The organism is Devosia sp. Root413D1, from assembly GCF_001425235.1.
Taxonomy (GTDB): Bacteria; Pseudomonadota; Alphaproteobacteria; order Rhizobiales; family Devosiaceae; genus Devosia_A.
Genome location: NZ_LMEA01000012.1, coordinates 336,784 through 393,089, shown reverse-complemented (window position 1 = coordinate 393,089; position 56,306 = coordinate 336,784). Strand labels below are relative to the sequence as shown.

55 protein-coding genes (2 of these 55 only partly in view) are annotated in these 56,306 nt (G+C 65.9%); 35 read left to right on the top strand and 20 right to left on the bottom strand.

The window, feature by feature from the left end; translation table 11 throughout:
- The 8 genes in view from pcaD to ASC89_RS24200 are tightly spaced (at most 10 nt apart) and all read left to right on the top strand, a layout consistent with a single transcriptional unit that may run on beyond the window.
- Window positions 1-753: the 3' portion of a 3-oxoadipate enol-lactonase gene (gene pcaD / locus ASC89_RS24235; protein WP_056002793.1), read on the top strand. It extends 42 nt beyond the left edge of the window; only the last 753 of its 795 coding nucleotides appear in the window; its start codon lies beyond the left edge, outside the window; the stop codon is at window positions 751-753.
- A complete protein-coding gene (pcaC, locus tag ASC89_RS24230; RefSeq protein WP_056002790.1) occupies window positions 746-1,117 on the top strand; it encodes a 4-carboxymuconolactone decarboxylase in 372 nt (123 codons plus the stop codon). The genes pcaD and pcaC overlap by 8 nt, the downstream gene beginning before the upstream one ends.
- Window positions 1,114-1,860 (top strand): protocatechuate 3,4-dioxygenase subunit beta, encoded by a 747-nt coding sequence (gene pcaH / locus ASC89_RS24225; protein ID WP_056002788.1) that lies wholly within the window; start codon window positions 1,114-1,116, stop codon window positions 1,858-1,860. The genes pcaC and pcaH overlap by 4 nt, the downstream gene beginning before the upstream one ends.
- On the top strand, window positions 1,860-2,441 hold the full coding sequence (gene pcaG, locus ASC89_RS24220) for a protocatechuate 3,4-dioxygenase subunit alpha (protein ID WP_056002785.1): 582 nt from the start codon (window positions 1,860-1,862) through the stop codon (window positions 2,439-2,441). Before pcaH ends, pcaG begins: the two co-directional genes overlap by 1 nt.
- 10 nt (window positions 2,442-2,451) lie before the next feature.
- Window positions 2,452-3,174: a 3-oxoacid CoA-transferase subunit A gene (locus ASC89_RS24215; RefSeq protein WP_055885457.1), complete on the top strand. Its 723-nt coding sequence runs from the start codon at window positions 2,452-2,454 to the stop codon at window positions 3,172-3,174.
- Entirely contained in the window at window positions 3,171-3,839 is a 669-nt protein-coding gene (locus ASC89_RS24210) for a 3-oxoacid CoA-transferase subunit B (protein ID WP_055885453.1), read from the top strand. The genes ASC89_RS24215 and ASC89_RS24210 overlap by 4 nt, the downstream gene beginning before the upstream one ends.
- A 1-nt stretch (window position 3,840) precedes the next feature.
- Window positions 3,841-5,046 (top strand): 3-oxoadipyl-CoA thiolase, encoded by a 1,206-nt coding sequence (gene pcaF, locus ASC89_RS24205; protein WP_056002782.1) that lies wholly within the window; start codon window positions 3,841-3,843, stop codon window positions 5,044-5,046.
- The gene (locus ASC89_RS24200; protein WP_055885448.1) at window positions 5,046-6,092 is read left to right on the top strand and encodes a 3-carboxy-cis,cis-muconate cycloisomerase; all 1,047 of its coding nucleotides are present in this window, start codon (window positions 5,046-5,048) and stop codon (window positions 6,090-6,092) included. The genes pcaF and ASC89_RS24200 overlap by 1 nt, the downstream gene beginning before the upstream one ends.
- Before the next feature lie 105 nt (window positions 6,093-6,197).
- Here the strand turns inward: ASC89_RS24200 and ASC89_RS24195 are convergent, their stop codons facing one another.
- The 8 genes from ASC89_RS24195 to ASC89_RS24165 form a co-directional block, all read right to left on the bottom strand.
- The gene (locus ASC89_RS24195) at window positions 6,198-7,286 is read right to left on the bottom strand and encodes a VWA domain-containing protein (RefSeq protein ID WP_055885443.1); all 1,089 of its coding nucleotides are present in this window, start codon (window positions 7,284-7,286) and stop codon (window positions 6,198-6,200) included.
- 48 nt (window positions 7,287-7,334) lie between these two features.
- Entirely contained in the window at window positions 7,335-8,267 is a 933-nt protein-coding gene (locus ASC89_RS24190) for a DUF58 domain-containing protein (RefSeq protein WP_055885440.1), read from the bottom strand.
- Entirely contained in the window at window positions 8,242-9,261 is a 1,020-nt protein-coding gene (locus ASC89_RS24185; protein WP_056002778.1) for a MoxR family ATPase, read from the bottom strand. The genes ASC89_RS24190 and ASC89_RS24185 overlap by 26 nt, the downstream gene beginning before the upstream one ends.
- Window positions 9,262-9,345: 84 nt before the next feature.
- Window positions 9,346-10,230 (bottom strand): S1C family serine protease, encoded by an 885-nt coding sequence (locus ASC89_RS24180; protein ID WP_200940480.1) that lies wholly within the window; start codon window positions 10,228-10,230, stop codon window positions 9,346-9,348.
- Window positions 10,231-10,487: 257 nt separating this feature from the next.
- Entirely contained in the window at window positions 10,488-11,711 is a 1,224-nt protein-coding gene (locus ASC89_RS24175; protein WP_197421394.1) for an OpgC family protein, read from the bottom strand.
- Entirely contained in the window at window positions 11,704-13,446 is a 1,743-nt protein-coding gene (mdoH, locus tag ASC89_RS24170) for a glucans biosynthesis glucosyltransferase MdoH (RefSeq protein ID WP_055885434.1), read from the bottom strand. Before mdoH ends, ASC89_RS24175 begins: the two co-directional genes overlap by 8 nt.
- Before the next feature lie 99 nt (window positions 13,447-13,545).
- Entirely contained in the window at window positions 13,546-13,689 is a 144-nt protein-coding gene (locus ASC89_RS28620) for a hypothetical protein (RefSeq protein WP_156384757.1), read from the bottom strand.
- Window positions 13,686-15,281, bottom strand: a complete 1,596-nt coding sequence (locus ASC89_RS24165) for a glucan biosynthesis protein (RefSeq protein ID WP_055885431.1) — start codon at window positions 15,279-15,281, stop codon at window positions 13,686-13,688. Before ASC89_RS24165 ends, ASC89_RS28620 begins: the two co-directional genes overlap by 4 nt.
- Before the next feature lie 158 nt (window positions 15,282-15,439).
- Between ASC89_RS24165 and ASC89_RS24160 the strand changes: the two genes are divergently transcribed.
- From ASC89_RS24160 to recQ, 10 genes are all read left to right on the top strand, one after another.
- Entirely contained in the window at window positions 15,440-16,600 is a 1,161-nt protein-coding gene (locus ASC89_RS24160) for a hypothetical protein (protein ID WP_055885427.1), read from the top strand.
- On the top strand, window positions 16,593-17,183 hold the full coding sequence (locus tag ASC89_RS24155) for a hypothetical protein (RefSeq protein WP_055885422.1): 591 nt from the start codon (window positions 16,593-16,595) through the stop codon (window positions 17,181-17,183). Before ASC89_RS24160 ends, ASC89_RS24155 begins: the two co-directional genes overlap by 8 nt.
- An 80-nt stretch (window positions 17,184-17,263) precedes the next feature.
- Window positions 17,264-17,812 carry an SRPBCC domain-containing protein gene (locus ASC89_RS24150; RefSeq protein ID WP_056002771.1) on the top strand — a complete coding sequence of 183 codons (549 nt, stop codon included), beginning with the start codon at window positions 17,264-17,266 and terminating at the stop codon, window positions 17,810-17,812.
- Between the two features lie 5 nt (window positions 17,813-17,817).
- Complete coding sequence (locus ASC89_RS24145; RefSeq protein WP_056002767.1) at window positions 17,818-18,627, top strand: alpha/beta fold hydrolase; 810 nt, start codon at window positions 17,818-17,820, stop codon at window positions 18,625-18,627.
- Between the two features lie 15 nt (window positions 18,628-18,642).
- A complete protein-coding gene (locus tag ASC89_RS24140; RefSeq protein WP_055885411.1) occupies window positions 18,643-18,987 on the top strand; it encodes a helix-turn-helix transcriptional regulator in 345 nt (114 codons plus the stop codon).
- A 28-nt stretch (window positions 18,988-19,015) separates the two neighbouring features.
- Window positions 19,016-19,684 carry an SRPBCC domain-containing protein gene (locus tag ASC89_RS24135; RefSeq protein WP_055885407.1) on the top strand — a complete coding sequence of 223 codons (669 nt, stop codon included), beginning with the start codon at window positions 19,016-19,018 and terminating at the stop codon, window positions 19,682-19,684.
- A 3-nt stretch (window positions 19,685-19,687) separates the two neighbouring features.
- Window positions 19,688-20,185, top strand: a complete 498-nt coding sequence (locus ASC89_RS24130) for an SRPBCC domain-containing protein (protein WP_056002764.1) — start codon at window positions 19,688-19,690, stop codon at window positions 20,183-20,185.
- Entirely contained in the window at window positions 20,182-20,616 is a 435-nt protein-coding gene (locus tag ASC89_RS24125; protein ID WP_056002761.1) for a YdeI/OmpD-associated family protein, read from the top strand. Before ASC89_RS24130 ends, ASC89_RS24125 begins: the two co-directional genes overlap by 4 nt.
- A gap of 181 nt (window positions 20,617-20,797) precedes the next feature.
- Complete coding sequence (locus tag ASC89_RS24120; RefSeq protein WP_082533564.1) at window positions 20,798-21,694, top strand: alpha/beta fold hydrolase; 897 nt, start codon at window positions 20,798-20,800, stop codon at window positions 21,692-21,694.
- A 248-nt stretch (window positions 21,695-21,942) separates the two neighbouring features.
- Complete coding sequence (gene recQ, locus ASC89_RS24115) at window positions 21,943-23,769, top strand: DNA helicase RecQ (protein ID WP_056003216.1); 1,827 nt, start codon at window positions 21,943-21,945, stop codon at window positions 23,767-23,769.
- A gap of 146 nt (window positions 23,770-23,915) precedes the next feature.
- On the opposite strand, the gene hrpB is transcribed toward recQ, so the two are convergent.
- The 5 genes from hrpB to sthA form a co-directional block, all read right to left on the bottom strand.
- The gene (gene hrpB / locus ASC89_RS24110; protein WP_056002755.1) at window positions 23,916-26,360 is read right to left on the bottom strand and encodes an ATP-dependent helicase HrpB; all 2,445 of its coding nucleotides are present in this window, start codon (window positions 26,358-26,360) and stop codon (window positions 23,916-23,918) included.
- Between the two features lie 76 nt (window positions 26,361-26,436).
- Window positions 26,437-27,321 (bottom strand): PAS domain-containing protein, encoded by an 885-nt coding sequence (locus ASC89_RS24105; protein WP_056002752.1) that lies wholly within the window; start codon window positions 27,319-27,321, stop codon window positions 26,437-26,439.
- A gap of 72 nt (window positions 27,322-27,393) precedes the next feature.
- Window positions 27,394-29,889, bottom strand: a complete 2,496-nt coding sequence (locus ASC89_RS24100; protein WP_056002749.1) for a bifunctional diguanylate cyclase/phosphodiesterase — start codon at window positions 29,887-29,889, stop codon at window positions 27,394-27,396.
- A gap of 148 nt (window positions 29,890-30,037) precedes the next feature.
- Entirely contained in the window at window positions 30,038-31,282 is a 1,245-nt protein-coding gene (locus ASC89_RS24095; protein WP_055887956.1) for an aminopeptidase, read from the bottom strand.
- Window positions 31,283-31,704: 422 nt separating this feature from the next.
- Window positions 31,705-33,105, bottom strand: coding sequence for a Si-specific NAD(P)(+) transhydrogenase (gene sthA / locus ASC89_RS24090; RefSeq protein ID WP_056002746.1), 1,401 nt, complete (start codon window positions 33,103-33,105; stop codon window positions 31,705-31,707).
- Between the two features lie 228 nt (window positions 33,106-33,333).
- On the opposite strand from sthA, the gene ASC89_RS24085 reads away from it, so the two are divergent.
- Window positions 33,334-33,555 carry a hypothetical protein gene (locus ASC89_RS24085; RefSeq protein WP_056002743.1) on the top strand — a complete coding sequence of 74 codons (222 nt, stop codon included), beginning with the start codon at window positions 33,334-33,336 and terminating at the stop codon, window positions 33,553-33,555.
- Window positions 33,556-33,672: 117 nt separating this feature from the next.
- Here ASC89_RS24085 and ppk2 read toward each other — a convergent pair whose 3' ends face one another.
- The 5 genes from ppk2 to ASC89_RS24060 all read right to left on the bottom strand — a co-directional run bounded on the left by ppk2 (window position 33,673) and on the right by ASC89_RS24060 (window position 39,165).
- Window positions 33,673-34,596, bottom strand: coding sequence for a polyphosphate kinase 2 (ppk2, locus tag ASC89_RS24080; RefSeq protein ID WP_056003213.1), 924 nt, complete (start codon window positions 34,594-34,596; stop codon window positions 33,673-33,675).
- Window positions 34,597-34,685: 89 nt separating this feature from the next.
- The gene (locus ASC89_RS24075) at window positions 34,686-36,449 is read right to left on the bottom strand and encodes an adenylate/guanylate cyclase domain-containing protein (RefSeq protein ID WP_055887951.1); all 1,764 of its coding nucleotides are present in this window, start codon (window positions 36,447-36,449) and stop codon (window positions 34,686-34,688) included.
- 79 nt (window positions 36,450-36,528) lie between these two features.
- Entirely contained in the window at window positions 36,529-36,939 is a 411-nt protein-coding gene (locus ASC89_RS24070; RefSeq protein WP_056002740.1) for a cupin domain-containing protein, read from the bottom strand.
- A gap of 182 nt (window positions 36,940-37,121) precedes the next feature.
- Window positions 37,122-37,958, bottom strand: coding sequence for a phosphoenolpyruvate hydrolase family protein (locus ASC89_RS24065; protein ID WP_056002737.1), 837 nt, complete (start codon window positions 37,956-37,958; stop codon window positions 37,122-37,124).
- A 19-nt stretch (window positions 37,959-37,977) separates the two neighbouring features.
- Window positions 37,978-39,165, bottom strand: coding sequence for a Tm-1-like ATP-binding domain-containing protein (locus ASC89_RS24060; protein WP_056002734.1), 1,188 nt, complete (start codon window positions 39,163-39,165; stop codon window positions 37,978-37,980).
- Between the two features lie 112 nt (window positions 39,166-39,277).
- On the opposite strand from ASC89_RS24060, the gene ASC89_RS24055 reads away from it, so the two are divergent.
- The 12 genes from ASC89_RS24055 (at window position 39,278) to ASC89_RS24000 (ending at window position 50,755) form a co-directional block, all read left to right on the top strand.
- On the top strand, window positions 39,278-39,910 hold the full coding sequence (locus ASC89_RS24055) for a TetR/AcrR family transcriptional regulator (protein ID WP_055887937.1): 633 nt from the start codon (window positions 39,278-39,280) through the stop codon (window positions 39,908-39,910).
- A 368-nt stretch (window positions 39,911-40,278) separates the two neighbouring features.
- On the top strand, window positions 40,279-41,592 hold the full coding sequence (locus tag ASC89_RS24050; RefSeq protein WP_055887935.1) for an ABC transporter substrate-binding protein: 1,314 nt from the start codon (window positions 40,279-40,281) through the stop codon (window positions 41,590-41,592).
- An 81-nt stretch (window positions 41,593-41,673) separates the two neighbouring features.
- Window positions 41,674-42,564: a carbohydrate ABC transporter permease gene (locus tag ASC89_RS24045; RefSeq protein ID WP_055888021.1), complete on the top strand. Its 891-nt coding sequence runs from the start codon at window positions 41,674-41,676 to the stop codon at window positions 42,562-42,564.
- A gap of 1 nt (window position 42,565) precedes the next feature.
- Window positions 42,566-43,525: a carbohydrate ABC transporter permease gene (locus ASC89_RS24040; protein WP_055887932.1), complete on the top strand. Its 960-nt coding sequence runs from the start codon at window positions 42,566-42,568 to the stop codon at window positions 43,523-43,525.
- A complete protein-coding gene (locus ASC89_RS24035) occupies window positions 43,522-43,812 on the top strand; it encodes a hypothetical protein (protein WP_156384756.1) in 291 nt (96 codons plus the stop codon). Before ASC89_RS24040 ends, ASC89_RS24035 begins: the two co-directional genes overlap by 4 nt.
- Window positions 43,805-44,968 carry an ABC transporter ATP-binding protein gene (locus ASC89_RS24030; protein ID WP_082533563.1) on the top strand — a complete coding sequence of 388 codons (1,164 nt, stop codon included), beginning with the start codon at window positions 43,805-43,807 and terminating at the stop codon, window positions 44,966-44,968. The genes ASC89_RS24035 and ASC89_RS24030 overlap by 8 nt, the downstream gene beginning before the upstream one ends.
- Before the next feature lie 9 nt (window positions 44,969-44,977).
- On the top strand, window positions 44,978-46,048 hold the full coding sequence (locus ASC89_RS24025) for an ABC transporter ATP-binding protein (protein ID WP_056002731.1): 1,071 nt from the start codon (window positions 44,978-44,980) through the stop codon (window positions 46,046-46,048).
- A 37-nt stretch (window positions 46,049-46,085) separates the two neighbouring features.
- Window positions 46,086-47,135, top strand: coding sequence for a TIM barrel protein (locus ASC89_RS24020; RefSeq protein WP_056002728.1), 1,050 nt, complete (start codon window positions 46,086-46,088; stop codon window positions 47,133-47,135).
- A 156-nt stretch (window positions 47,136-47,291) separates the two neighbouring features.
- Entirely contained in the window at window positions 47,292-48,425 is a 1,134-nt protein-coding gene (locus tag ASC89_RS24015) for a Gfo/Idh/MocA family protein (protein WP_056002725.1), read from the top strand.
- Between the two features lie 23 nt (window positions 48,426-48,448).
- Window positions 48,449-49,300 carry a sugar phosphate isomerase/epimerase gene (locus tag ASC89_RS24010; protein ID WP_056002722.1) on the top strand — a complete coding sequence of 284 codons (852 nt, stop codon included), beginning with the start codon at window positions 48,449-48,451 and terminating at the stop codon, window positions 49,298-49,300.
- A 96-nt stretch (window positions 49,301-49,396) separates the two neighbouring features.
- Window positions 49,397-49,660 (top strand): hypothetical protein, encoded by a 264-nt coding sequence (locus ASC89_RS24005; protein WP_056002719.1) that lies wholly within the window; start codon window positions 49,397-49,399, stop codon window positions 49,658-49,660.
- A gap of 81 nt (window positions 49,661-49,741) precedes the next feature.
- Window positions 49,742-50,755: a lactonase family protein gene (locus ASC89_RS24000; protein ID WP_055887916.1), complete on the top strand. Its 1,014-nt coding sequence runs from the start codon at window positions 49,742-49,744 to the stop codon at window positions 50,753-50,755.
- 95 nt (window positions 50,756-50,850) lie between these two features.
- Here ASC89_RS24000 and ASC89_RS23995 read toward each other — a convergent pair whose 3' ends face one another.
- Together ASC89_RS23995 and ASC89_RS23990 are read right to left on the bottom strand one after the other, a co-directional pair.
- Window positions 50,851-52,056 carry an MFS transporter gene (locus ASC89_RS23995; RefSeq protein ID WP_056002717.1) on the bottom strand — a complete coding sequence of 402 codons (1,206 nt, stop codon included), beginning with the start codon at window positions 52,054-52,056 and terminating at the stop codon, window positions 50,851-50,853.
- A gap of 264 nt (window positions 52,057-52,320) precedes the next feature.
- Window positions 52,321-53,319, bottom strand: a complete 999-nt coding sequence (locus ASC89_RS23990; RefSeq protein ID WP_056002713.1) for an NAD-dependent epimerase/dehydratase family protein — start codon at window positions 53,317-53,319, stop codon at window positions 52,321-52,323.
- Between the two features lie 192 nt (window positions 53,320-53,511).
- Between ASC89_RS23990 and ASC89_RS23985 the strand changes: the two genes are divergently transcribed.
- The 4 genes from ASC89_RS23985 to ASC89_RS23970 form a co-directional block, all read left to right on the top strand.
- Window positions 53,512-53,871: a GntR family transcriptional regulator gene (locus ASC89_RS23985; protein WP_055887910.1), complete on the top strand. Its 360-nt coding sequence runs from the start codon at window positions 53,512-53,514 to the stop codon at window positions 53,869-53,871.
- The gene (locus ASC89_RS23980) at window positions 53,864-54,748 is read left to right on the top strand and encodes an ABC transporter ATP-binding protein (RefSeq protein ID WP_055887907.1); all 885 of its coding nucleotides are present in this window, start codon (window positions 53,864-53,866) and stop codon (window positions 54,746-54,748) included. The genes ASC89_RS23985 and ASC89_RS23980 overlap by 8 nt, the downstream gene beginning before the upstream one ends.
- Window positions 54,745-55,629, top strand: coding sequence for a hypothetical protein (locus ASC89_RS29025; protein WP_056002710.1), 885 nt, complete (start codon window positions 54,745-54,747; stop codon window positions 55,627-55,629). The genes ASC89_RS23980 and ASC89_RS29025 overlap by 4 nt, the downstream gene beginning before the upstream one ends.
- A 288-nt stretch (window positions 55,630-55,917) precedes the next feature.
- Window positions 55,918-56,306, top strand: the 5' portion of a protein-coding gene (locus ASC89_RS23970) for a VOC family protein (protein ID WP_056002707.1). Its footprint extends 529 nt past the window's final position; 389 of the gene's 918 nt are visible here — the first part of the coding sequence; the start codon lies at window positions 55,918-55,920; its stop codon lies off the right edge, out of view.

The window sequence follows — 56,306 nt, the reverse complement described above, 5'->3', positions numbered from 1 at the left end:
CTCAGCGGCCAGCCGCGCGGCCTGCCGATCGTCTTCTGCAACTCGCTCGGTACCGACATCCGCATCTGGGATGCGGTGGTCGACGAGCTGGCGCCGGACTACCGGCTGGTCAACTACGACAAGCGGGGACACGGCCTGTCGAGCGTACCGCCCGGTCCCTACAGTATCGCCGAACTCGCCGCCGATCTGCGCGAACTGGTCGACACATTGGAGATCGACCGCTTCGCGCTGGTCGGTATTTCCGTCGGCGGGTTGATCGCCCAGCGTTTCGCCCTCGATCATCCCCGGCGGATCACCGGCCTTGTCCTTTGCGACACGGCGACGAAGATCGGCGACGCGGCCTTGTGGTCGGGCCGCATTGGGGCGATCGAGGCCGACGGACTCGACGCCATCGCCGATAGCGTGATGCAGCGCTGGTTCCCCGACGCGCTGCGCGCCGGCCGCGCGGCCGAGATAGAAGGCTGGCGCAACCTGCTGCTCCGCACGCCCAAAGCGGGCTATCTCGGCACCTGCGCCGCGCTGCGCGATGCCGACCTCACCGCCGAGATCGGCGATATCAAGCAGCCGACACTGGTACTCGCCGGCGCTGCCGACCAGTCGACCCCGGTCGAACTTGTGCGCGCCATGGCGGAGCGTCTGCGCGCCGTGCACTTTGCCGCCATCGAAGATGCCGGCCACCTGTCGTGTATCGACCAGCCGCAGCGCGTGGCCGGGCTCATTCGCGACTATCTCCTGGAGGTTGGCCATGCCTGACCCGTTCGACATCGGCATGCAGACCCGCCGCGCCGTGCTGGGCGACGCCCATGTGGACCGTGCCGAAGCGGCGAAGACGCCGTTCGACGCCGATTTCCAGGCCTTCATCACCGAGGGCGCCTGGGGCTCTGTGTGGGCGCGCCCGGGGCTGACGAAACGCGAGCGCTCGCTGGTCACCATCGCGCTGCTCGCCGCGCTCGGCCACGACGAGGAGGTGGCGATGCACGTGCGCGCCACCGTCAACACCGGCGCGACGCCCGACGACATCAAGGAGGCGCTCCTGCACGTGGCCGTTTATGCCGGAGTGCCGGCTGCCAACCGGGCATTTCGCATCGCCAAGCGAGAACTGGAGACGCGGCCATGAGCATCGTCCCGCCTTATGGTGACGAAGGCCAACTCTACCAGCGCGACCGCGCCTGGCATCCACCAGCGGACACCCCGGGCTACAAGAGCACGACACTGCGGGCGCCCAGACAGGCGCTGCTGGCGCTGGGGCAAACGAAATCCGAACTCACCGGCCCGACCTTCGGGCACGGCATCATCCAGCCGCTCGACAATGATCTGATCCGCAATTTCAGCCAGGACGGGGGTGAGGCGATCGGGCAGCGCCTGATCGTCTACGGCCAGGTGCTTGACGAGAACGCCCGGCCGGTGCGCGGCACGCTGGTGGAATTCTGGCAGGCCAATGCCGGCGGCCGCTACCGGCATAAGCGCGAGGGCTATGTCGCGGCGCTCGACCCCAATTTCGGCGGCTGCGGCCGCGCCATCACCGACGATGACGGCTACTATCACTTCCGCACCATCAAGCCGGGCGCCTACCCATGGCCGAATGGCGGCAATGACTGGCGGCCGGCACATATCCATTTCTCGGTGTTCGGCCACGCCTACGCGCAGCGGCTGATCACCCAGATGTATTTCGAGGGCGACCCGATGATCTGGCAGGATCCGATTGCGCTGGCGATCCCGGATCGCGTTGCGGTGGAGCAGTTGATCGCCCGGTTGGACCGGCACAACACCACGCCGATGGACGCCCTGGCCTACCGCTTCGACATCGTGCTGCGAGGGCGCCGCTCCACGCTGTTCGAGAACCGGATGGAGGGCAACTAATGCTCAACCGGCTGCCGCCGCTCAAGGAGAGCCCGTCGCAGACGGCCGGCCCCTATGTGCACATCGGGATGACGCCCAGCCTCGAGGGGATAGGTGGCCCGAACCGGCCCGACCTCGGCTCGGGACCGATCGCCGCCGGTGATGGTCCGCGCGTCACCATTGCCGCGTCGATCCATGACGGGTCCGGTGCGCCGCTCGGTGATGCGGTCGTCGAACTCTGGCAGGCCGACAGCGACGGCGTGCATCGGCAGGGCTGGGGGCGCGCCGCTTGCGACGGGGCAGGGGCGTTCGCGTTTGATACGGTGAAGCCCGGTCGGGTCATCGGTCCCGACGGCCAGCCGATGGCGCCACATGTCTCGTTGTGGATCGTAGCGCGCGGCATCAATATGGGGCTGCAGACGCGGCTCTATTTCGACGATGAGACAGCCGCCAATGCGGTTGACCCGGTGCTCAGCCGCATCATGGACCCGCGCCGGCGCCAAACGCTGATCGCCAGGCGATCGGAGGTCGACGGCCGAGCCCGCTATGATCTTGCCATTCGTCTGCAGGGCGAGGGTGAGACGGTGTTCTTCGACTTCTAGGACTTTTGCCATGGACAAGACGGTTCCCGATCTCGCCGCGGCCATCGCCGGCATTGACGATGGCATGACGCTGATGATCGGCGGCTTCGGCGGGGCCGGGGCGCCGATCGAGCTGATCCACGCCCTGATCGACCGCTTCAAGGCGACCGGCAGGCCCGGCAACCTCACGCTCATCAACAACAATGCCGGCAATGGCCGCATCGGCATCGCCGCAATGATCGATGCCGGGATGGTCAGCAAGATGGTCTGCTCGTTTCCGCGTTCGTCCGACCCGCGCGCCTTCACCGAGAAGTATCTGGCCGGCGAGATCGCCCTGGAGCTGGTGCCGCAGGGCACGCTGGCCGAGCGCATCCGGGCCGGTGGCGCCGGCATTCCGGCGTTCTATACCCCGACCAGTTTCGGCACCGACCTCGCAGCAGGCAAGCCGACTGCCGAGTTCGAGGGTCGGATGTATGTCGAGGAGCGCTGGCTGAAGGCCGACGCGGCGCTGCTCAAGGCCGAGCGTGCCGACACCATGGGCAACCTCACCTACCGCAAGGCGGCGCGGAACTTCTCGCCCCTGATGGCGGCAGCGGCGAGGCTCACCATCGTCCAGGCAAGCGAGGTGGTGGCGCCCGGCGAAATCGACCCCGAGCAGGTGATCACCCCCGGCATCTTCGTCACGCGGGTGGTCGTCGTTCCCGCCCCGCAACAGGAAGAGGCGCTGATCCGCGTCGGAGCAGCCTACCAATGAGCAAGCTTTCCAACGCCCAGATCGCCTGGCGGGCAGCGCAGGACATCGAGGACGGCGCCTATGTCAATCTCGGCATCGGCTTTCCCGAAATGGTGGCGAAGTTCCAGCCGCCGGGCCGGCAGGCGATTTTCCACACCGAGAACGGCATCCTCAACTTCGGCGAGAGCCCGGCCGAGGGCGAGGAAGACTGGGACCTGATCAATGCCGGCAAGAAGGCTGTGACGCTGCGGCCGGGCGCCGCCTTCTTCCACCACGCCGATAGCTTTGCCATGGTGCGCGGCGGCCATCTCGACGTGGCCATCCTCGGTACCTACGAGGTGGCCGAGAACGGCGATCTCGCCAACTGGTCGACCGGCCCGAAGGGAGTGCCGGCGGTCGGTGGCGCGATGGACTTGGTGCATGGAGCCAAGCGCGTGGCGGTGATCACTGACCATGTCACCAAGGATGGCCGGCCCAAGCTGGTCAAGCGCTGCAGTCTGCCGCTGACCGGCGTCGGCTGCGTGACGCGGGTCTATAGCAGCCTTGCCGTCATCGACATCGAAGCTGGGCGTTTCGTATTGCGCGAGAAGCTGGCCGGGATGAGCATCGACGAGTTACAGGCGGTGACCGGCGCCGAACTGCTTGTTACCGCCAATGTCGGCGACCTCGTCACCCCGGAGCTGTGAGATGGCCGAAGCCTTCATTTGCGCCTTCCGCCGCACCCCGATCGGCCGCTTTGGCGGCGCCCTCGCCTCCGTCCGGCCCGACGACCTGGGTGCCGTGGCGCTCAAGGCACTGCTCGCGGAACATACCGGCGTGGACTGGGACGCTGTGGACGACGTGATCTTCGGCTGCGCCAACCAGGCCGGCGAGGACAATCGCAATGTCGCTCGCATGGCATTGCTGCTGGCCGGCCTGCCGGTCGGGATTTCCGGCACCACCATCAACCGGCTTTGCGGTTCTGGCATGGACGCGGTCATCACCGCCGCCCGCGCCATCAAGGCCGGCGAGGCTGAACTCATCGTCGCCGGTGGCGTCGAGTCGATGAGCCGCGCGCCGTTCGTTTTGCCCAAGGCCGAGAGCGCGTTTTCGCGCCATGCCGAGATTTACGACACCACGCTGGGCTGGCGCTTCATCAACCCGGTGCTCGAGGCGCAGTACGGCGTCGATTCGATGCCCGAAACCGCCGAGAACGTCGCCGAAGCTTTCGGCGTCAGCCGCGCCGACCAGGACGCCTTCGCGCTGCGCAGCCAGCAGCGGGCGGTCGCGGCCCAGGGCAACGGACGGTTGGCGAGGGAAATCGTGCCGGTCAGCATCATCAGGCGTAAGGGCGACCCGCTGCTCGTAGACAGCGACGAGCACCCGCGCGCCGATACCACGCTCGAGGCTTTGGCTCGACTGCCGACGCCGTTCCGCGAGGGCGGCACCATCACCGCCGGCAACGCCTCCGGTGTCAACGATGGCGCCGCTGCGCTGATCATCGCGTCCGAGGCAGCTGCGACGAGGTACGGCCTCACTCCGATTGCCCGGGTGCTCGGCGGCTGCGCCGCCGGCGTGCCACCGCGCATTATGGGCGTCGGTCCCGCCCCGGCGACCCGGCGGCTTTGCGCTCGGCTCGGCCTCACGCCGCAGGATTTCGACATCATCGAACTCAACGAGGCGTTTGCCAGCCAGGGCATCGCTGTGCTGCGTGAACTGGGGATTGCCGAGGACGCCCCGCACGTCAATCCGAACGGCGGCGCCATCGCCCTGGGACACCCGCTCGGGATGTCCGGCGCCCGTCTCACTGGCACTGCCGCGCTCGAGCTGTCGCTGAGCGGCGGCAAGCTGGCCCTTGCGACCATGTGCATCGGTGTCGGACAGGGCATCGCCATGGCCCTTGGGTCAGTCTGATGTCTCGGCTGCTCGGGGCATTGGCGGGCGATCCGGAGCTCGAGGCGCTGCTGTCGGACGAGGTGCAGCTCACGGCAATCCTGCGCTTCGAGGTTGCCTTGGCGCAGTCTGAGGCGGAGGCCGGCCTGATCGATGAGGTTGCGGCCCAGGAGATCGCGCTGGCTGTGGAGCAGTTCGTCCCCGACTGGCCCGGGCTGCTGGCGGGAATGGCGCGGGATGGCGTGGTGGTGCCGGCGCTGCTGTCACAGCTTCGCGCCGCCCTCCCGGCGTCAAGCCGGCCAGCGTTGCATTGGGGCGCGACCAGCCAGGACGCGATCGACACTGCCCTCGTGCTGCAGCTCCGGGATATTCTGCCGGTGCTGCAAAGCCGTATCGACACAGTTAGGATGCAACTCGCAAGCCTCGTCGAGCAACACGGTGCCACCGCCGTGATGGCACACACGCGGATGCAGGCCGCGTTGCCGTTCACCGTAGCCGACAAGCTCCGCAGTTGGGACGAGGCGTTGGCGCGGCACCGGGCGACACTTGCCGCACTGTCCCCGGATCTGCTCGTTGTCCAGCTCGGCGGTCCGATCGGCAATCGATCCAGCTTTGAGGGGCAGGGCGACCGCGTTGCCGAAGCGCTGGCAAGCCGCCTCGACCTCGGCGCCGCACCGTGCTGGCACACGGTGCGAGATCGGCTGATCGGCCTCGGCGCGCGGGTAGCAATGCTCGCTGGAACGCTGGGAAAGATCGGCACTGACCTCGCGCTGATGGCGCAGAGCGAGGTCGGCGCGGTAACCCTCGCTGCGGGCGGTACGTCGTCAGCGATGTCGCACAAGAACAATCCAGTGAAGGCCGAATTGCTGGTGGCGCTGGCGCACCACACCGCCGGTCTCTCCGGCACGCTCACCCACGCGATGCTGCACGAGAACGAACGGTCTGGCGCCGCCTGGACTCTGGAATGGCTGACCCTGCCGGCCCTGCTCGTCAGCACTGGCGCCAGCCTGAGGCTGGCGTCTGCGCTGTTACAGGAGGTTGTCGGCTTTGGAGAGGCGGCCCCATAGTCCGGCACGGCCGGGGCGGTGACGTCTACCGATTAGAGCGCCGGCCCAGTTGCCTTCGCTGCGATGACACCCAGTCTGGTGGGCCGCTGGCAGCGCTGCCGTGCCTCAGGCGATCCGCCCGAACCACAGCATCGACAGCGCCGCGGCGGCCATGGCCAGCAGCGCGCCAACCCCGGCGAAGACGAAGGCGATCTCGGTCAGTTTCTTCTCGCTGATCAGCCGGGTGGAGAGCGAGTCGTAGACCCCGGCGAGGTCGGAGGCGCTGGTCGCCTCGTAATACTCGCCCTCCGTGGCGTCGGCGATTGCTTGCAGCGTCGTCGCATCGAGCTGCGCTCGCATCGAGCGGCCGCCGAAATCCACCACGTCGCCCGAGGCCGAGCCGAACCCCACGGTGAACACCTTGACCCCATAGTCGCCGGCCAGCCGGCCGGCGGCGACCGGGTCAGGGCCCGTGGTGGTTGCGCCGTCAGTGAGGAGGATCACCACCGCGCTTTCGTACGAGCCGGGTTCGACCGGCATATGCTTGGCCGGCGGCTCCGTCGCTGTCCCGCTCAGCAGCCCGTCGGCGCCGCTGGTCGCGCCGAAGCGTTCGCCGCCGAAGCTCGGCAGCCCCAACTGGTCGCGCTGGTTGCCGCTGCCGTCGAGGTCAAAGTTCTGGTCGGGGAAGATGGTGGCCAGCGCCACCAGCACCCCGGAGCCCACCGCGGTGCCCCGCCTCAGATCAAAACTGTTGATCGCCTGGTACAGCGCCTCGCGGTCGATGGTCGGCGCCTGCACCAGCACCGCCGCCGAGGCAAAGGCAACGATGCCGACCTGCACGTCGGCGGGCTGCTTGCGGATGAACTCCTTGGCCGCCTCCTGCGCCGCGACGATGCGCGATGGCTCGACGTCGCGGGCCCGCATCGAGCCCGACACATCCATCGAGAGGATCACTGTCGCCCGCGACGAAGCCAGCTCCACCACCGCGGCCGGCCGGGCCACGGCAACGATCAGCACCGTGAGCGCTGCCAGCAGCAGCAGAGGGGGCACATGTCGGCGCCAGCCGACGCCCTTGCCCATCGCCTGCTTGACGATGGCGAGGTTGGCGTAGCGCAACGCCGCCCTCTTCCGGCGCCGCAGCATCCAGACATAGGCGCCGATCAGCAGCGGCACCAGGAGCAGCAGCCAGAGCATGTCCATCCAGATGAAGGTCATCGCGTCACCACCGTCAAAACCGTCCCACCCCCGCCATGGGGTCGGGGCCTAGGCGCCCGCCATCGCGGGCAGATTGCCACCACCACCCAGCCGCGACTGCACCTTGCGCATATGTGAAAAGCGCAGCACCGCATCGACCAGGTCGTCCGAAGTCGAAAGTTCCAGCACGTCGAGCCCCGCCGCCGCGAAGGCTTCCATCTGGGCCTCCTCATTGGCGGCCGCCGCGGCGACGAAGCGCCGGCGGAACCCCTTGTCCACCGTGTCAACGAACAGTTGCTCGCCGGTTTCCGCATCCTGGAACAGCAGCATGCCGACATCGGGCAGCGCCATGTCGAGCGGATCGAGCAGCCGCACCGCCACCGCCTCATGCCGCTGGCTCAACCGGAACAGCCCGCGCTCCCAGCCCGGCTGCGAGATAAAATCGGAGACCACGAAGACAATCGAGCGCCGCCGCATCACCGACATCGCCCGGCCGATAAAGGCGTTGAGATCGGTTTCGGGCGAGCGCAGCAGCCGCGGGTTGGCCAGCACCTTGTCGATCAGGTGCAGCACATGCCGCCGACCTGTGTGCGGCGGGATCACATAGTCCGATTGCCCGTTGAACAGGATCGCCCCAACCTTGTTGCCCTGCCGGGTCAACAGCCGCGTCAGCACCGCCGCGAACTCGGTGAGCATCTGTCGCTTGGTCACCTGGTCGGAGCCGAAATCCACCGATGGGCTGAGGTCGAGCAGGAACCAGGCGGTGACGTCGCGGTCCTCGTTGTAGATCCTGACATGCGGCACCTGGGTGCGCGCCGTGACGTTCCAGTCGATATGCCGGACGTCGTCATAGGTCTGGTATTCGCGCAGGTCGGCGAAATCGAGCCCGAAGCCGCGGAACAGCGTGCGATAATCCCCCTGCAGCAACCCGTCGAGTTTGCGGATCACTGTCCACTCGAGGCGACCGAGGAGCTTTTCAGCCTGCTGCGGCGATGCGGACATGCGCCTCCAGGGGTTTTTCGGGAGCGGGAATGGCCTTGAGGACCTGGCCGATGATCTGGTCGGGCGTGATCGATTCCGAGATCGCCTCGTAGGAGAGGACGATCCTGTGCCGCAGCACGTCCGGGGTGACATCGAGCACGTCCTCAGGCAGCACGTATTCGCGGCCACGCAGGAACGCCAGCGCCCGCCCCGCTTCGATCATGTTGATCGAGGCGCGCGGGCTCGCGCCATAGGTCAGGAAGCGTTGCATGTCGCCGAGCCCGGCCGCCGCCGGGTTGCGGGTGGCGCTCACCACCTTGACCGCGAACTGGATCAGCGAGGGGTCGACGAACAGGCTGTGGCACTTGGCCTGCAGGGCCACCAGTTGCTCGGTGGTCGCCACTCGCGTCACCGCCTGCATGAGGCCGGTGACGCGCGAGACGATGACGAATTCCTCCTCTTCGCTCGGATAGCCGACGAGGACCTTCATCATGAACCGGTCGACCTGCGCCTCGGGCAGCGGATAGGTGCCCTCGGTCTCGATCGGGTTTTGTGTCGCCATGACGACGAACGGGTTGGGCACCTTGTGTGTCTCGCCGGCGATAGTGACCTGGCGCTCCTGCATCACCTCTAGCAGGGCGCTCTGCACCTTGGCGGGGGCGCGGTTGATTTCGTCGGCCAGCAACAGGTTGCAGAATACCGGGCCCAGCGTGGTCGAGAAGTCGCCAGTCTTCTGGTTGTAGATGCGGGTGCCGACCAGATCCGACGGCACCAGGTCGGGGGTGAACTGCACCCGCTTGAACTTGCCCTGGATCACGTCGGCCAGCGTGTTGACGGTCAGCGTCTTGGCCAGCCCCGGCACGCCTTCGACCAGCAGGTGCCCCTTGGCGAGCAGCGCCACCAGCACCCGTTCGAGGAAATGGTCCTGCCCGACCACGACTTTCTTCACCTCGTACAGCACCTGCTCCATCAGTGAAGCGGCGGCGGTGCCGGAGTCTTTCGATGTGTCGACCATTTTCTCCGTCGGGGTTCGGGTGGAGCGTGGTCAGCAAAAGTTGCAGACTTTTGCGGTTCGACCGCGCGACAAAAAACAACTGAACTAGAGCGGGTTTTCTCCTGCCGCCGCGGCGGCGTTTTCGATCGGCACGGCAAAGCCGATGCCGGCAAAAGTGCGAAGTCCGGATGGGTTGAGAATGGCGGTGACGATCCCCACCACCTCGCCGTCGCCATTGACCAGCGGTCCGCCCGAGTTACCCGGGTTGGCCGCCGCATCGAACTGAATGAGGTTCTGCAGCTTGGGCTCGCCGTTCTCAGCCAGCGCCCGCCCGAGCCCCGACACGACGCCGGCCGAAGCCGACGGGCCGATGCCGAACGGGAAGCCGACTGCCACCACCTCGTCGCCCGGGTTGAGGCCGGCGCTGGTCGCCAGCGTCGCGGGCTCGAGTTCGTTGGGCAGGTTCAGCGGCCGGATGATCGCCAGGTCGCTCTCCGGCCGTGCCCCGATGATCATCGCCTCGGATTCGCTGCCATCCCAGAACTGTACCCGCAGCTTCTTGGCAGCCCCCGCCACATGGAGGTTGGTGAGGATGGTGCCCTGGTCGTCGATGACGACGCCGGTGCCGACCGCCGTGAACCGTTCGTGGAAATCCTCTTCCACCTTGCCTTCGGCAGGGATCTCGGCCTGGCCCTCGGGCTTGGCGACCGACGGGTCGTCGGTGCTGTCTTCGTAGCCGTCGACCCGCACCACCGACTTGATCACCGTCGCATAGGCTACCGACTCGATCGAGGGTCCGCGCGGCCGCTCGTCCACCACCTTGTTGACCGCGGTCATGAACTGCCAGTCGCTGATCCGCTGCGGGTCGGGGGCGACGAGATCATAGGCGCCGATCAGCGCAAGCGTCACCAGCGCTCCGGCGCCCACCAGCACCGGGCCCTGGTGCCGCTGGTAGAGCGCACTCCACCACTGACTGACACGAAACCGCAATGTCGGTTGGGTAGTCTCTTGGGGATCATCGAGATAGACCGGACTGACACCGTCGCGCGCCACCCAAGCGGAACCGGCCGTGTTCCGCGGCCTCTGTGACCGGCTATAGAGTGGTCGCCGTCGGGTCACCAAAACGCTCCCGCGCTCGAGTACAGGCCATCCCCTCCCTCGATCAGCAGGCTAGTCCCAGCCGTAGCCATGCAGCAAGGCGCAAGGTTGCATCAGCTGTGGCCGCTCTCTGAAATGTGAGAGTTGTGTCAACCCGCCGGGCGGGTCGCGGCGCGCGTCATTTCCTGTGTGCGCGTCAGCACATAGGCGAGCCCGACCAGGAGCAGCAGGCCGCTGCCGAGCAGCAGCGTATCGAGCAGCAGGCCGCCCCCGACGCCGGTCTTTACCGCCTGCAGCAACAGGCTCAGCACCGTCCCTGTCGCAAATACCGCCAGCCCCTGCCGCCCCATCAGCCGCAGCGGCGTCATGAGCGGCGACTCGGCGATCCGGTACATCACGCCAAGCGAGGCGACGACATAGAACAGCGCCAGCGCATGCAGCAGTCGGGGCAGGGCGAGGAAGGTCTTGTCGAACCAGGTGACGTAGAACGGCAGCCCGAGCTTGCTGAGCAAACTAAGCCCCTGCCGGCCGAGATCGCCGAGCGGCGGAACCTTCACCCACAGCAGCACGAATAACAGGAACGCTGCGGCCAACCCGAACAGCACCGGGCTTTTCGGCACAAACCGCCGCCCCTGCTTCATCGCCATGCCCGACAGCAGGCCGATGACGAACAGGATCTGCCAGGAGAACGGATTGAAGAACCAGCCGCCCTGCGTCGGGAAGTTCGGCAGGTTGAGCCGGAACTGGCCGGCAACCGCCCAGACGAGGATCGAGCCGAGCATCGTCTGCACCGGCCAGCGCAAGCCCAGTGCAATCACCAGCGGCGTCGCCAGCAGCAGCGTCATGTAAAGCGGCAGGATGTTGAGATAGCCCAGCTGGTGCGTCAGCAGCGGCAGCCCGATCATCGTCTGCAGCGGGAAGCCGAAGATCGGCGCGATGTTGTTCTTTTCCAGCACCTCGTCGAGCCCGAACCACCACGCCGCGCCGGCGAAAATGGCAAGCGCGATCATGGTGATGCTCAGGTGCACGAAATAGAGCTGCCGCGCCCGCGCCCACACCTTGGCGATCGCCGGCCACAGCGGGCCGCTGACGAAACGTCCGGAATAGGCGAGGCCGGCGGCGAGCCCCGACATGAACACGAACGCCTCGGCGGCATCCGAGAAACCGAAATTCCGGCTGGTCAGGGTCTCGTAAAAGGTCCCCGGCACGTGGTTGATGAAGATCATCACCAGCGCCAGCCCGCGGAACATGTCGAGCCGCGCATCGCGCCCAGCGCGCGGTGTCGCCCGCTCGTCGGTCACGGCGAAGCCGGCAAAGGCCTTGAGGCGCTCCATGAGCGGAGCGCGCTTCAGCGTGGCGAGGGTCTCAGGCATGGACGGTGGCCGTTCCGGCAATGGGCTCGGCGAGGGCAGGGCCCGGCTGCGTCCAACTGAGGAAGATCCGCTGCTGCTCGACAATGATCGGCGCGGGGGCGCTCTCGCTGGTGGTGGTGAAGAGGATCGGCTTCCGCCCGCTGGCGATGCCGTGCGAGGTGGCCGCGATCAACAGCGGCGCGCCGATCGCCGGCAGCGCCACCGGCAGCAGCCAGGGCACCAGGTCGCTGGCGAAGGCGGTCGAGATTGCCAGCACCGCGGCGCCCGCCACCATCACCCACCAGCTCGCCGCGAACGCCGTCGAAAGGCTCACCCGGCCTTCGTCGCGATTGGTCGCCGGCCAGCCGCCGTCGAGCCCGAACAGGATCTCGATCACCGCCTTGCTCTGGAAGCACAGCATGATCGGCGCCAGGAGCGTCGAGATGACGATCTCGGCGACCACCGACAGCGCCGCCCGGATCGTTCCGCCGAAGCCACGGTTGCGACCGCCCAGCGTCGAGCGCACGAGGATCAGGAATTTCGGCAACAGCAGCGCCACGCCAACCGCGACGGCCAGCACCCAGATGCCGGTCTCATTGTCGCGCCACCAGTATTTGCTCGGCAGCGCCGCCGCGAGAATGCTGGCCGCCATGAGCGCGAGCCACAGTGGCGAGGCGGCATAGGCCATGATGCCCTGGATGAAGGTGAAGCGGCTCCAGACTTTCAGGTCCGGCGCGCCCAGCACCCGCCGGTGCTGCAGGTTGCCCTGGCACCAACGCCGGTCGCGCTTGGCATACTCGATCAGGTTTTCCGGGCCCTCCTCATAGGAACCGCCCAGATACGGGTCGACCTCGACCTTCCAGCCGGCGCGCGACAACAGCGCCGCCTCGACATAGTCGTGGCTGAGGATGTGCCCGCCATGCGGCGGCTTGCCCGACAGCACCGGCAACCCGCAGCTCGCGGCGAAGGCCGGCACCCGCACGATGGCGTTGTGGCCCCAGTATGGCCCTTCCTCGCCCTGCATCAGCGCCGTGCCGCGGGCGAAATAGGGGGAGAGATAGGCCGCCGAGAACTGCATCACCCGGCCGAACAGGCTATGGGCGTGGATCACCTCGGGCACCGTCTGCAGCAATCCGAGCCGCGGATCGTCATCCATGCGCCTGGCCATCGCGGCGATCGTCGCGCCATCCATCAGGCTGTCGGCATCGAGGATCAGCGCATAGTCGTAGGCACCGCCCGAGCGCGAGATGAAATCTTCGATATTGCCGGCCTTCTTGCCGATATTCCGCTCGCGCCGGCGATAGAACACCCGGCCTTCGGCCATCGGTTCACTCAGCAGCTGCTCGAACCAGACGATCTCCTCTGCGGCCACTTCCTCTCGGTTGCTGTCCGACAGGATGGCGAAATGGAAGCGGTCGGCGAGCCCCAGGTTGACGATGCTGCGGTTCATCGCTGCGACGCGCGAAAAGCTTGCCGCCGCATCCTCGTTGTAGACCGGCATCAGGATCGCCGTCATGCCGAGCGGTCGTCCGGCGCTGCCCGTAACCCGCCTGGGTGGCGCGAGGATCCCCAGCACCCCGGCAACACCACCCCACACCAGCCAGAATCCGACCAGCGTGAACAGCGTCGTGCGCAGCACGTCGAGCGGGCTGGTGCCGTCATTGCCGATGAAGCGCATGTACAGCCAGCCGCCGCCAAGGCTCAAGAGCGCTGCTGCGCCCAGAGCCAGGGCTCGGGTCAGGTGGGCTTTCGCCATCTATCGGGGCCCTGTGGTCGGCATGGGTGAGGCTCCTGGAGCGCGTTCAGGAAAAGTTGTGAGACTTTTCCGGCTCGAACGCGCGACAAGTCAAAACCGTCAGAACCGCGGCAACGCGGCGGCGAAGGCGGCCCGCAACGTCAGCAACAGTGAGCTGCGCCGCCGCTCCAGCACCTGTTTGGGCATGGCCAGCGGAGCATCGGGAAGCGCGCCCGAGAAAACGTCGGAACGGTCGTGCTTCATGCCAGTGCCCTCCACTGATAGAGCCAGGTTTCGCTGATCGTCCGGCCGGTGCTGACGATATTGGCCTTGAGCTCGACCGGCTCGCTGCCCTCGATCATCACATCGAGCGCCAGCCGCCACACGCCGTTGGCGTCGACCTTCGACAGCGCCGTCGAAGTGATCTCGCCCGAACTTGCCGTCGCGACGACATCGAGCTTGGCCTCGGTCGGCATGGCCGTCAGTTCGCCGCCGGCGAAGTCGATGACGAACTTTCTGAGCTTCGCGTCATTGGCAACGCCCGACACGCCGCCCTGGCCGGCCCTAGTTTCCACCACATGCGCCAGCGGCGCATCGTCCTTGGGCAACAGGTCGCCCCAGATCAGCCGGTAGCGGAACTCGCGTGCGTCGCCGGCCTTGATCGGCTCGGACGGCACCCAGAACGCCACGATATTGTCCTCGGCCTCGAGCCGCGACGGCGCCTCGATCAGCCGCACATTGCCCTGGCCCCAGTCGCCGACCGGCTCGACCCGAGCCGACGGCCGCCGCTCGTAATGGGCGCCGGCATCCTGGTAGGTCTCGAAACTGCGATCGCGCTGGTACAGCCCGAAGGCCCGCGGGTTGTTCTCCCACAGGTACGAGTTGCCCAGTTGCGGCGTATTGTTGAGCGGCCGCCAGAACACCTCGCCGCCATCGCGTTCGACGATCAGCCCGTTGCTGTCATGCACCTGCGGCCGGTAGTCGTCGAAGCTCGAGCGGTTGGTCTCGGCGAACAGGAACATCGAGGTGAGCGGCGCGATGCCGATCTCGCCGATATCGGCGCGGAAGAACAGCCGCGCCGTGATGTCGATCGCCGTCTCCTGCGCGCTGTCGCTCGCCGGAGTGATTTCAAAGCGATAGGCGCCGGTGACGCTCGGGCCCTCGAGGCTCGCATAGGCGACCAGCGGCTTGCCCTCGCTCGGGCGCTCCAGCCAGAACGCCGAAAAGCGTGGGAACTCTTCCGGTCCCGCTTGCCACGAGTTGATCGCGAGGCCGCGGGCGCTGAGGCCGTAGATGTTGTTCCGCCCCAGCGCCCGGAAGTAGCTCGAGCCGAGGAACGAGACCAGCTCGTCCATCTTGTCGGCAACGTTGACGGGGTAATTGATGCGCACGCCGGCGATCCCGGGGAACGCCTCGGCCGCCGCTTCCTGGCCCATCGCCTGGTCGTAGAACATGAAATCGGCGTTGGAGAAGCCGAACGGCGATGCCTGGCCGTCGACCACCTCGAACACCCCCACCGGCTCCTTGAACAGCCAGCCCATCGGGAAGGCGTGCACTTGGAAGCCCGAATTGTTGTCGAGCCAGCGCGCGTGCTGCGCGTCGAACTGGATCTTGCGGTAGCCGTCATAGTCGAGGCCGGCGAACAGCTTGGGCAATTCCGGCACGGCCGGGTTGAACGGCTCCGCCGCCATTAAGCGCATCCGCTCGGTCAGCACGTCATAGTCAAACGCTTCCGTCTCGCTCTCCTGAGCGAAGGCGACACGGGTGAGGGAGGTGGTGGAGAGGAGCGCCGCCATTGCGGCAGCAGCCCGGAGAAAGGCTCGCCGATCGAGCCGATGGTGAGAAACAGAAAACATGCACTATCGCTATGGAGGGATCGGGATACCAAACACGAATTCCGCAACGCCGTTGAGCGCCGAAAGTTGTCGCATAGGAGCTATGCACCGGCGGAATGGATATGATTTCGCCGCAATGCGTTACGAGTTCTGGCCGTTTCCGCACCCGGAATGCATCAATGAGCGACGCTGTCGCACTGCGTCCCCCACGAACCCTGCCGCTTGGCGTCGTCCTGATCCTGATCCCGCTGGCTCTGGCCATTGCCGGGCTCGCCATCCGCTACCTGGCCTTTGCCGCCACTGTCCCGGATGCCTCGATCGCCAATTTCGCGCAGGGCATGTGCCGGTGGGATTGCTCCTGGTACGTGAAGCTGTCGCAGACCGGCTACGATCCGTTCCCGGTGCCGACAATGATCAACGCCGGCAACTGGGCCTTCTTCCCGCTCTACCCAATCCTCGTCGCCATCGTCCGCACGCTGACGGGCCTGCAGACCATCGTCGCTGCCACCGGCCTCTCGATCCTTCTGTGTGTCGCCTCGGCCCGCGTCGCCTGGCCGCTGCTCGGCAAGGACCTGCGCGCCTACACGCTGTTCTCGGCCTTCCTCCTGGCCGGCCCGTTCTCGATCTGGCTCACCACCTTCTATACCGAGGTGCTGTTCCTGTTCCTCAGCCTCTGCGTCTTCGCGGCGCTGCAGAACAAGCAGTTCCTGCTGGCCGGCCTGTTCGCCGCACTGCTCTCGGCCACCCGTATCGTCGGGGTGTTCATCGTCTTCGCCATCCTGATCGCGATCTGGCAGGCCCACCGCGCCAATGGCGGCAGCTGGCGCGATTTCATCCCGGCCGTGCTGAAGCGTCCCGAGCAGCTGCTGGCGCTGTTCATCGCGCCGCTCGGCCTCTTCGCCTACATGGCCTACCTCCACTTCCACATCGGCGACGCCCTGGCCTTCAGCCATGTGCAACGCGCCTGGTCCCGTCCGACGGGCAACCCGTTGGTGTTCGTCTGGAACGCCCTCACCAGCTTCCCGCGAGAAGGGTGGATGCCGACGCCGCCGCAGCAGCTCGCCGTAGCGGTGCTGGTCGGCTATGCGCTGTCGATCGTGCTGCTGGTGCGAAAGCGCTACGGCATGGCGGTCTATTCGCTGATCTGCCTGACCCTGCCGCTGTTCGCCGGCATGGCTTCGGTGCTCCGCTTCACCGCGGCGCTGGCGCCGATGCCGCTGATGCTCACCGAACTCCTGGCCAGCCGCCGCTGGCTCTTCGCCGTGGCGCTGCTCGGCCTGCTCGCCGGCGGCTATTTCACCACCATCGGCTGGCTGACGGGGTATCTGAGCCTTGTCTAATCCGCTTCGCCTCGCCGCCTACATCCTCGTCGGTCTCGTCGCGCTGTTCGAACTCGGCGTGGTCTGGCTCATGCTGCACCCCAACGTGCCGCCCGACTACCGCGCCTACTACCTCGACAAGACGACCACCTGCCTCAACCAGCCGGTCAGTGGCAGCTACACCCTTGGCACGACCGTCCGCTTCACCCCTGAGGACAAGGACGCCGCCAAGCTGATCCGGGTCTGCGGTCTTGAGGGTCCGACCGGCGACGGCAACCATGCCGTCGGCACCAGCGCCCGCTTGCGCTTCGCCTATGCCGAGCCCGCCACGGCGCTGACCCTGCAGCTATCGATGGTCGCGATCCAGAAAGGGGGCGCGACTGTCCCGCAGCGCGTCGAGATCGTTGCCGACGGCACGCTGCTCGATACCGTCTCGCTCAATGCGCCCACCCCGCAGCAGTTCTCACTGCCGCTCCCAGCGCCTGCCGATGGCAAGCTCGAGCTCGAGCTGCGCTTCCCCGATGCAGTGCAGATGGGCCCGACCGATCCGGACAACCGCCTGCGCTCGATCAAGCTGCTGTCCGCGGCGCTTCTCCCCGCCTGAAACTTTCCTTAACCGATCGGTTGACAACCATCATTGCGAGGTGTATTCAACCAGTAAGTTATCAACTTGAGGGTTGAGCAATGGACTGCGTCGAACTCACCGGCACTGCGCCGACCAAGACCTCCGCCGTCACCACGCCGGCGAACGATCCTGTCATCCTCATCGCCCGCAGCTTCGAGGCACCGCGCAGCCTGGTCTGGCGCTGCTACACCGAGCCGCGCCACCTGGTGCATTTCTGGGGCCCGAAAGGCGCCACCAATCCGGTGAGCGAGGTCGACCTGCGCGTCGGCGGCGCCTGGCGCCAGGTGATGCGCTTCGGCGCCGGCCACGAGTACGGCTATACCAGCGCCTACCTTGAGATTTCACCGGTCGAGCGGCTGGTCTGGCGCGATGCCCCCGAGGGCTACCGCTTCGGCGACGAGCTGCCGCCCGCCGAGATGGTCACCGAGCTGACCCTCACCCAGACGGGCCGCCTCACCAGCGTCCATGTCACCGTCCGCTTCACCTCGCTGCTCGCCCGCGACCAGGCCGTCAAGCAGGGCTTCGCCACCACCGTCAGCGAGGGCAGCGACAAGCTCGACCTCTACCTCTTCACCCTCCGCGCCACCGCGGCGTTCCAGCAGGAGTAACCGCCATGAACACCTTCACCTCTCGCGACGGCACGAAAATCGCCTACGACGTGCGCGGCTCCGGCCCGGCCGTCATCCTGATCGACGGCGCCTGGTGCGGCCGCAATATGGGCCCGATGCCCAAGCTGGCGCCGCTGCTCGCCCCGCACTTCACCGTCTACAACTATGATCGGCGCAGCCGCGGCGACAGCGATGTCTCGACCGATTATTCGCCCGACCGCGAGTACGAGGACCTCGCCGCGCTGATCGACATCGCCGGCGGCTCGGCCAGTCTCTACGGCACCTCGTCCGGTGGTGCGATCGCACTGTTCGCCGCCGCCCGCGGCCTGCCGGTCGATCGGCTCGCCATCTTCGAGCCGCCCTTCACCGATGTCCCCGGCGGCAGGCCGATGCCGCGTGGCTACCAGGTCGAAGTCGAGCGTCTCGCCGCCCAGGACCGCCGGCCCGACCTTGCCAAGTACTTCATGGTCAAGATGATCGGCATGCCCTCGATCATGATGCCGATGATGCGGCTCAACCCGCACTGGAAGGCGATGCTGCACAATGCCCTCAGCCTGCCGCACGATACCGCGGTGATGGAAGGCTACGGTTTCCCCACCGAGGCGGCCCGCTCGATCCGCGTCCCGACCATCATCATGAGCGGCGACAAGACCTTCAGGCAGCTCAAGGAACCGGTCCGCCTCGCCCGCGAAACTATCCCCGGCGCCCGCTTCGCTTCGCTGCCGGGCCAGAGCCACGACGCGGCGGCCGAGCTCGTCGCTCCCGTGCTGATCGACTTCTTCTCCGGCGCCGATACCGCGCGCGCCGCTGCCTGACCCCAAGAGACCGAAATGACCGACCACCTGTCCACCACGCTTTCTGCCCTCGCCGACCCCACCCGTCGCGGCATCCTGGCCCGGCTGGCGCTCGGCGAGGCCACGGTCAGCGAACTGGCCGAGCCCTACGACATGTCGATGGCCGCCGTCTCCAAGCACCTCAAGGTGCTCGAGAAGGCCGGGCTGATCTCCCGCGGCAAGGAAGCCCAATGGCGTCCGTGCCGGCTCGAGGCCGCCCCGATGGCCGAGGTCGCGGACTGGGTCGAGAACTACCGCCGCTTCTGGGACGAGAGCCTCGATCGCCTCGGCGATTACCTGGCCGAACTGCAGAAGGGAGACCCCGGCGGCTCCCGGAACTGATCCGGTAGCCCGCTTGGGCTGAAACCCAATGCAGCGACCCAAGGTCATAGCGCTCTCGGACTACCGCCGACAGCGCGACGGCGAAGCCTTGCGCCAACGGCAAGGGCAAAGCGCCGGAACGGAACACTGGTTCGTACTTTACTGGCGGTATTGGGCCGAAAGCCTCGATCGCCTCGACGCCTACCTCAAGCAACTCAAGGAGCTGAAAATGCCGCTCGACGACCTGAAGATCGAAGCCCCGGCGAACGAACCCATCGTCATCGCCACCCGCACTTTCGCCGCCCCACGCGCCCTGGTGTGGAAGGTCATGACCCAGCCTGAACACGTGGCCCGCTGGTGGGGCAATGAAGGCCAGAAGGCCATCATCACCGCGCTCGATGTCCGCCCCGGCGGCAAGTGGCGCATTGAGTCCCACGATGGCGACAAGGTCTACATCTTCATCGGCGAGTACCGCGAGGTGAACGAGCCCGAGAAGTTCGTCTGGACCTTTGGCATGGAGAACATGTTCATCGGCAAGACCCTGGTCGAGACTCACACCTTCGAGGAAGACGGCGCCGTCACGCACTACCGGTCAGTCTCGAACTACGACAGCGTTGCCGATCGCGACGGCATGGTCGCCTCCGGGATGGAGAAGGGCATGCGCCACGGCTTCGCCATCATGGACCAACTGCTCGCCGACCTCACTCAAGAAGCCTGAACCATGCTCTCCGACCCCACCAGCATCCCCAGCGACCGTCGCCTCGAGATCGAACGCGAATTCGATGCCCCGCGCGACCTGGTCTGGATGATGTTCGCCGATCCGTACCACCTGAGCCAGTGGTGGGGTCCGAAGGGCTTCACCAACCCGGTGGTGGAGCTCGACCTTCGCCCCGGCGGCCGCTGGTATCACGTGATGCGCGGCCCCGATGGCAAGGACTACCCGGCCGACAGCGAGTTCATCGAGGTGAGCCCGCCCGAACGCATCGTCTACCGCAACCGCCAGCTCGAGGCGGAAGCCTTCGGTCACAACCCGCCGCCGAGTTTTCTGCGGGTCATCACCCTCATCGACCTCGGCAACGGCCGCACCCGGCTGACGCTCGACGCCTATTTCGATACCGCCGCCAACAAGGACGCCGTCGTCCGCCGCGGCTTCCGCGAAGGTGTGCTGGAGAGCTTCGACAAGCTCGCCGCCCACCTCACGACTGGAGCAACGAGATGAAATTCGTGACCACCATCCTCTTGTCCGGCAACAATACCGGCATCATCGTGCCGCCTCAGGTGCGCGATGCGCTCAATGGCGGCAAGAACCCGCTGGTCGTCGTTAGCCTCGCCGGCCACACCTGGCGCAGCAAAGTGGCCACCATGGGTGAATACCTGCTGGTCGGCGTCAGCGCCGAGATCCGCGGCATCACCGGGGTCAAAGGCAACGAGACGCACGAGGTCGAACTGACCCTCGACGATCAGCCTCGCATCGTCGAGGCCCCGGGCGACCTGCAGGCCGCCCTCGATGCCGATCCCGTCGCGCTGGCGGCCTGGACCAAGCTCGCCCCCAGCCACAAGAAGGCCCACGTCACCGCCATCGAAGGCGCCAAAGCCCCCGAAACCCGCCTCCGCCGCGTGCAGAAGGCCATCGAAATGCTGACCACCTAGCCGCAAGCACCGGCCTCTCCAATCCTCCCCCGCGTGGCGGGGTCTGGATGAGGGCAAACGCCCTCACCGCGGGGGGACCAGCGAAGCTGGTGGAGGGGGCGGCCAAACCCTCAATCATCACCTCCACCAACCCGCTACCCCGCGGGACCGGCGGAGCCATATCCAACCACGGAGACTTCCCATGCTACGTCGTACCGTCCTTGCCCTCGCCATTCTCACCGGCTTTGCTTCCGCCCTGCCGGTCCTCACTGCAACCGCTCAAGAAGGAACTGCTCCCATGCTCACCGCAACCACGTCCGGCTATGTCCCCGTCACCGGCGGCAAGGTCTACTACGCCACCTATGGCGAGGGCGCGCCGCTCGTCCTGCTGCATGGCGGCCTGATGACCATCGACAACTTCGGTCCGGTGCTCTCCGGCCTCGCCGCCTCCCGTCAGGTGATCGCCGTCGAAGCCCAGGGCCACGGCCACACCGGCCCGCTCGACCGGCCGATGAGCTTCGACAACATGGCTGGCGACGTCGCCGAAGTGATCAAATCGCTGGGGCTCGAGAAGGTCGACGTCGTCGGCTATTCGATGGGCGGCACCATCGGCCTGCGCCTGGCGCTGGCGCATCCCGAGCTGATCAACAAGCTGGTGATCGCCTCGGCCCCCTTCGCTTTCTCCGGCTGGCACGATTACAACCAGCAGGGGATGCGCGGGCTCAATGCCAGCCAGTTCGAGATGCTGAAGCCGTCGCCGCTCTATCAGGGCTTTGCCGCGGTGAACCCCGACCCCGAGGTGAACTTTCCCAAGCTGCTCGACCAGATGCAGTATATGGGCAAGGACTACGACTTCTCGGCCGACGTCCCCAACCTCAAGGTTCCGACCCAGCTGGTTTATGGTGATTGGGATGCCGTCCGCACCAGCCATGTCGCGAAGTTCTTCGAGCTGCTCGGCGGCGGCCTGCAGGATGCGCTGTGGGATGGCTCCGGCATGAACCAGAACCGCCTCGCCATCCTCCCCGGCGTCACCCACTACACCATGATGAACTCGCCCAAGCTGGTCGAGACGGCGCTGGCGTTCATCGACGCGAAGTAACGGTACAGGGTGGGCCAGATCGACGGGTCGGCCCCACCCCCTCCCAGCCTCCCCCATCAAGGGGGAGGTGCCCGCCGGTGAGTGAGGCACCATCCCCGCCCACTCGCCGGCCCCCACCTCCCCCTTGATGGGGGAGGCAAGCGAAGCTTGTGAGCGATAGCGAACTAGCGCAGCTCGGAGGGGGTGCGCCGCAAGCGCGGCATTCAACACCCTTGACCCCGCACCCCGGCGCTTGGCTCTATGCCGCCATGCTTGAGTCGCTCTTCGACACGCCAGCTCGCGACCCCGCCGAAATCCTGCGCACCGTCTTCGGGCACCAGAGTTTTCGCGGCCAGCAGGAGGATGTTGTCCGCCACGTCACTGGCGGCGGCGACGCGGTGGTGTTGTTCCCGACCGGCGCCGGCAAGTCGATGTGCTTTCAGGTTCCGGCGCTGGCCCGGAAGGGCGTCGGCATCGTCGTCTCGCCGCTCATCGCCCTGATGCGCGATCAGGTCGAGGCGCTGAAGCAGGCCGGCGTCAACGCTGCAACGCTCAACTCCTCGGTTTCGTCCGAAGACTCCTCACGCACCTTCCGCGATCTCAAATCCGGCAAGCTCGACCTGCTCTACGTTGCGCCGGAGCGCCTGGTGCTCCCCGGCTTCAAGTCGATGATGCAGGGCGTCGAGATCTCGCTCATCGCCATCGATGAGGCGCATTGCGTCAGCCAGTGGGGCCACGATTTCCGCCCCGAGTATCGCGAGCTCGCCTCGATCGCCGCCGACTATCCCGGGGTGCCGCGCATCGCACTCACCGCTACTGCCGACCCCACCACCCGCGACGATATCGTCGAGCGGCTCGGCCTCAGCGACGCGCGCATCTTCACCACCAGCTTCGACCGGCCCAATATCAGCTACGCGATCGTCGAGCGCGACAATGCCCGGGCGCAGTTGAAAAGCTTCCTTGCCCGCCACACCGGCAATTCCGGCATCGTCTATTGCCTGAGCCGCGCCAAGGTCGACGCGACCACCGAATGGCTGAACAAGCAGGGGATCCGTGCGCTCGCCTATCATGCCGGCATGAACGCCCGCGACCGGGCCGCCAACCAGGATGCCTTCCTCAAGGAAGAGTCGCTCTGCCTCGTCGCCACCGTGGCCTTCGGCATGGGTATCGACAAGCCCGACGTGCGCTATGTCGCTCACATGGACCTGCCGTCGTCCATCGAGGCCTATTACCAGGAGACCGGCCGCGCCGGACGCGACGGCCTGCCGGCCGAGGCCTGGATGTGCTACGGCATGGCCGACGTGGCGCAGCGCCGCCGCATGATCGACGAGGGCAGCGCCCCCGATGAGGTGAAGCGCGTCGAGCGGCTGAAGCTCACGGCGCTGCTCGCCGTCTGCGAAACCCCGGAATGCCGCCGCAAGGCTATCCTCGCGCATTTCGGCGAGCCGCACCCCGGCAACTGCAACAACTGCGATACCTGCCTCGTGCCGGTTGAAACCTGGGATGGCTCCGACGCTGCCATCAAGGCGCTGGCCTGCGTCTACCGCACCGGCCAGCGCTTCGGCGCCGGGCACATCGTCGACGTGCTCCTGGGCAAGGTGACCGACAAGGTCACCCAGTTCAGCCACCAGGACCAGCCGGTGTTCGGGCAGGGCAAGGATCTCGACCAGCGCTCCTGGCAATCGGTCATCCGTCAGCTCACCGCCATGGGTCTGATCACTGTCGACCATTCCTTCGGCGCCCTGCACCTCGGCGAGGGCTCGCGCGAAGTGTTCAAGGGCGAGCGCAAGATCACCCTGCGCCGCGACCGTCCGCGCAAGGCCACCGAGACCCGCCGCGCGCTGCAGAACGCCGTCCAGTTGCCGCCGGCCGCGCAATCGCTGTTCGAAGCTTTGCGCTCCGAACGCGCCGCCCTCGCCAAGTCGCAGGGCGTCCCGCCCTACGTGGTCTTCCACGATACCACCCTTCGCGCCATGGCGCTGGAACGGCCACAGACCATGGCCGAGCTCGGCACCATCAATGGCATCGGGGAGAGCAAACTCAAGCGCTATGGGGCGGAGTTTCTCGCGGTGCTGCGGGCAGCGGGGCCGGCATAGGGTCCGGTGCGGGCTGACCCCCACCCCTGTCCCCTCCCCGCAAGGGGGAGGGAGACGCTCCCACTGACGCCGGTGTTTTGGTCTCCCTCCCCCTTGCGGGGAGGGGACAGGGGTGGGGGTCCACAACCACCGGCTTCTGGAAGGGCTCACGTCCCCCGCGGCTTGGCCCGTGCCGTAGCCGCCGCCTCCAGTGGGTTCTCCGGCCAATAGTGCCGCGGGTAGCGGCCCTTCAGGTCCTTGGCCACGTCCTTCCAGCTGCCGCGCCAGAAGCCGGGCAGGTCGCGTGTCGTCTGGATCGGCCGGTGCGCCGGCGAGAGCAGCACCAGCAGCAGCGGCACCTTGCCACCGGCGACGCTCGGGTGCCGGTCGAGACCGAACAGTTCCTGCACCCGCACCTCCAGCGCCGGCCCGTTCTCTGCGCCATAATCGATCGGCAGGTGCGAGCCCGAGGGCGCGTCGAAATGCGAGGGCAGCAGCCGCTCGATCTCCTGCCGCCGCGCCCAGGGCAACAGCCCCTCGAGCGCTCCGCCCAGGTCGTCCGCTCCGATCTCGCTCAGCGCCGTCTTGCCGGTGATGGCCGGCACCAGCCAGGCCATGTCGGCCGCGAGGCCCGTATCGGAGAGATCCGGCCACGCCTCGCCCAGCGTCGCGCGGAGGTAGCTCGCCCGCGCCCGCAGCGCCTGCTGCTCTTTGCTCCATGGCAGCACGCCAACCCCGAGCCCGGCGATGCCCTCTGCCAGCGCCGCCGCTGCCTGCTGTAGATCGGTTATCGCCACCGGCGCCTCGTCGAGCCGCAATGCGCCGAGCCGCCGCAACCGCCGCGCCCGCACACTGCGCGAGCCGCGGTCGAACGCCATCGCCACCTCGTCGACAATCTCGCCGGCGAACAATTCCTCGATCGTCGCCCGCTCGACTGCCGCTGCCGCCCGGATCCGCCCGGTCGCCGCCGCCCCGGTGATGTCGGTCACCACCAGGTAGGGCGCATTCGCCAGTGCGTCCGTTTCCTCGAGGCTCGCCTGCCGTCCATTGGCCAGCCGGAATCGTCCGCGGGCGCCGGCCTGCTGCGCCACCCGGTCCGGATAGGCTCGGGCCAGGTGGCGTCCAACCTCGCCGCCCGAACCCGTGTTGCCGACCATTCCGGCCCAGCGCCGCGCCAGCCCATGCGCCTCATCGGCCCGCTTGCCGCGCTCGCGCCCGAAGCGTTCGAGCCGGTGCGTCAAGTCAGGGCCGTCACCGCCAAGCCCACGCTCGCCGAGCAGCACTGCCAGTTGCGCTGCCGTCAGCGCATCATCCTCTTCCGCCGCGCGGTGGATCATGTGCCCCAGCCGTGGGTGCAGTGGCAGCCGCGCCAGCGCCTTGCCCTCGACGGTGATGCGCCCGCTGTCGTCCAGCGCCTCGAGCCCCTTGAGCAGGCTTGTCGCCTCGCTCCATGCCGGTCCTGGCGGTGGATCGAGGAATTTGAGCTGGGTCGGATCGCTCACACCCCAGCCGGCGAGATCGAGCGCCAGTCCCGAAAGGTCCGCCTCCAGCATTTCCGGTGCGTCGAACGCCAGCAGCGCCGCGTTCTGGCCTTCGCCCCACAGCCGGTAGCACACCCCCGGCTCGATGCGCCCGGCGCGTCCGCGCCGCTGGTCGGCCGAGGCCCGCGATACTTTTCGCGTTTCGAGCACCGACAGGCCGGTCGCCGGCTCGTAGGCAGGAGCGCGCCTGAGGCCACTGTCGACGACGATCCGCACCCCCTCGATGGTCAGCGAAGTCTCGGCGATCGAGGTCGCCAGCACCACCTTGCGCCGCCCGGGCCGGGCCGGCTGCACGGCGCGATCCTGCTCCTCCGGCGTCAGTTGCCCATAAAGCGGCGCAATATCGACATCAGCGGGGACGCGCCCCGCCAGCCGCTCCGCCACCCGTCCGATCTCCGCCTGCCCGGGCAGGAACACCAGCGCCGAGCCCGGCTGGTCGCGCAGCGCCTCGAGCACCACGCTGGTCACCTGGTCCTCGAGCTTCATCAGCGGATCGCGGTCGCGCCAGATCGTCTCCACCGGAAACGCCCGCCCTTCGGAGACCACCACCGGCGCCCCGTCGAGCAGCTCCGCCACCCGCGCCCCATCGATCGTCGCCGACATCACCAATACGCGCAGGTCATCGCGCAGCGCCGCTGCATCGAGCGCCAGCGCGAGGCCGAGATCGGCATCGAGGCTGCGCTCATGGAATTCGTCGAACAGCACCGCGGCGATGCCGGTGAGCTCCGGATCGTCGAGGATCATCCGGGTGAACACCCCCTCGGTCACTACCTCGATACGCGTCCGCCTGCTGATCTTGGCATCGAGCCTGACGCGATAGCCGACCACCCCGCCGACCTCGTCGTCGAGCGTTTGCGCCATCCGCCGCGCCGCTGCCCGTGCCGCCAGCCGCCGCGGCTCCAGCATGACGATCTTGCCATCGCCGCGCCACGCCGCCTCGAGCAGCGCCAGTGGTACGCGCGTCGTCTTGCCCGCGCCCGGCGGCGCCACCAGCACGGCATAGGGGCCGGCCGCCAGCGCGGCCAGCAGCCGGGGCACGGCCTCATCGATCGGGAGGGGCGGCGAACTCATGCCGCTTCAATCGGAGAAAAGCGACGTGGATGCAAGGCGCCCTCGGTCCAGGCGCGCGCGGCCGAGGCGCCTCGCCTCAGCTGACGTTCTTCAGCATGTCGAGCAGCGAGCCGTCGAAATCCTCGACCGGCGCTGCCGCGGGCGCCGCGCGTTTGGTGGTGGCGATTTCCGACCAGCCGACAACCACCGTTATGCCGCCCACCTTGCGGTCGGCCACATACCAGGGCGTCAGCACCGTCGCGAACTGGGTCGCCGCGCCGCTGGTCGGGCTGGCGAAACTCCGGCGCGTCTTCACCGTTTGCCCTCGCAGCGCCGCCTCGTACTCGGCGATCTGCTCGGGCGGCGTCTCGGGAAACAGCTGGCCGATGGTCTTGCCGATCACCTCGCGCCGCTCGACGAAACGGTGAGCCTTGAGCCAGTACAGCGAGCAGTCGAGCACCCGGAGCCTATCGTCCAGCACCGCAATCGGCGCCGGCATGTCGCCGACGAGGTCCTGTACCAGCTTCAGCCGACCCTGCACCTGCAGCTCGCGCTCCATCTCCGCGGTCACGTCGCGGCTGGCGCCGAACAGTTCGATCACCCGTCCGTCGCGCACCCTGAGATCGGCGATCGACTCGATCATCCGCACGCCGCCGTCGCGTCGCTCGATCCGCAACCGGCAGCGGAAGCCGCGCCGGTCCTGCAGCGCCTGCGCGATCAGCGTCAGCAGCTTGCCGCGATCCTCGGCGACATAGAGCTTCACCAGATCCTGCAGCGGCACCGGGCTATCCGGCCCAAGGCCATAGATTTCCGCTACGCGCGCCGACAGCACCACGGTGCCAGGAAAGATCACCTTCCACTGCCCATAGCCCTCATGCAGCTCGTAGAGCTGCAGGGCGCGGTCGGCATCGGTGAGCGCCGGAGTCGGCTCCACCTGGGCCAGTGATTCCGACGGCGTGGCGATCAACTGCTTGTCGAACATCGGGGTCCGTGACGGGGCAGGAAGGGAGCTGGCGGGAACGCTAGCCGCAGCCCGGTTAAGTATTGGTGTGTATCAGCCGTGGCGTTGCCGGCGTTCGCTCGCCGAGCGTGAGGCGACAAGCCCAGCCTTTGCCAGCGCCCGCGCTTCGGCCTGCGGCAGCGGCGGGCTGAACAGGTAGCCCTGCGCCTCGTTGCAGCCTTCGGCCCTGAGCATCAGCAACTGCTCCCAGCTCTCGACGCCTTCGGCCGTCACCCGCGTCTTCAGCGAGCGGCCGAGCCCGATAATGGCACGGACGATCGCCGCCGAGTCCTCTGCCCCCGGCAGATCGGCGACGAAGCTGCGGTCGATCTTGATCTTGTCGAAGGCGAAGCGCCTGAGATAGCTCAGCGACGAATAGCCGGTGCCGAAATCGTCGAGCGCTACCCTGATGCCCATCCGGTGCAGTTCCTCGAGCGAGGCCAGCGCCTCGGCGCTCTCGTCGAACAGCACCGACTCGGTGATCTCGAGTTCCAGCCGCCCCGGCGCAAAGCCGGTCTCCGCCAGCGCATCGGTGACGGTGCGCACCACGGCGCGGTTGCGGAACTGTGCCGGCGACAGGTTCACCGCCAGCGACAGCGCCTCAGGCCAATGCGTCGCCTCGGCACAGGCCTCGCGCAACACGAAGGCGCCGATCGCATCGATCAGTCCGCTTTCCTCGGCCAGCGGAATGAACACCATTGGCGACACCACGCCATGCGCCGCACACTCCCAGCGCAGCAGCGCCTCGAAGCCGACCAGCCGGTTGCTGCCGATATCGATCTGCGGCTGGTACACCACCCGCAGCTCGCCCCGGCCCAGCGCCAGCGACAGGTCGCGCTTCATTTCGCGCCGCTCACGCAGCGCCTGATCCATGGCCGGCTCGAAGAAGCGGAAATCGCGCCCCTTGTCGCTCTTCACCCGGTAGAGCGCCACGTCGGCAAATTGCAGGAGGCTCTCGGTGCTGAGCCCGTCGCGCGGCGCGACGGCAATGCCGATACTGGCGCCGATGCTCACCGTTTCACCGTCGATCTCGAATGGGATGGCCAGCGCCGCGAGGATGGCCTGGGCCGTGATCGCCGCATCCTCGGGGCGCTCCACCGGCATCAGCAGCGCGAACTCGTCGCCACCGAGCCGTGCCACCAGGTCGCGCTTGCCGGCGCAGCGGTTGAGCCGCCCGGCCACCTCGCGCAGCAGCACGTCGCCGGCCAGATGCCCCAGCGTATCATTCACCAGCTTGAAGTCGTCGAGGTCGATCGACAGCACCGCCAGCGTCCCGCCGGCCCTCAGCGTCAGCAGCGCTGCATCCATTCCCTCCTGGAACTGCATGCGGTTGGGCAGGCCCGTCAGCGTGTCGTGCCGCGCCAGATATTCGAGCCGCTTCGCCCCGGCCACCACCTCGGCCTCATTCTGCTTGGCTTCGGTCACATCGCGCGACAGCGCCAGGAGCCGCGCCACCTCGCCACCGGCGCCCAGGATCGGCGACACGCTGAGGTCCCACCAGCGCGCCTTGCCCTTGGCTGTCGGCCCGAACAGCGTGTGGCGCACCGTCTCGCCCTGCTGTGCTGCAGCGATCGCCGCGCGGATCGTCGCGCGCTGGTCCTCAGGCCAGAACTGCTCGAACGGCACCCCCCGGATCGCCTCGAAGTCATCGACCTCCATGATGCGGACGCCGGGACCGTTCATGAAGATCAGTCGGCCCGCACCATCCAGCACCTCGATCGCCATCGTGCTCGCCTCGAGGATCGAGCGAGCGAACTCCTCGCTTTCGCGCAGCGCCGCCTCCGCCACCCGGCGGTCATGGATATCCTCGAGCGTGCCGTACCAGCGGACGATCTGTCCGAGCTTGTCGCGGCGCGCCGCCGCCCGCGCCCGCATCCAGCGATAGACGCCGCTCTTCAGCCGGATGCGATAGGTGATGTCGAGCGGCTCGCCGCTTTCGAGCGATCGGGTCCAGTCGGCAATGGTCGGTTCGAGGTCGTCGGGGTGCACGACGCTCGCCCAGCCCTGGCCCAGCGTCTCTTCGGTGTTGAGGTCGACCATCTCGAGCCAGCGCGGCCCGAACTCGATGATGTTGCCCTCGGGGTCGGCGAGCCACATCACTTCCGGGTTGAGGTCGACGGCGGTGCGGTAATGGTCTTCGCTCTCGCGCAGCGCCCGCTCGGCCAGCGTCGTGCGGGTCACGTCCTGCACGATCACCTGCACTTCGTTCGGCCCGAGCGGATAGTGCGCCGCGCTGTATTCGCGGGCCGTCCCGCCGACCGGCAGGCTGCGGAAACGGAAGGCGCCGGATTTCCCGCTGCGCACTGCTGCATGCATCCGGCGGCGGACGCGCGCCCGATCCGAGGCATGCAGCTTTGCCAGTGTCGCCGCGAGCGGTACGCCCTGGTCGAGCGCTTCGCCGCGAATGGTGGTGGCCGAATGGTAGACCCGGTCGGTCAGCGCGTGCCAGGTCCACACAGAAATGCCGGTCGCGCTGCCGATCTGCCGCAGCGTCTCTGCGGCAGCCTCAGCCGGCGGTGTGCCCCTCGACACGGTGCCTGTGTTGCGCATGCGATCCTCAGCCTCACGAGGATGCTACGCAGCCGAACGCGCCAAAACATTAATCGCATGTGTGAGACGGCGGCGAATGCTCGCCGCCGTGATGACAACTGCGCCGGTGGTTAAGGTTCGCTGAACGCGGACCAGCGATCCCTCTCGATCAGGCCCACTCGCCCTTGCGCATCACCGGCACCTTCGAGCCGTCGGCCTTGAGGCCGTCGATATCGATCTTGTCCGAACCGATCATCCAGTCGATGTGGATCAGGCTCTTGTTGCCGCCGCGCTTGGCGATCTCGTCCTGGCTCATCTTGGTGCCGTTGATGAAGCAGTCGGCGTAGCACTGGCCGAGCGCGATGTGGCTCGCGGCATTTTCATCGAACAGCGTATTGTAGAACAGCACGCCGCTCTTCGAAATCGGCGACGAGTGCGGTACCAGCGCCACTTCGCCCAGCCGGCGCGAGCCCTCGTCGGTGTCGAGCACCTTCTGCAGCACGGCCTCGCCCTTCGAAGCCTTGGCTTCGACGATCCGCCCACCCTCGAACTTCACCTCGATATCGGCGATCAGCGTACCGTTATGGCTGAGCGGCTTGGTCGAGCGGACATAGCCCTCGACGCGCTGGCTGTGCGGGGTGGTGAACACTTCCTCTGTGGGGATGTTCGGGTTGCAGGTGATGCCGTTCTTGGCCTCCGACGCGCCGCCCTTCCAGCGGTGCTCATCTGCAAGGCCAATCGTGAGGTCGGTGCCCGGGCCGACATAGTGCAGCGAGGCGAACTGCTGGCCGTTGAGCCAGGTCCAGCGCTCCTTAAGCTTGGCATTATGCGCCTTCCAGGCGCCGATCGGATCCTCGACATCGACCCGGCTCGCCGCAAAGATCGCGTCGGCGAGCTTCTTCACCGCCACCTCTTCGGGATCGTTGGGGAAGACCAGCCGGGCCCAGCTGGCATTGGGGTAGGAGACGATGTTCCAGTTGATGTCGAAGCCAGTGATCTTCTCCAGCGCCGGCTTATAGGCCATCGAGGTCGCGCGGTTGGCGCGCGCTACCTTGGCCGGATCTTCGCCCGCCAGCATCATCGGGTTGTCGCCCGAAATGGCGAGCCGCGCCGCATTGCCGTCGAACGCCTTGGCCATGCCCTCGAACAGCCAGCCCGGTGCCTTGTCGAAGCTCGCGTCCGCGGCGTGCCGATAGCGGTTGAGGGTGATCTCCTCGTCCGAAAAGATCGGCTGCACGATGCCGGCGCCGGCCTTGTAGGCGTGCTCGGTGATCTTGCGCACCAGTGGCAACGCCGCCATGGGCGCCGTCAGGACCAGGTCCTGCCCGGGCTGCAGCTGGAGCCCCACCTTGATCGCGACTTCCGCGAGCTTGTCGAGTTTGACCGGATCGATAGGGGTGTTGCCCTGAGCCATTGGAAAACCTTCGCGAAAATTGAGGCACGACCCTTACCCCTCGCTTCAGCCTGCTTCAAGGCGGCCAGATGCCGTAACTCGTCATCGCCGCGCTCGATCCTGGTCCCGATGCCCAATGCCCAGGCCCGTTGGGCCGCCAGCCGCTCGACGGCCTCGTCTTCGGGCCACTGCATGCCCATACGCGTCCAGTCCATGTCCATCTCCTGTGCTTGTCACAGGGATGGTCGAGCCGGCCTTGGGGGATTCGACATTTTGGGAATCGAGCGCTTGGCTACCCCTCACCCCGCGGTGAGGCCTTCGGCCTCATCCGCCACCCTCTCCCCAAAGGGGCGAGGGGGCGATGTGGCACTGCCGGTGCAAAGTGCGTCCCCTCGCCCCCCTGGGGAGAGGGCCAGGGTGAGGGGCGCCAAGCACACTGCACGTTAGTGCGCTCGCCCCGGCATCCGGTTGAACGCATCGAGCGCCGCGATCTTGTAGGCTTCGGCGAGGGTCGGGTAGTTGAAGGTGTTCTCGACAAAATAGTCGACCGTACCGCCCAGGTTCAGCACCGCCTGGCCGATATGCACCAGCTCGGTCGCCCCTTCGCCGATGATGTGGCAGCCCATGAGCTTGCGATCGTCGAGCGAGAATAGCAGCTTCATCATCCCCGATTGCAGCCCCATGATGTGCCCGCGCGAGGTCTCGCGGAACCGCGCTACGCCGCACTCATAGGGGACGCCCTTGGCCTTGAGCTGCTGCTCGGTCAGCCCGACCGTCGAGATCTCCGGCACCGCGTAGATGCCGTAGGGGAAATATTCGGGGGCAGGGGGCATCGGCGCGCCGAACGCATGGCAGGCGGCGATCCGCCCCTGTTCCATCGAGGTGGAGGCGAGCGAGGGAAAGCCGATCACATCGCCTGCCGCATAGATGTGCGGCACCGCGGTCTGGAAGGTCCGCGGGTCCACGGTCAGCCGTCCACGCTCGTCGGCGGTCAGCCCGCAGGCCTCGAGCTCCAGCGCCGCCGTCGCGCCGACCCGGCCGGCGCAGTAGAGCAGCGCCTCGGTGCGGATCTGCCGCCCGTCGCTCAGCGAGCTCACGGCAAAGCCGGCGGCGTCGACCTCGACCTTTTCCACCTTCACACCAAGGCGCAACTGCATGCCGCGCTTCCTCAGCTCGTGCACGAACTCGTCGATGATCTCGCGGTCGATGAACTCGAGGAAATTCTCGCGCGGTTCTACCAGCGTCACCGGCACGTCGAGCGCCGAAAAGATCGTCGCATACTCGATGCCGATCACCCCGGCGCCCACCACCGTCAGGCTCCTGGGCACCTTGGGGTCCGACGCCACGTCGTCGCTGTCGAACACGTTGGCCTGGTTGAACGGGATGTGCTTGGGCCGGTACGGCGCCGTGCCGACCGCGATGACGAAACGCTCGGCTTCGTATTCGCTTTCGCCCTCGCTGCCGTTCTTGATGGCGATCCGCTGCGGGCTGACGAAGCGGGCCCGCCCGGCCACCGTCCGCACCCCGTTGCGGGCAAACTGGTGCTCCAGCACGTCGATCTCGTGGTCGAGCGTCATCCGCAGCCGCGCCCCGAGATCCTTGCCCTCGATTTCCTTCTTCACCCGGTAGGCGAGCCCGTAAAAGCCGCGCTCGCGCCAGCCCGAGAGGTTGAGCACCGTTTCACGCAGCGTCTTCGACGGGATCGTGCCGGTGTGCACCGACACCCCGCCGACCCGCAGCCGGTTCTCCACCACCAGCACCGCCTTGCCGAGCTTGGCCGCCTGAATAGCCGCCCGCCGCCCGGCCGGACCCGAGCCGATGACGATCAGATCGAAAGTGTCCATGTGTGCTGTCCCCCGAGACTGACTGTTGCACGCGGCAGATGAAGCTCACATGGCAAAGGCTGCATGGCGGGAATGCACCGCGCTTTCTGCCCTCAATACGAGGTCCGAGATTGTGGCGCGGGGGAGACTGTACGATCATAAGCAAACTGTCGGTTCGATTTGAGCATCCCGAATGACGGGATGCCCGCCAATTGACCCTGGACGCAGGCAACGTGAATGGAGGTTTCGATGGAACCGGAATTCATCCGGGAGCCGAACTTCGACGTCATCGGCATCGGCATGGAATTTCTGTTCCCGCCGATCGCCTATCTGACTCTCGACCGCAAGCTACTCAAGATTCAGTGGCATCCGGGCAAAATCACCTATCACCTGCCGGAAACCTATCAGAGTGTCAGGTTCGAGACCCTCGCGGCCGCATTCTACGCGGCGTATGGCAAAGAGATGAGCTAGCAGCCACGTCAAGCGATTGGCCTCTGCCCCACAATGAAGCGGGGCATCTCAGCTCAAAGGGGTGTAGGCGATATTCTTGCGACCTCACGGAAGGGTTAGGGCGCGGGGTAGCCTCGCTCAGTAAGCCTCCGGCACATAGAGCTCCGGTTTCACCGCGTGGCGCACGTAGTCGGCGTGCCGCACCCGGTCGGGCAGCTGCACGTCCTGCTTGGGCACGTCCTCGTAGTTCACCTGGCTCAAGAGATGCGCAATGCAGTTGAGCCGCGCCCGCTTCTTGTCCACCGCCTGTACCACCCACCAGGGCGCTTCCTCGGTGTGGGTGCGGTCGAACATCTCTTCCTTGGCCTTGGTGTACTCTTCCCAGTGCACCCGGCTTTCGAGGTCCATGGGGCTGAGTTTCCACTGCTTCAGCGGATCGTGCAGCCGCATTTTGAAGCGGAATTCCTGCTCCTCGTCGGTGATCGAGAACCAGTATTTGACGAGGATGATGCCCGAGCGAACCAGCATGCGCTCGAACTCCGGCACGGTGCGGAAGAACTCTTCGAGCTCGTCCGGCGTGCAGAACCCCATCACTCGCTCGACGCCGGCACGGTTGTACCAGGAGCGGTCGAACAGCACCATTTCGCCTGCCGTCGGCAGATGCGGCACGTAGCGCTGGAAATACCACTGGTGCCGCTCGCGCTCGGTCGGCGCCGGCAGCGCCACCACCCGCGCCACGCGCGGGTTGAGCCGTTGCGTCACCCGCTTGATGGCGCCGCCCTTGCCGGCCGAGTCGCGGCCTTCGAACAGCACCACCATCTTGAGCTTCTTGTAGGCCACCCAATCCTGCAGCTTCACCAGCTCGTGCTGCAGCCGGAACAGCTCGCGGAAATACACCTTGCGGTCGATCGTATCATCGGCCGGGCCGGACATCCCCTCGGCGACCAGCTCATCGAGCCGGTCGTCTTCCATCTGCATTTCCAGCTCTTCGTCGAAATCGTCGGCGATCGCCTGCTTGATCCGCTCGAGTTCGGCCGGGGTCTTGGCTTCGTGATCGTTCATCGGTGCACCCATGGATAGCTCGGGGGAGGGGTGCCCGTTCCATATGAACCTATTGTGACCGTATGTCGGGCCGTCCTGGTGCGAAGCGATTATTGCTCGGCGACGCCGGCAAGCCGTAGCCCATCGAGGATCGCTTTGGTCCGCGAGGCATCCTTCTGCGGCTGCGCCGCCCAGACCTGGGCGATGGTGACGCCCGGCGACAGCCGACGCAGCGTCAGGAGGTGGCGCTTGGCTTCGTCCATCCGTCCCAGATGCGCATTGGCGGCGACCAGCATCCAGTAGGTGCACACGAAGCTCGGGTTGGCCGAAACCGAACGCTTGGCCCAGACCAGCGCCTCCTCGTAGTTCTCCTTGATCATCTGCGCGTGCGAGATCGCCGTCAGTGGCCAATGCGCCCCATCGAGGCTGGGGCTGAGCCGGATCGCGTGTTCGCTGAAGGCGATCGCATCATCGACATTGCCGATATGCAGGTGCGTGATCCCGGCAAAGATCATCACCGTCAGGTTGTTGGGGTTGGCCTCCACCGCCCGCTGCGTCAGCATCAGCCCGCGGTCGTAATCGCGCAGGTTATGGATCAGCATCATCGAGCTGAGCGACAGTGCCACCGCGTCGTCGCGCGCATTGGCCAGCGCCCGCTCCACCAGCTCGATGCCATGCGCCGTGTCGTCGGTGCCGATTGCCGGCCAGCCCATGGTCGAGCGGTGCAGCATGGCGTTGCCCGCATAGACGAGGAAGGTCGGGTTGTTCGGCTCGAGCTCGATGGCTTTGAGCAGCAGGGCGATCGCCTCGGCATTGGCGTCGCGGGTCTGCGACAGGTGCATCGGCAGGGCGCGCAGATAGAGGTCATAGGCCTCGACACTGTCCGGCCGCTCCCGCCGCGAGCGCTCGATCTCGGCCCAGCGGATCGTCGGCTCAGCCACCGAGGCGACCTTGAGGGTGATCTGATCCTGGAACTCGAACACGTCGTCGAGCTTGCCGTCGAACTTGTCAGCCCAGAGGTGGGCGCCGGTCATTGCGTCCACCAGCTGCGCGGTGATGCGCAGCCGGTCGCGGGCTCGCCGCACGCTGCCCTCGAGCACGTAGCGCACCCCCAATTCGCGCCCCACCTGCCGCACGTCGACGGCGCGGCCCTTGTAGACGAAGCTCGAATTGCGGGCGACTACCGCGAAATCGCGGAACCGGCTCAGCGCGGTGATGATGTCCTCGACCACCCCGTCGGCGAAATATTCCTGCTCGCTGTCGCCGCCCATATTGTCGAACGGCAGTACGGCGACCGTCGGCCGCCGCGGCGTTACAGGACCGAACTCCGGCGATCTGGTACTTCGGCCGACCCCGGTCACCACCTCGAACACCCGCACCGGCCGGGCGATATTCTTCAGCTCGCGCTCGCCGAGGTCGCGGAACCCGGTCTTCATCCGGTCGCGGACCTCCTCGAACACCTTGCCCGAAACATAGACACCGCCGGGCTCGCCGATCTGCTGCAGCCGCGCCGCGACGTTGATACCGTCGCCATAGATGTGGGAATCATCGTGCACCACATCGCCCTGGTTGACGCCGACGCGGAAGATCAGCCGCTTGTTGGCCGGCACGTCGGCATTGCGCTCGGCCATCAGCGCCTGCATGGCGACGGCGGCTTCAACGGCTGAGACTGTGCTGGAGAACTCGGCGACGATGCCGTCGCCGGCAAGGTCGACCACCCGCCCGCCATGCCGCTGCAGCAGCTGGAGCACGGCAGTCTGGTGTCCCTTCAGCGCAGCGACGGTGCCGGATTCGTCAGCGCCAATCAGGGCGCTGTATCCCGCTACGTCCGCACACAACACCGCCGCCAGGCGGCGCGACAAAACATGTTCCATTTCCGCTTCCTAGGCGGAGTCACCGCGCCCTGTCTCAGGGTAAAGCGTGGAGTTGTTACTTGGAAGTGGAAACGTAAGCTCACTCTGCTTTCGAGATGAGCCGAAAATCCGGCAGATCACGTAAGGCCAGCTCCGGTCCGGCCGGCGAATAGACCACGAACAGCTGCATCGGGCCCGTCCCGGTATTGAGCGTCGAGTGGAATCGGTCCTCCGGCACGAACACCGTGCAGCCCGGTCCGACCTTCTGCACCACCGGCACGCCTTCGGGCGTCTCGACCATCTGCTCGCCCTCGCCCGAGATCACGAAAATGATCTCTTCGGCCCCCGGATGGTTGTGCCGGCTGTGCCCCTGGCCCGGCGGCAAATCCACCACCCCGCCGGAAAACCGCTTCGCCCCATTCACCTCCGGCGCCACCGTCAGCGCCAGCTGTCCCCAGTCGAACCCGAATGCGCTGACATCGCGCGGGTAGACAAAATTGTTCTCGGCCATTGTTTTCTCCACATTGGGGCTCTGCACCCCCCACCCTCGATCCCTCCCCGCAACGGGGGAGGGAGCCGACTGCGCCTCCGGTGCCCCACGTTCTCCCTCCCCCTTGCGGGGAGGGTAGCGCCGCCAGGCCCAACGGGCCTTGGCAAAGCTAGGGTGGGGGCGCCTCGCGCTCGAACGGTCGACTAAGCCCCCGTCCGCAACCCCTTGAAGCTCTCGACTTGGCGCTTGATCGCCACTTCCACCGGCAGCCGCTCCATCGAGCTCGCCCCGTAAAAGCCGTGGCACCCCTTCACCCGGTCGAGGATGAACTTCGCGTCGTCAGGCATCGAGATCGGTCCGCCATGGCAGAGGACGATGACGTTATCCCTAACCCCTCGCGCCGCCGCGGCAATCGCCTCGATCTCCCCAGCACATTGTTCCAGCGATTTCGCCGCCGTCGCGCCGATGGCGCCGCCGGTCGTCACCCCCATATGCGCGACGATGATGTCGGCGCCGGCCCTGGTCATCGCCACCGCTTCGTCGGGGTTGAACACATAGGGTGTGGTGAGGAGGTCCAGCTTGTGCGCCTCGGCGATCATCTCGACCTCGAGGCCATAGCCCATGCCGGTCTCCTCGAAGCTGACCCGCATCACCCCGTCGAACAGCCCGATGGTGGGAAAGTTCTGCACCCCGGAGAACCCCATGGCTTTGAGCTCGGCGAGGAACTGCGGCATCAGGACGAACGGATCGGTGCCGTTCACCCCCGCCAGCACCGGGGTGCGCTTCACCACCGGCAGCACCTCGCGCGCCATGTCCTTGACGATCTCGTTGGCGTTGCCATAGGCCAGCAGCCCTGCGGCCGAGCCGCGCCCGGCCATGCGATAGCGCCCCGAATTGTAGATGATGATCAGGTCGATGCCGCCGGCTTCTTCGGCCTTGGCCGAAATGCCGGTGCCGGCCCCGCCGCCCACGATCGGCTGCCCGCGAGCCACCATGTCGTGGAATTTTCTGAGGATTTCGGCGCGCGCGATGGCAGCCATGCTGTCTCCCAAGAGGTTATTATGAGGTGATTTCGTGAAAGGCGCGCATCGCGGCCTCGGCAAAACTAGGGTCGTTGATGTGGCAGTCGAGCCGGATCAGCTGCCGGTCGCCGCTCCACTGCACCGTCCGCTCGATGGCTTCGAACAGCTCGGCATCGGCCTCCGCGTCGCGGAACGCACCGCCCTCGACATCGAGCGCCGAGACGCCCCGTAGCGGCAAGAGGAAGCGCACCGGCCCGACCGCGGCGTTGAGCTTGCCACCGATCCATTCCCCGATCGCCCGGCACTCGTCGGCACTGGTACGCATCAGCGTCACATTGGCATTGTGCGCGTAGAACAGGCGGTCGGCATAGTGCGGCGGCACGGTCTCGGGCGCCCAGAAGTTGACCATGTCGCAGGCTCCGACCGAGCCGACATAGGGCACCGGCCGCCGCGACAGGCAGTCGAGCCGTTCCGGCCCCGCCGGCAGCACGCCGCCCAGCAGGTAGTCGCAGACCTCGGTTGTCGTGACGTCGATCAAGGCGCCGACCAGGCCGGAATCGACCAGCATTTCCATGGTCTTGCCGCCGGTGCCGGTGGCATGGAAGACCAAGGGTTCAACGGCCCCGGTCAACAGTTCGACGATCTGGGTGACCGCCGGTGTCGTCACCCCGAACATGGTGAGCCCGACCGCCAGCTTGGTCGCCGGCTCCACCATCGTCGGGTTGGCGCTCATTGCCACCACGGCGAGCGCCGCATTGGAGAGGATAACACGCGATATCCGGTTGAGCCCGGCGAGGTCGGTCACCGACGGCATCATCACGATATCGCTGACCCCGACATAGGGCCCGACATCGCCCGAGGCGAGGGTGGAGACCATCACTTTAGGCAGGCCAATCGGCAGTTTCCGCATCCCTGCTGTGACGATCGAGGTGCCTCCGCCGCCGCCGATGCCGACCATTCCAGCGATGTCATCACGTGTTATGACAAATTGCGCGAAGGCCGCTGCCATGCCGGCCACGGCAACACCGCGGTCGGTGCCCTCGAGCAGCCCGGGTGGTCCGAACTTCGCCACCTCCGCTGCCCCGACTTCCGGTGGAATGGTCGGCGCGCGGATGCCCACATCGACCACCAGCGGATCGGCGCCGAGCGCTCGGATTTTCTCGGCGAGGAAGGCCAGTTCCTCGCCTTTGGTGTCGGCGGTGCCGACCACATAGATGCGCTTCATCGCACCCCTCCCGACACCGTTCGGGTGACCCCCGCCGGTGTTCTCGCCGCCATGTCATGGCAGAGGCCCGCCGCCATTGCAAAGCATTTTGAGATGTGCGTATCATTTCGATATGGACGTCTCACAGCCCGACGAGCAGCAGGTTTCCGAGCCGAAAGGCGCCAGGGCGCGCACCCGTAAACTCATGCTCGAAACCGCCATCGCGCTGATGCAGCAGGGCCAGACGCCCTCGGTCAGCGATGTCGCCGAAGCCGCAGAGGTGTCGCGCGCCACGGCCTATCGCTATTTCCCCAGCCAGGCGGCTTTGGTCCACGCCGTAGTCGATGAGGGGCTGGGGCCGATCCTCAACTGGCAGAGCGCCAGCGACGATCCCGAGACCCGCGTCCTCGACCTCCTGGCGCTCACTATGCCGCGGGTTGCGGAATTCGAGGCGACCTTCAAGGCGGCGCTCAAGTTGTCGCTCGAGCAGTGGGCGCAGCGTCGTGCCGGCACCCTTGGGGCCGAGCCGCCATTCAAGCGCGGCCATCGCGTCGAGCTGTTGCAAATGGCGATAGCGCCACTCAAGAATAAATTGCCCGAGGCCAAGTTCCAACGACTCGCAAAGGCGCTGTCATTGGTCTACGGTCTGGAAGTTCTTATTGTTCTCAAAGACTTGTGGGGGCTTGAGTTCGAAGAAACTACCGAGGTCGCGACCTGGGCGGCCGCCGCGCTAGTTCGTGCCGCGGTCGCGGAGTCCGCCGCCTGATCCGGCATGGGAAACTATTTTCCTAAACTGGGCCTCGACTTGCATAAATGCTAGCATGTTAGCTTGACGAGGCTGGCAAAACGTTGAATTTGTAGTTCTGACGCACGTCGATCAAGGAGGAGGATCAAGTGCGACGGGCGCTGAGGGGCGCCGCAGCCGGTGACCGCGGGAGGCCTTGGGAGAGGTCGCTGCTGCTGGTCCCGGCGATGAGGGACATTGTTTCCCGCACGTCGCGAGAGAACGACCGGCCGCCGAAGCTTGGGAGAGCTTTTGGCCGGTTCGCTGCTGTGAAGGCCCCCGGCAAGGAGGAGGGGCTTCGGCTGGTGCCGCATCTGCCGGCCGTCGGAAGCGCTAGAGGGAGGACCATAATGCGCACTGCTACCAAGGGCATGCTGGCCGGTTTGGGCCTGATGCTTGCGTCGAGCACGTCTGTGCTTGCGCAGGAACTGACGATACTCTGGGCCGAATGGGATCCGGCCAACTACCTGCAGGAACTGGTCAATGCCTACCAGGCAGAGACCGGCGTCACCGTCACCGTCGAGACTGTGCCGTGGCCCGATTTCCAGACCAAGGCGTTCACCGAATTCAACGCCCAGGGTTCCGCCTATGACCTCGTCGTTGGCGACAGCCAGTGGCTGGGTGCCGGCTCGACCGGCGGCCACTATGTCGACCTCACCGAGTTCGTCAAAACTCACAACCTCACTACCACAATGGCTCCGGCCACCATGCAGTTCTACTCGGAGTACCCGGGTGGCTCGGGTACCTACTGGTCGGTGCCGCTCGAAGGCGACGCCGTTGGCTGGGCCTATCGCAAGGATTGGTTCGAAGATCCGACCGAGATGGCGAACTTCAAAGCCAAGTACGGCTACGATCTCGGCGTGCCGAAGGACCTCAAGCAACTCGTCGATATCGCCGAGTTCTTCCACCGTCCGGCCGAAAATCGCTACGGCGCTGCCGTCTATACGCAGGTCCCGGGCGACGCCATCACCATGGGTGCCGAGACATTCATCTTCTCGTATGGCGGATCGCTCGGTGACTACGCCAACTACAAGGTCACAGGTCTGCTGAACTCGAAGGAGTCGGCCGAGGGCCTCGAGGACTACAAGAAGCTCTATACCTACGGCCCTCCGGGCTGGGGCAACGCCTTCTTTGCCGAAGTGAACACGGCAATCGCGCAGGGCCAGGTAGCGATGGGGATGAACTTCTTCGCGTTCTTCCCGTCGCTGCTCAATGAGGCGACCAATCCGCAGGCCAAGAATATGGGTTTCTTTGCGAACCCGCCCGGCCCGCGTGGTGACGACTTCGCCGCTCTGGGCGGCCAGGGGATTTCGCTGGTCTCCTACAGCCAGAACAAGGACGAGGCGATGAAGTTCCTCGAGTGGCTGGTCAAGGACGAGACCCAGAAGAAGTGGGCCGAACTGGGCGGTTATACCGCTGCTGCGGCCATCCTCGAGTCGGACGAGTTCCAGAACGCGACGCCTTACAACAAGGCGTTCTTCGAGACCATGTTCAAGGTTCGTGACTTCTGGGCACTGCCCGAATACGCCGAGCTGCTCGACGAGGGCCAGCAGGGCTTCTACGACTATGTCGTGAACGGCAATGGCACCGCTCAGGAGGCGCTCGACAAGCTCGCCGCGACCTGGGTCGAAAGCCTCAAGGCTGCCGGCTACCCGGCCGAGTAACCCAACGACTGCGACCCGGGGAGGGGAGAACCTCCTCTCCGGGCCAATTTCTAATCGGGGGATCATGCATTGACGACCATGATGACGACGCTCAGCCCGACTTCGCGAGCGGCTACGCGTGGCTGGAGCGACATCACCATCAGGAACCTTTTCGTCATCCCGACGGTCGCGTTCCTCATCATTTTCAACGTCTTCCCGCTGCTCTATTCGCTGGGCTTCTCGTTCACCGATTTCCGTGCATCGAGTAAAGACGCCGCCAATTTCGTCGGCCTCCAGAACTACGCCGACATCCTGGCCGATCCGGTGATCTGGCGGAGCTTCGCCACTACGCTCTGGTATGTCATCGTCTCGGTGAGCGGCCAGTTCGTCGTCGGCTTCGGGCTGGCGCTGCTGCTCAATCGGCCGATCCCCGGCAAGGGGCTGCTGACCACTCTGCTGCTCTTGCCCATGATGCTCTCGCCGGTCGTGGTGGGGCTGTTCTGGAAGCTCATTTACGATCCGTCCTGGGGTATCCTGAACTACGCGCTGGGCCTGGGCAAAACCGCCTGGCTCACCGACGCGAACCTTGCGCTTTACGCTGTCGCCATCACCGATATCTGGATGTGGTCGCCCTTCGTCATGCTGCTCTCGCTCGCTGGTCTCAGCGCGGTGCCCAAGCATCTTTACGAAGCCGCCTCGATCGACCGCGCCAGCAAGCTCTACACCTTCTTTCGGGTCACGCTCCCACTGGTCGCGCCGATCCTGCTGATCGCCGTCATCTTCCGCACCATGGAGGCGTTCAAGACCTTCGACATCGCCTTCGTGATGACCGGCCAGCCGCAGGCGGAACTGATCTCGTCGCGCCTCTACAAGATGGCGTTCGCGCAGTGGCAGACGGGGCCGGCCTCGGCGCTCGCCTACATCGTGCTGATCATGGTGCTGTGCATTACCAACATCTACGTGAAGTACCTCAACAAGGCCAAGGAGCGCTAGAATGGCTGTCGTTTCAACGCGCTCCGGACGACTGGGCAACCGCATTGCGATCGCTGTCGTGATCGTCGTCACGCTGATCTTCCTGTCCCCGATCTACTGGATCACGACGACGGCCTTCAAGCCGCTCGTGCAGGCCACGTCGGTGCCGCCCTCGGTGCTCTTCGAGCCCCAGATCACGCCTTTCGTGAAGCTCTTCACCAAGCGGGCCCAATTGACCGCGCCCGTCGCACCCGAGGTCTATGAGGCGGCGCCCTGGTGGGAGCGGCTGGTTCTCGACGGCGGCGAACGTCTCGCCCGCGACGGTAAGGGCGACGTCGTCTTTTCCGCCTATCCGGATCGATTCATCAACTCGCTGATCATCGCCATAACCTCGACCATCCTTGCGGTGTCGATGGGCACGATCACCGCCTATGGCTTCTCGCGCTTCCGGGTGAAGGGCGAGGCCGACCTCCTGTTCTTCATCCTCTCGACGCGCATGCTGCCACCCATCGTGGTCGCTATCCCGATGTTCCTGATGTATCGAGCGGTCGGTCTCAACGACACCCATGTCGGACTGATCATTCTCTATACCGCGTTCAACGTGTCGTTTGCGGTCTGGCTGATGAAGGGGTTCATGGACGAGATCCCCAAGGAGTATGAAGAGGCTGCTCTGGTCGACGGCTACACGCGCATGCAGGCTTTCTTCAAGATCGTCCTGCCCGAGGCCGCCACGGGCATCGCTGCCACCGCAGTATTCTGCTTCATCACGGCCTGGAACGAGTACGCTTTCGCGCTCATCCTCACCAATCGCCGGGCGCAGACGGCGCCTCCCTTCATTCCCAGCCAGATCGGCACGGGTCTGCAGGACTGGACCGTCATCGCTGCCGGTACGGTGCTGTTCCTGATCCCGGTCGCGATCTTCACCTTCCTCCTGCGCAACCACTTGCTGCGCGGCATGAGCTTCGGAGCGATCCGCAAATGACGCCTGAAGAAACCAAGGCTGAGCGCGACAAGAAGCAGGCGTTTCGACGCTTCAACGCCCGTATCCTTGAACCCGGTTCGATGGCCTTCATGCTGCTGGGGATACTGTTCCTGTGCCAGCCCTGGGTCGAATTCCTCCACCAGTACTCCGTCCTCGTCATGCTGATCGGCCTCATCGGCTTCAACGTCGCCGTACATATCCCGCCCCCGGACGGTCCCGAGCCTGACGCGGACGATACGGGCCCGGTCTCCATCTCGGCCGCGGTCAAGGGGCACCCACATGGCTGAGATTGAACTTCGCCATATCGACAAGCATTTCGGACCGGTTCACGTCATTCGCGATGTCAACCTCACCGTCAAGGATCGCGAGTTCGTCGTCTTCCTTGGTCCCTCAGGCTGCGGCAAGACCACGACGCTGCGCGCCATCGCCGGGCTTGAGGAAATCGACTCGGGCGATATCCTGCTCGACGGCAAGCCGATCCAGAACCTCAGCGCCGCTGATCGCGACATCGCCTTCGTGTTCCAGAACTATGCGCTCTATCCGCATTTCACCGTCTATGAGAACCTCGCTTTCCCGCTGCGCGCCGTCGGCACCAGCAAGGACGAGGTCGATCGAACCGTGCGCTCGGTTGGCAAGTCTCTAGGCATCGGCCACATGCTCAATGCACGTCCTTCGTCGCTGTCGGGCGGCGACATGCAGCGCGTCGCCATCGGCCGCGCCCTGGTGCGCCGGCCCAAGGCCTTGCTGCTCGACGAGCCGATCGGTTCGCTCGATGCCAAGCTGCGCGAGACCATGCGTGTCGAACTCAAGCGCCTGCATTTCGAGAACGGCTCCACATCCATCTACGTGACCCACGACCAGGTCGAGGCCATGTCGCTCGCCGACCGCATCGTCGTGATGAATGAGGGCGTCCTGCAGCAGGTCGGCACCCCGACCGAGGTCTATCTGTATCCGGCCAATCTGTTCGTGGCGCAGTTCATCGGCTCACCCATCATGAACATTTCCGCCACCAGGATCAGCGAGGCCGATGGCACCGCCCGGATCGCTCTCGACAGCGCCAGCTTCGAGTTGCCGCGCGAGCTGCTCGGCATGCTGCAGCAGAAAAAGGCCGGCACCGATCTCTCACTCGGCGTGCGCCCCGAGGGTGTGCTGCTCAGCCACGACAGCAGGGCGGGTTACCAGCCGGCTGAGGCTCACATCATCCAGCCCTTCGGCAGCTTCGACATCGTCGATCTCAAGCTCGGCGAAAAAACCCTGCGTGCCCGCACCGCGTCGGGCTTCGTGACCAAGGCCGGCACCCAGGTCTGGGCTCGGATCGACCCGTCGCAGGCGCATTTCTTCGATACCAAATCGGGCGCCTCGCTCGACATCCGGCTGGCGCGTGACGAGGAAAGGTCGCGAGACGTTCCTACGCCGATCACCCGACAAAACGTGGAGCTCTAGGCGACCGACATGGCCCGTATCCGTCTCGACAAAGTCTCCAAGCGGTTCGGCGTGCATACTGCCGTCTCGGACCTCAGCATCGATGTGGCCGATGGTGAATTCTTCGTCCTGCTCGGCCCCACCGGCGCCGGCAAGACCACGACCCTGCGCATGATCGCCGGGCTCGAGAAGCCCAGTGCCGGCAGCATCTACATCGACGACGAGAACGTCGATGCCTGGGGCCCCGCCGAGCGCGACGTCGCCCTCGTCCTGCAGCAATACTCGCTCTATCCGCGTCTCTCCGTACGCGAAAACCTGGCCTTCCCGCTGCGCTCGAACGTGCGCAAGATGAGCCAGCCCGACATCGACAAGCGCATCGACTATGCCTCGAAGACGCTGCGTATCACGCACCTGCTCGATCGTAAGACGGACCGTCTGAGTGGCGGTGAAATGCAGCGCGTCTCCATCGGCCGCGCCATCGTGCGCGAACCCAAGGTCTTCCTGATGGACGAGCCGCTCTCGGCGCTCGACGCCAAGCTGCGCGAGGCCCTGCGCTCCGAGCTCAAGGACCTGCAGATGCGGCTCGGCGCCACGTTCATCTTCGTCACCCACGACCAGGTCGAGGCGATGACCATGGGCGACCGCATCGCAGTGCTCAACAAGGGCAGGATCGTCCAGGTCGGTACGCCACGCGACGTCTACACCAACCCGCGCGACACGTTCGTTGCGAGCTTCGTCGGCTCGCCCGCCATCAACCTGTTGCCCGGCAGCCTTGCCGGTGACGTGGCAAGCGTCGCCCAGGCTTTTGAGATGCCGATCACCCGCAGCGCCGCGGTTGAGGGGCCGGTGACCTTCGGCATCCGGCCGGAAGACGTCGAGGTCACCGCCGGCGCCCCGAACGAGGCGCGCATCCACGACGTCGAAAACCATGGCATCGAAAAGATCGTCACCTTGCGCGTCGGCGAAAACCTGATGCGCGCAGCCGTGCCGGCCCGTGTCGAGGTCAAGGTCGAGGAAGCCGTGCGCTTCAGCTGGAACCCCGACAAGGTGATGCTGTTCGACGCCAAAACCGGCCTGAACCTCAGGGGGCAGGCGGCCTGATTTGTTTTGAGACTTTAGACCCCAGGGGAGGGGGACCATGGCATCCAACAACTACCCGAAGCTCCACAACGCCACCTGGCCCGGCGTGGTCGGCAAGGGCGCTCCCGGCGCCGAGCCGATTATCTCCCTCGATACGCTGCTGCAGCTCACGGCCAATGCCGAGGTCGATGGCCAGAAGTTTGACGGCGTCGATCTGTGGCTCGCCGATCCCCACATTTCCATCGATAGCTCGAAGGACGATGTGAAACGCATGGCCGACCACATCGCGAGCTTCGGCCTCAAGGTCGGTAGCTTCGTTGCCCCAATCTGGGGTGGCGCCGGTGGCGGCTCCGCCATGGGCGACGCCGATGAGGTCAAGCGCTTCCTCACCCAGGTCGAGAAGGCCTGTCGCATCGGCCAGCAGATGCGCGAGCTCGGCATCCGCCCTACCGGCGGCGTCCGCATCGACAGCTCCACCGGCGTCGAGGCCTGGGACACCGACCCCACGGGGAACACCAGGAAGATCGCCGATACCTTCCGCGAGGCCGGCCGCATCGCCCAGCACTATGGCGAGTACATCGTCGCCGAAGGCGAGATCTGCTGGGGCGGCATGCATTCCTGGCGTGAGAACGTAAAGCTGCTCGAGCTGGTCAACATGCCCGGCGTCGTTGGCTACCAGGCCGACATGGCGCACTCGATGCTGTTCGTCCTCGGCGCCAATGCCGAGAAAGACCGTATCCTGCCCAAGGATTTCGAGTGGAGCGACAAGGCGGCGCTCGATGCCGCCTATCATAAGGTCGCCGACGCACTCCGCCCCTGGACGCTGGATTTCCACGTCGCCCAGAATGACGGCACCACTTTCGGTTCCGGCGACCACGAAAAGACCGGGCGCCACTGCCAGATCGACGACCCCAATGGCCGGCTCGATGTGGTGAAGCACGCCGGCTACTGGCTGCGCGACGACAAGGGCGAGCTGACCAGGAAAATGCGTCACATCTGCTGGGACGGCTGCATGTTCCCCAACGCCGTCATGGAGCAGCAGGAAACCTGGAACAAGGTCCTCGGCGCCATGCTCAAAGTCCGCGAAGCCCACGGCTGGCGGGAATAGGCGTCATGGGGAAGAGGCGTTGCACTTTCCCCACCTACCGGGTCATCCCCGCGAAAGCGGGGATCTCCGTTTGCGATCTCTCGGCGTGCGCCCAAACGGAGGTTCCCGCTTTCGCGGGAATGACTCCGTGGGTAGCCGCGAACTAGGAACACTCCAATGACCAAACAACTCAATGTCGGCATGGTCGGCTACGGCTTCATGGCCCGCTGCCATTCGCACGCCTGGGCCTCCGTCAGCCATTTCTTCGATACCGGCTATCATCCGGTACTGAAGGCGGTGGCGGCGCGCAATGACAGCAAGGTGCGCCGCTTCGCCGAGCAGTGGGGCTATGAGAGTATCGAGCATGATTGGCGCGCCCTGATCGAGCGCAAGGATATCGACGCCATCGATATCTGCGTGCCCAACGACCTTCACGCCGAAATCGCCATCGCCGCGGCTCAGGCCGGCAAGATGGTGCTGACCGAAAAGCCGCTGGCCCGCACCGCGGCCGAGGGCCAGCCGATGGTCGATGCGGTCGAGAAGGCCGGCGTTCCCAACCTCGTCTGGTACAATTATCGCCGCGTCCCGGCCGTCACGCTGATCAAGCAGCTGGTCGACGAGGGCAAGCTCGGCCGCATCTTCCACTACCGCGCCAAGTTCCTGCAGGATTGGACCATTTCGCCCGATGTGCCGCAGGGCGGGCAGGGCACCTGGCGCCTCGATGTCGATGCCGCCGGCTCCGGCGTCACCGGCGACCTCCTGGCGCATTGCCTCGACAGCGCGCTGTGGATCAACGGCGATATCTCCTCGCTCACCGCCATGACCGAGACCTTCGTCAAGGAGCGCACCCACGCCGAAACCGGCAAGAAGCAGACCGTCGGCATCGATGACGCGGCGGCGGTGCTGACCCGCTTCAGCAATGGTGCGCTCGGCACGTTCGAGTCGACCCGCTACGCCCGTGGCCACAAGGCCGCCTATACACTCGAGATCAACGGCGAGAAGGGCTCGCTCGCCTGGGACCTGCACGACATGAACCGGGTGCAGTGGTTCGATCATTCCACCGAGGGCCGGCTGCGCGGCTGGACCAACATCCTCGTCACCGACGGCGACCACCCTTATCTCGGCAAGTGGTGGGTGCCCGGCCTGGTCATCGGCTTCGAGCACAGCTTCACCCACACCGCTGCCGATTTCCTCGAGGGCCTCAAAACCGGCAAACCGGCCGCCCCGACGTTCCGTGACGCGCTGGCGACCAACAAGCTCTGCGACGCGATCATCAGCTCGGGTAAGTCGGGCAGCTGGGTCAACTTGTAGCGCCAAGCAAACGGAACTAACCAATGAAACTCGGCTTCAATCTCCTGCTCTGGACCACCCACGTCACCGACGAACACTGGCCGATCATCGAGCGCCTCAAGGCCGTGGGCTATGACGGCGTCGAGGTCCCGATGTTCGAGGGGACGCCCGATCATTACGAAAAGCTTGGTCGCCGCTTGCGCGATATCGGGCTGGGCGCCACCGGCATCGGCGTCATGCCCGGCGGCGGCAAGTCTGCCGTCTCCCCCGAACTGAGGGAACGCGCCGCCGCCCTCAGCCACCTGCAATGGCTGACCGATTGCACCGCGGCGCTCGGCGGCACCCTTGCCGCCGGCCCGTTCCACCAGCCGCTCGGTGAGTTCACCGGCCGCGGCGCGACAGCTGACGAGAAATCCCGGGTCCGCGACATCCACAAACAGGCGGCGCAATATGCGGCGAAACAGGGCGTCGCCCTCTCGGTCGAGCCGCTCAACCGCTTCGAGTGCTATTTCCTCAACTCGGCCACCCAGGCCGCCGAACTGGTGCAGGCCGTCGACGAACCGAACTACGGCTATCTCTACGACACCTTCCACTTCAACATCGAAGAGAACTCGATCACATCAGTGATCCCGGCCACCATCAAGCAAATCAACCACGTCCACATTTCGGAGAATAACCGCGGCGTCCCCGGCGCCGGGCACATCGATTTCCAGTCGGTGTTCAACGCCCTGAAGCGGGCCGGTTACGACGGCTGGCTCACTATCGAAGCCTTCGGTTCGGCCCTGCCGGACCTCGCCGCCGCCACCAAGATCTGGCGTCCGCTGTTCACCTCGGAAGCCGAGGTCTACGAGCAGGGTTACAAGCTGATGCGGGACGGCTGGGACCGGGCGCGCTGATCGCCTGAACGCGCCGTTCAGCGCCACGACATCGGCCGCGGCGCACCCTCAAGCCCGACGCGCAACCCGCGCGGGCTCCAATGAGGGACATCGATCATGAAAACGCTTCTTGTTCTTGTTGCTGTACTTGGGCTCACCACGGCAGTCGGTGCTGCCGACAATGTCTACCAGACCTCGAAAACCCTGAGTCTGGGCCAATACGGCGCCAACTGCGCCAGCATGGGCGGCACCTACGAGTCGCACGACGACAATACCGGGACCTGCTCGAAATCGGGCGGTTACAACGTCACCTGCTCGCGCGACGAAGGCATCACCACCTGCGTCGGCTACGACCCGAAGCGACCCAAGGCGCCGCAATAGATTTCGGCCGGCGAGTCTCGTAAGAAGCTTGCGTGAACGCGGCGCTCCCCGTCCCGCGTCGAGCGCGAGGAGGAGTGCCGCGTGACCAAGATTGTGCTGCTGTCCGGATCCTATACCGGTCCCAACGGCGAAGGCCTGAAGCTGCTGAGCTTCGACACCACCAGCGGCGATATCGAGCTGGTTCGCAGCTTCCCCGGCACGCCAGACGTCTCGTGGATTGCCTTCGCGCCGACGACGCGCACCGTCTACGTCACCGACGAAATGGCCGAGAAGGCCGGCGCCTTCACACTGGCCGACGACAACAGCAGCGTCACCGCGCTCGGCTACCAGTCGACCGGCGCCAAATACCCCTGCTACCTCCGCATCAGCCCCAAGGGCACCAAGCTCGCCGTCGCCAACTATGGCGATGACTCCACTCCGGTGTTCTCGATCGATGCGGCGACCGGTGCGCTGAAATCCGACCCCACCGTACTGCGCAGCGCCCACGCCCATGACAAGGGCCACTCCCATTGGACCCAGTGGTCCCCCGAGGCCGACCGGCTCTACATGGTCGATCTCGGCCATGACGAAGTGCGCAGCGTTCGCTACGAAGCCGGCAGTTTCGTCGGCGGCCCCGAGACGGCGTTCGCAACGCCCAAGGGCGCCGGTCCGCGCCACCTGGCGTTCCACCCCAACGGCAAGTTCGCCTACCTGTTCACCGAATATGCCGAGACGGTCACCGCGCTCGCCCGCGAACCGGGCGGCAAGCTCGCCGAGCTCAACACCCTCTCGGCGCTTCCCGCCGACTTCAAGGGCACCTCGACCGGCGCCCACATCCAGATCAACGCCGCCGGCACCGTGCTCTATGTTTCGAACCGCGGCCACAACTCGATCACCGCCTTCGCCATCGCCGCCGATGGCCGGATCAGCTTGAAGCAGAACATTTCGTGCGGCGGCAACTGGCCCCGTTTCTTCCTGCTGCTCGACAAGCACCTGATCGTCGCCAACCAGGAGAGCGAAGACCTGGTGGTCTTCGACGTCGCCGCCGACGGCACCCTGAGCGCTACCGGCAAGCTGTTCAAACTGCAGAAGCCAGTCGCCCTGCTGCAGATCTAAGCCGCCGGCCTCTCGGTGATCCTCCCCCGCGTGGCGGGGGAGGGGGAACACGCGTAGCGTGGTGGAGGGGGCCGTCTGCTTCAGCGGACCATCGGCTACCGCACCTTGTGCTGCATCTCGGGCAAGAACACCGTCAGCAGCCCGGCCAGTGGCATGAACGAGCAGAGCCAGAACACGTACTGGATGCCGGTCACGTCGGCCAAGGCACCGAGCGCCGCGGCGGCGATGCCGCCGGCGCCGAAGGCGAAGCCGAAGAAGATCCCGGCGATCATTCCGACCCGGCCTGGCAGCAGCTCCTGCGCGAACACCACGATGGCCGAGAACGCCGACGAGAAGATCAGCCCGATCAGCACCGTCAGGATCACCGTCCAGGTGAGGTCGGCATAGGGCAGGGCCAGGGTGAACGGCAGCACGCCGAGGATCGAGAACCAGATCACGAACTTGGCGCCGAAGCGGTCGCCGATCGGCCCACCGAGGAACACCCCGACCGCCGAAGCGCCGAGATAGACGAACAGCAGCAGCTGCGCGTCCTGCACGCCGACCTGGAACTTGTCGATCAGGAAGAACGTGTAATAGCTCGAGAGCCCCGCCATGTAGGCGTTCTTGGTCAGTGTCAGCACCGTCAGCACGGTGAGCGCAATCGCGGTGGTGCGCTTGTCGAACAGCAGCGCCGTGCTCACCGGCGCCTTGCCGGCATTGGCCTTGCGATGCGCCGCGTACCACATGCCGACCCGGGTCAGGATGAAGATGCCGACCAGCGAGCCAGCCGCGAACCAGGCAACGCTCGATTGGCCGCGCGGCAAGACGATGAATGCCGCCAGCAATGGCCCGATCGCCGAGCCGACATTGCCGCCCACCTGGAACAGCGATTGTGCGAGGCCATGCCTTCCGCCCGAGGCCAGCCGCGCTACCCGCGAACTCTCAGGATGGAAGATCGCCGAGCCCAGCCCGACAAAAGCCGAGCCGACCAGCAGCAGCCAGTAGCTCTGCGCAAAGCCCAGGATCAGCAGCCCGATCAGGCTCGAGGCCATGCCGACCGGCAGCGAGAAGGGCAGGGGGCGCTTATCGGTATACATGCCGATCGCCGGCTGCAGCAGCGACGCCGTGCACTGGAAGGTCAGCGTCAGCAGCCCGATCTGCACATAGTCGAGCCCATAGCTCTCCTTGAGGATCGGATAGATCGCCGACAGCAGCGATTGCATGGTGTCGTTGATCAGGTGGCAGACCGACACTGCGATGATGATCGAGAGCGTGGTCTTGCTGGCGACGGAAGTCGCCGGTGCCGAAGCTGTGGCCGTCAATTTGGGAATCCGGGAATGCTGGAGGGATCAGCGGGTGCCGATCAGAAACGAATACTTGTCCCTAACATGTCAGATGCCCCGAGTCGTTAGCACTCAAGCGATTTTCCGTTCGGTTGGATAGCGAACAACGGAAGCAGACGGCCCCCTCCCATCCTCCCCCATGAAGGGGGAGGTGCCCCGCCGGTTCATGGGGCACGATCGAAGACAGAGCCTCGACTCTTCACCTCCCCCTTCATGGGGGAGGCCGGGAGGGGGCCGTCTCTATCAGTCAGGCCGCCACCCCCTGAACCACTCGCAGAACGCCCGCACGCCATCCTCCACCGGTGTCTGCGGCACCGCACCCACCAGTGCTCGCAGCAGCATCACGTCTGCCGCCGTCTCGGTCACATCCCCGGGCTGCATCGGCAGCAGCTCTTTCTTCGCCTCACGCCCCATGGCTGTCTCGATCGCCGTGACGAACCGCATGAGTTCCACCGGTCGTCCGCCGGCAATGTTCACCACCCGCCAGGGTGCCACCGGCGACAGGGAGTCCGCCGGCGACACCGGCTCCCCCTGCACCGGCGCCTTGCCGATCAGCCGGTCGATCGCCGCGACCACATCGTCGACATAGGTGAAGTCCCGCCGCATCCGGCCTTCGCCGAAAATGCTGATCGGCTCGCCTGCCGCGATCGCCTCGGCGAACCTGAACAGCGCCATGTCCGGCCGGCCCCACGGCCCGTAGACGGTGAAGAACCTGAGGCAGGTGATCGGCACGCCGAACAGGTGGGCGTAGGAATGGCTCATCGCCTCCGTCGCCTTCTTGGTCGCTGCGTAGAGCGATACCGGCCGGTCGGTCATGTCCGTCTCGCGCGACTGCTGGCCCTTTGCCATGCCGTAAACCGAGCTCGATGAGGCGATCAGCAGGTGCTTCGGCGGCGTTCGGCGCGCCGCTTCGAGGATGGCGAGCGTTCCCGTCACGTTGCTGTCGGTATAGCTGAACGGCGCCTCGAGGCTGTAGCGCACCCCGGCCTGCGCCGCGAGATGCACCACCACCTCCGGCGCCTCGGAGAACGCCGCATCGATCGCCGCCTCGTCCTCCAGCCGCCCGGTCACCCCCAGAAACCGCCCGTTGGCCTCCAGCATTGCCTGCCGCTGCTGTTTGAGTCGCACGTCGTAATAGGGCGTCAGCGCGTCGAGCCCGATCACTTCGTGCCCCTCGGCGAGCAGCCGCTGACTCAGGTGATAGCCGATAAATCCGGCGCTGCCGGTAACCAGAACGCGCACCCCGTCCCCCCAAACCGTCTGCGGCACAACGCTTTTTAGCTACCGCACGGTCGAATCTACGCGTCCTCGAACGACAATGCCAAGAACCGTTTGACGCCCCGACCGGCCCCTCCGAATGCGCCCTCTTGAAGATTCTGCTTGCGCCTCCGATTTGGTGTGCTACATAACTAGCACACTACCAAGGCATGACGCATGAGCCAGTTCAACGACAGCCAGCCGATCTTCGTACAGATTGGCGAAAGGATTGCCGACATGATCCTGAGCAGGACCACCAAGGAGGGCGAGGCGCTGCCTTCAGTGCGCCAGATCTCCGCCGACCTCTCGGTCAATCCGTTGACCGTTACCCGTGCCTACCAGTCGCTCGTCGATATCGGTGTCGTCGAGTCGCGCCGCGGCATGGGCATGTTCGTGGCCGAAGGCGGCCACCAGCGGCTGCTCGCTCACGAGCGCCAGAAATTTCTGACCGAGGAGTGGCCGCGCGTCATGGCGCGCCTCGCTGCCCTCGATCTCGATCCCACACAGTTGTTGAAGCAAGGCGGTAAAGATGAATGATCTGGCTCAAACCACAGCTGCTCCGATCGTCTCGGCGCGTGGCCTCAAGAAGCACTTCGGTCGCACCGAAATCCTCCACGGGCTCGATTTCGACATCCCCGCCGGCCGCATCTACGGCCTTGTCGGCCACAATGGCGCTGGCAAGACCACCACGCTGAACGCGCTGCTCGGTCTCACCTCTTACGAGGGCACCGTGCGCGTCCTCGGCGAGGATCCGTACCAGAAGCGCGCTTCGCTGATGCAGAACGTCGCCTTCATCTCCGATGTCGCGAGCCTGCCGCGGTTTCTGCGGGTGCGTGAGCTGTTCGCGCTGCTCACCAACATCCACCCCAACTTCGATCAGGCGAAGGCCCGCGGCTTCCTCGAGGGCACCGACGTCAAGATGGACGCCCGGATCAAGAACCTGAGTAAGGGCATGATCGCCCAGCTCCACCTCGCGGTGGTGATGGCGATCGATGCCAAGCTCCTGGTCCTCGACGAGCCGACCCTCGGCCTCGACATCACCTATCGCAAGCGCTTCTACCGGCGCCTGCTCGAGGATTACATGACCGAGGAGCGCACGCTGCTGATCACCACCCACCAGGTGGATGAGATAGAGTTCATGCTCTCTGACATCATGTTCATCCGCGATGGTGAGCTGATCCTCCACATGCAGATGGAGACGGTCTCCTCGAAGTTCAGCCAGGTGCTGGTTCGCCCCGATCAGGTCGCCGCTGCCACCGCGCTCGGCCCGATCTACAGCGAGACCCGCTTCGGCCAGACCGCCATGGTCTTCGATGGCGTCGATCGCGATCGCCTCGCCCCGTTCGGCGAGGTCACCACTCCCACTCTCAGCGACCTGTTCGTCGCCCTCATGCAGCGCGGTCCCGCCAAATGAAGTCTCTCGTTGCCCTTATCAAGCGCGAGTATCTCGAGCATCGGGGAGCGTTCCTCTACGCCCCCGGCGTGATCCTCGGCATCATGACGCTGGTGCTGGTGTTCGGCATCGCCTCGAACCGTTTCCAGATGCACCAGGAAATCGGCGTCCCCTCGGCGCTGAAATTCTTCGAGTTCGGCTTCCTCGCGGTGGCCGCCCTGTGGAGCATGTACCTGCTGGCGGCGCTGTTCTTCTACTATGCCGATGCCTTCAGTGCCGATCGGCGCAACAACGCCATGTTGTTCTGGAAGTCGATGCCGGTCAGCGATTTCAAGGTGCTGGCCTCCAAGTCCCTCGCCGGCATGACCATCCTGCCGGCGCTGATCTTCGCCGCCTACCTCATCACCGGCGTTCTCATCTACGTGGTCACCATGATCACCGCGATGATGCTGCCGCGCCTCGGCGTGCCCGGGATCTTCGAGTTTCTCTCCTCGGGCTTCCAGATCGCCGCCTTCGCGTTCGTCTGCCTCGTGACGGCGTTGCTCTGGTACGCGCCGTTCTTCGCCTGGGTTGGCGCGCTCTCGACCGTGTTCCGTCGCTGGTCGATACCGCTCGCCTTCCTCATCCCGGGGCTGGTCGGGCTCGCCGAGAACCTGATCTTCAACGACACCGGGCCGCGCGCCGGCTACGTCCTCAACTACCTCAACGAGCGGCTGAAGTTCGGCGCCGACAACCTGCACCTCGAACGCGAGATCTTCGCCGATGCCCAGTTCAACGCCATGGCGATGATCCCGCGCTTCCTTGCCACGGTCGACTGGGCGCAACTTGTCGGCGGCCTGATCGTCGCCGCCCTGCTCGTCTACGCCGCCAGCGAATACCGCCGCCGCATCGTCGCCACCTGACCTCGGCGCCGTCGGCAGCAGTACGGCCACCACTCCCTCCCCACCATCCATCCCCAAACGGGGATGGGGGTGGTGGTCGTTTTCTTATCCTCCCCCGCGGGGCGGGGGAGGGGGACCACCCGTAGGGTGGTGGAGGGGGCAACCCAACCCTCAGTTGTACCTAATCTACTGTCCTCGACATCCATTCACGCATATCTGTATCGACTGTCCGCCCGCGCGACACCATTGGCTTGCCCCTCGGCCTCCGCCATATCAGGGTCAACCTAACGCCCGTCGCGAGACCCCATCATGATCACTGTCGAATCCCAGGCCGCGGTCCGCTCCGCCCCGACACTGCCGCTCACCACCCATCTCGGCGCCGTTCGCATCGGCGTCACCGATCGAGATAAGGCGCTCGCCGTCTGGCGCGATGTCGTCGGCCTCGAGCTCATCTCCGAGGATGCCGAAGCGCTGCATCTGGGCGCCGGCGGCCGCGAGCTGATCACCCTCGAACTTGGCGCCACGGGCCCGTTCCCCGATCGCTCGCTCGGCCTCTACCATGTCGCCGTGCATGTCCCGACCCGCAAGGCGCTGGCCGAAATGGTGGTGCGGGCCCTGATGCGCCGCGTGCGCATTTCGCCCACCGATCACCTCGTCTCCGAGGCGATCTACCTGTGGGACGACGACAATAATGGCAT

Excerpts from the sequence above, each read along its gene's own strand:
- ASC89_RS24160 (WP_055885427.1), top strand. The coding sequence starts at position 15,440 with ATGAGCGACGCTGTCGCACTGCGTCCCCCACGAACCCTGCCGCTTGGC.
- ASC89_RS24135 (WP_055885407.1), top strand. The coding sequence starts at position 19,016 with ATGCAGCGACCCAAGGTCATAGCGCTCTCGGACTACCGCCGACAGCGC.
- ASC89_RS24165 (WP_055885431.1), bottom strand. The coding sequence starts at position 15,281 with ATGTTTTCTGTTTCTCACCATCGGCTCGATCGGCGAGCCTTTCTCCGG.
- ASC89_RS24030 (WP_082533563.1), top strand. The coding sequence starts at position 43,805 with ATGGCTGAGATTGAACTTCGCCATATCGACAAGCATTTCGGACCGGTT.
- pcaC (WP_056002790.1), top strand. The coding sequence starts at position 746 with ATGCCTGACCCGTTCGACATCGGCATGCAGACCCGCCGCGCCGTGCTG.
- ASC89_RS24125 (WP_056002761.1), top strand. The coding sequence starts at position 20,182 with ATGAAATTCGTGACCACCATCCTCTTGTCCGGCAACAATACCGGCATC.
- ASC89_RS24060 (WP_056002734.1), bottom strand. The coding sequence starts at position 39,165 with ATGAAGCGCATCTATGTGGTCGGCACCGCCGACACCAAAGGCGAGGAA.
- ASC89_RS24095 (WP_055887956.1), bottom strand. The coding sequence starts at position 31,282 with ATGGCTCAGGGCAACACCCCTATCGATCCGGTCAAACTCGACAAGCTC.
- ASC89_RS24120 (WP_082533564.1), top strand. The coding sequence starts at position 20,798 with ATGCTACGTCGTACCGTCCTTGCCCTCGCCATTCTCACCGGCTTTGCT.
- ASC89_RS24175 (WP_197421394.1), bottom strand. The coding sequence starts at position 11,711 with ATGCCTGAGACCCTCGCCACGCTGAAGCGCGCTCCGCTCATGGAGCGC.
- recQ (WP_056003216.1), top strand. The coding sequence starts at position 21,943 with ATGCTTGAGTCGCTCTTCGACACGCCAGCTCGCGACCCCGCCGAAATC.
- pcaG (WP_056002785.1), top strand. The coding sequence starts at position 1,860 with ATGCTCAACCGGCTGCCGCCGCTCAAGGAGAGCCCGTCGCAGACGGCC.
- hrpB (WP_056002755.1), bottom strand. The coding sequence starts at position 26,360 with ATGAGTTCGCCGCCCCTCCCGATCGATGAGGCCGTGCCCCGGCTGCTG.
- ASC89_RS24210 (WP_055885453.1), top strand. The coding sequence starts at position 3,171 with ATGAGCAAGCTTTCCAACGCCCAGATCGCCTGGCGGGCAGCGCAGGAC.
- ASC89_RS24070 (WP_056002740.1), bottom strand. The coding sequence starts at position 36,939 with ATGGCCGAGAACAATTTTGTCTACCCGCGCGATGTCAGCGCATTCGGG.
- ASC89_RS24145 (WP_056002767.1), top strand. The coding sequence starts at position 17,818 with ATGAACACCTTCACCTCTCGCGACGGCACGAAAATCGCCTACGACGTG.
- ASC89_RS24140 (WP_055885411.1), top strand. The coding sequence starts at position 18,643 with ATGACCGACCACCTGTCCACCACGCTTTCTGCCCTCGCCGACCCCACC.
- ASC89_RS24025 (WP_056002731.1), top strand. The coding sequence starts at position 44,978 with ATGGCCCGTATCCGTCTCGACAAAGTCTCCAAGCGGTTCGGCGTGCAT.
- ASC89_RS24015 (WP_056002725.1), top strand. The coding sequence starts at position 47,292 with ATGACCAAACAACTCAATGTCGGCATGGTCGGCTACGGCTTCATGGCC.
- ASC89_RS28620 (WP_156384757.1), bottom strand. The coding sequence starts at position 13,689 with ATGAAGCACGACCGTTCCGACGTTTTCTCGGGCGCGCTTCCCGATGCT.
- ASC89_RS24075 (WP_055887951.1), bottom strand. The coding sequence starts at position 36,449 with ATGGAACATGTTTTGTCGCGCCGCCTGGCGGCGGTGTTGTGTGCGGAC.
- ASC89_RS24215 (WP_055885457.1), top strand. The coding sequence starts at position 2,452 with ATGGACAAGACGGTTCCCGATCTCGCCGCGGCCATCGCCGGCATTGAC.
- pcaH (WP_056002788.1), top strand. The coding sequence starts at position 1,114 with ATGAGCATCGTCCCGCCTTATGGTGACGAAGGCCAACTCTACCAGCGC.
- ppk2 (WP_056003213.1), bottom strand. The coding sequence starts at position 34,596 with ATGAACGATCACGAAGCCAAGACCCCGGCCGAACTCGAGCGGATCAAG.
- ASC89_RS24130 (WP_056002764.1), top strand. The coding sequence starts at position 19,688 with ATGCTCTCCGACCCCACCAGCATCCCCAGCGACCGTCGCCTCGAGATC.
- ASC89_RS24020 (WP_056002728.1), top strand. The coding sequence starts at position 46,086 with ATGGCATCCAACAACTACCCGAAGCTCCACAACGCCACCTGGCCCGGC.
- ASC89_RS23980 (WP_055887907.1), top strand. The coding sequence starts at position 53,864 with ATGAATGATCTGGCTCAAACCACAGCTGCTCCGATCGTCTCGGCGCGT.
- ASC89_RS24050 (WP_055887935.1), top strand. The coding sequence starts at position 40,279 with ATGCGCACTGCTACCAAGGGCATGCTGGCCGGTTTGGGCCTGATGCTT.
- sthA (WP_056002746.1), bottom strand. The coding sequence starts at position 33,105 with ATGGACACTTTCGATCTGATCGTCATCGGCTCGGGTCCGGCCGGGCGG.
- ASC89_RS24150 (WP_056002771.1), top strand. The coding sequence starts at position 17,264 with ATGGACTGCGTCGAACTCACCGGCACTGCGCCGACCAAGACCTCCGCC.
- ASC89_RS24185 (WP_056002778.1), bottom strand. The coding sequence starts at position 9,261 with ATGGTCGACACATCGAAAGACTCCGGCACCGCCGCCGCTTCACTGATG.
- ASC89_RS24085 (WP_056002743.1), top strand. The coding sequence starts at position 33,334 with ATGGAACCGGAATTCATCCGGGAGCCGAACTTCGACGTCATCGGCATC.
- ASC89_RS24055 (WP_055887937.1), top strand. The coding sequence starts at position 39,278 with ATGGACGTCTCACAGCCCGACGAGCAGCAGGTTTCCGAGCCGAAAGGC.
- ASC89_RS24040 (WP_055887932.1), top strand. The coding sequence starts at position 42,566 with ATGGCTGTCGTTTCAACGCGCTCCGGACGACTGGGCAACCGCATTGCG.
- ASC89_RS24105 (WP_056002752.1), bottom strand. The coding sequence starts at position 27,321 with ATGTTCGACAAGCAGTTGATCGCCACGCCGTCGGAATCACTGGCCCAG.
- ASC89_RS24195 (WP_055885443.1), bottom strand. The coding sequence starts at position 7,286 with ATGACCTTCATCTGGATGGACATGCTCTGGCTGCTGCTCCTGGTGCCG.
- ASC89_RS24035 (WP_156384756.1), top strand. The coding sequence starts at position 43,522 with ATGACGCCTGAAGAAACCAAGGCTGAGCGCGACAAGAAGCAGGCGTTT.
- ASC89_RS24045 (WP_055888021.1), top strand. The coding sequence starts at position 41,674 with ATGACGACGCTCAGCCCGACTTCGCGAGCGGCTACGCGTGGCTGGAGC.
- ASC89_RS29025 (WP_056002710.1), top strand. The coding sequence starts at position 54,745 with ATGAAGTCTCTCGTTGCCCTTATCAAGCGCGAGTATCTCGAGCATCGG.
- pcaF (WP_056002782.1), top strand. The coding sequence starts at position 3,841 with ATGGCCGAAGCCTTCATTTGCGCCTTCCGCCGCACCCCGATCGGCCGC.
- ASC89_RS24200 (WP_055885448.1), top strand. The coding sequence starts at position 5,046 with ATGTCTCGGCTGCTCGGGGCATTGGCGGGCGATCCGGAGCTCGAGGCG.
- ASC89_RS24190 (WP_055885440.1), bottom strand. The coding sequence starts at position 8,267 with ATGTCCGCATCGCCGCAGCAGGCTGAAAAGCTCCTCGGTCGCCTCGAG.
- ASC89_RS24065 (WP_056002737.1), bottom strand. The coding sequence starts at position 37,958 with ATGGCTGCCATCGCGCGCGCCGAAATCCTCAGAAAATTCCACGACATG.
- ASC89_RS24010 (WP_056002722.1), top strand. The coding sequence starts at position 48,449 with ATGAAACTCGGCTTCAATCTCCTGCTCTGGACCACCCACGTCACCGAC.
- mdoH (WP_055885434.1), bottom strand. The coding sequence starts at position 13,446 with ATGGCGAAAGCCCACCTGACCCGAGCCCTGGCTCTGGGCGCAGCAGCG.
- ASC89_RS24005 (WP_056002719.1), top strand. The coding sequence starts at position 49,397 with ATGAAAACGCTTCTTGTTCTTGTTGCTGTACTTGGGCTCACCACGGCA.
- ASC89_RS24100 (WP_056002749.1), bottom strand. The coding sequence starts at position 29,889 with ATGCGCAACACAGGCACCGTGTCGAGGGGCACACCGCCGGCTGAGGCT.
- ASC89_RS23985 (WP_055887910.1), top strand. The coding sequence starts at position 53,512 with ATGAGCCAGTTCAACGACAGCCAGCCGATCTTCGTACAGATTGGCGAA.